General features: G+C 67.2%; 50 protein-coding genes, 1 pseudogene and 1 riboswitch (1 of these 52 running past the window's edge). Of the genes and pseudogenes, 27 read left to right on the top strand and 24 right to left on the bottom strand.

The window, feature by feature from the left end:
* The 3 genes from ASF16_RS08480 to purM form a co-directional block, all read right to left on the bottom strand.
* On the bottom strand, positions 1–2,331 hold part of the coding region annotated (locus ASF16_RS08480) for a DUF6531 domain-containing protein (RefSeq protein WP_235507305.1) (this coding region is incomplete at its 3' end). 678 nt of the annotated region lie to the left of the window's left edge; 2,331 of 3,009 annotated nt are visible.
* Positions 2,332–2,596: 265 nt separating this feature from the next.
* On the bottom strand, positions 2,597–3,736 hold the full coding sequence (locus tag ASF16_RS08475; protein WP_235507304.1) for an AI-2E family transporter: 1,140 nt from the start codon (positions 3,734–3,736) through the stop codon (positions 2,597–2,599).
* 46 nt (positions 3,737–3,782) lie between these two features.
* Positions 3,783–4,847, bottom strand: a complete 1,065-nt coding sequence (gene purM / locus ASF16_RS08470) for a phosphoribosylformylglycinamidine cyclo-ligase (RefSeq protein WP_056165272.1) — start codon at positions 4,845–4,847, stop codon at positions 3,783–3,785.
* Between the two features lie 452 nt (positions 4,848–5,299).
* On the opposite strand from purM, the gene xylF reads away from it, so the two are divergent.
* From xylF to folK, 11 genes are all read left to right on the top strand, one after another.
* Positions 5,300–6,328 (top strand): D-xylose ABC transporter substrate-binding protein, encoded by a 1,029-nt coding sequence (xylF, locus tag ASF16_RS08465; RefSeq protein WP_056165270.1) that lies wholly within the window; start codon positions 5,300–5,302, stop codon positions 6,326–6,328.
* A 200-nt stretch (positions 6,329–6,528) separates the two neighbouring features.
* The gene (locus ASF16_RS08460; RefSeq protein ID WP_056165294.1) at positions 6,529–7,662 is read left to right on the top strand and encodes a sugar ABC transporter permease; all 1,134 of its coding nucleotides are present in this window, start codon (positions 6,529–6,531) and stop codon (positions 7,660–7,662) included.
* Complete coding sequence (locus tag ASF16_RS08455) at positions 7,659–8,453, top strand: ATP-binding cassette domain-containing protein (RefSeq protein ID WP_056165269.1); 795 nt, start codon at positions 7,659–7,661, stop codon at positions 8,451–8,453. Before ASF16_RS08460 ends, ASF16_RS08455 begins: the two co-directional genes overlap by 4 nt.
* The gene (locus ASF16_RS08450) at positions 8,450–9,637 is read left to right on the top strand and encodes an ROK family transcriptional regulator (RefSeq protein WP_056165266.1); all 1,188 of its coding nucleotides are present in this window, start codon (positions 8,450–8,452) and stop codon (positions 9,635–9,637) included. Before ASF16_RS08455 ends, ASF16_RS08450 begins: the two co-directional genes overlap by 4 nt.
* A gap of 15 nt (positions 9,638–9,652) precedes the next feature.
* Complete coding sequence (xylB, locus tag ASF16_RS08445; RefSeq protein ID WP_056165265.1) at positions 9,653–11,101, top strand: xylulokinase; 1,449 nt, start codon at positions 9,653–9,655, stop codon at positions 11,099–11,101.
* Between the two features lie 62 nt (positions 11,102–11,163).
* Positions 11,164–12,480: a xylose isomerase gene (gene xylA, locus ASF16_RS08440; RefSeq protein WP_056165263.1), complete on the top strand. Its 1,317-nt coding sequence runs from the start codon at positions 11,164–11,166 to the stop codon at positions 12,478–12,480.
* Positions 12,481–12,503: 23 nt separating this feature from the next.
* Positions 12,504–13,508, top strand: a complete 1,005-nt coding sequence (locus tag ASF16_RS08435) for a Gfo/Idh/MocA family protein (RefSeq protein WP_056165261.1) — start codon at positions 12,504–12,506, stop codon at positions 13,506–13,508.
* Positions 13,509–13,881: 373 nt separating this feature from the next.
* Positions 13,882–14,580: a DnaA regulatory inactivator Hda gene (gene hda, locus ASF16_RS08430; RefSeq protein ID WP_056165292.1), complete on the top strand. Its 699-nt coding sequence runs from the start codon at positions 13,882–13,884 to the stop codon at positions 14,578–14,580.
* Between the two features lie 33 nt (positions 14,581–14,613).
* Positions 14,614–15,339 (top strand): HAD family phosphatase, encoded by a 726-nt coding sequence (locus ASF16_RS08425; protein WP_056165259.1) that lies wholly within the window; start codon positions 14,614–14,616, stop codon positions 15,337–15,339.
* 41 nt (positions 15,340–15,380) lie between these two features.
* Complete coding sequence (pcnB, locus tag ASF16_RS08420; RefSeq protein WP_056165256.1) at positions 15,381–17,006, top strand: polynucleotide adenylyltransferase PcnB; 1,626 nt, start codon at positions 15,381–15,383, stop codon at positions 17,004–17,006.
* 73 nt (positions 17,007–17,079) lie between these two features.
* Positions 17,080–17,616 carry a 2-amino-4-hydroxy-6-hydroxymethyldihydropteridine diphosphokinase gene (gene folK / locus ASF16_RS08415; RefSeq protein ID WP_056165254.1) on the top strand — a complete coding sequence of 179 codons (537 nt, stop codon included), beginning with the start codon at positions 17,080–17,082 and terminating at the stop codon, positions 17,614–17,616.
* Positions 17,617–17,710: 94 nt separating this feature from the next.
* Here the strand turns inward: folK and ASF16_RS08410 are convergent, their stop codons facing one another.
* Positions 17,711–18,346 (bottom strand): cysteine hydrolase family protein, encoded by a 636-nt coding sequence (locus tag ASF16_RS08410; RefSeq protein WP_056165251.1) that lies wholly within the window; start codon positions 18,344–18,346, stop codon positions 17,711–17,713.
* A gap of 123 nt (positions 18,347–18,469) precedes the next feature.
* On the opposite strand from ASF16_RS08410, the gene ASF16_RS08405 reads away from it, so the two are divergent.
* Positions 18,470–19,489: a GlxA family transcriptional regulator gene (locus ASF16_RS08405; protein WP_235507302.1), complete on the top strand. Its 1,020-nt coding sequence runs from the start codon at positions 18,470–18,472 to the stop codon at positions 19,487–19,489.
* A 466-nt stretch (positions 19,490–19,955) separates the two neighbouring features.
* Positions 19,956–21,209, top strand: coding sequence for an ABC transporter substrate-binding protein (locus ASF16_RS08395; protein WP_156371999.1), 1,254 nt, complete (start codon positions 19,956–19,958; stop codon positions 21,207–21,209).
* Positions 21,210–21,239: 30 nt separating this feature from the next.
* Here ASF16_RS08395 and ASF16_RS08390 read toward each other — a convergent pair whose 3' ends face one another.
* From ASF16_RS08390 to ASF16_RS08375, 4 genes are all read right to left on the bottom strand, one after another.
* The gene (locus tag ASF16_RS08390; RefSeq protein WP_056165244.1) at positions 21,240–22,217 is read right to left on the bottom strand and encodes a tripartite tricarboxylate transporter substrate binding protein; all 978 of its coding nucleotides are present in this window, start codon (positions 22,215–22,217) and stop codon (positions 21,240–21,242) included.
* Positions 22,218–22,284: 67 nt separating this feature from the next.
* Positions 22,285–22,965 (bottom strand): response regulator transcription factor, encoded by a 681-nt coding sequence (locus tag ASF16_RS08385; RefSeq protein ID WP_056165242.1) that lies wholly within the window; start codon positions 22,963–22,965, stop codon positions 22,285–22,287.
* A complete protein-coding gene (locus ASF16_RS08380) occupies positions 22,962–25,124 on the bottom strand; it encodes a PAS domain S-box protein (protein WP_056165240.1) in 2,163 nt (720 codons plus the stop codon). The genes ASF16_RS08385 and ASF16_RS08380 overlap by 4 nt, the downstream gene beginning before the upstream one ends.
* Before the next feature lie 135 nt (positions 25,125–25,259).
* A complete protein-coding gene (locus ASF16_RS08375) occupies positions 25,260–26,330 on the bottom strand; it encodes a CDP-6-deoxy-delta-3,4-glucoseen reductase (protein WP_056165288.1) in 1,071 nt (356 codons plus the stop codon).
* 79 nt (positions 26,331–26,409) lie between these two features.
* Here ASF16_RS08375 and ASF16_RS08370 point away from each other — a divergent pair, with 79 nt between their 5' ends.
* Positions 26,410–27,354: an SDR family oxidoreductase gene (locus ASF16_RS08370; RefSeq protein ID WP_056165238.1), complete on the top strand. Its 945-nt coding sequence runs from the start codon at positions 26,410–26,412 to the stop codon at positions 27,352–27,354.
* 50 nt (positions 27,355–27,404) lie between these two features.
* Here ASF16_RS08370 and ASF16_RS08365 read toward each other — a convergent pair whose 3' ends face one another.
* From ASF16_RS08365 to ASF16_RS08350, 4 genes are all read right to left on the bottom strand, one after another.
* Positions 27,405–28,112 (bottom strand): DUF4124 domain-containing protein, encoded by a 708-nt coding sequence (locus ASF16_RS08365; protein WP_056165236.1) that lies wholly within the window; start codon positions 28,110–28,112, stop codon positions 27,405–27,407.
* A 252-nt stretch (positions 28,113–28,364) separates the two neighbouring features.
* A complete protein-coding gene (locus tag ASF16_RS08360) occupies positions 28,365–28,946 on the bottom strand; it encodes a hypothetical protein (protein WP_235507301.1) in 582 nt (193 codons plus the stop codon).
* A 324-nt stretch (positions 28,947–29,270) separates the two neighbouring features.
* Positions 29,271–30,230: a chemotaxis protein gene (locus ASF16_RS08355; protein WP_056165232.1), complete on the bottom strand. Its 960-nt coding sequence runs from the start codon at positions 30,228–30,230 to the stop codon at positions 29,271–29,273.
* Positions 30,231–30,573: 343 nt separating this feature from the next.
* A complete protein-coding gene (locus ASF16_RS08350) occupies positions 30,574–31,476 on the bottom strand; it encodes a LysR family transcriptional regulator (RefSeq protein ID WP_056165230.1) in 903 nt (300 codons plus the stop codon).
* Positions 31,477–31,616: 140 nt separating this feature from the next.
* On the opposite strand from ASF16_RS08350, the gene ASF16_RS08345 reads away from it, so the two are divergent.
* Together ASF16_RS08345 and ASF16_RS08340 are read left to right on the top strand one after the other, a co-directional pair.
* Positions 31,617–32,258 (top strand): NAD(P)-dependent oxidoreductase, encoded by a 642-nt coding sequence (locus ASF16_RS08345; protein WP_056165229.1) that lies wholly within the window; start codon positions 31,617–31,619, stop codon positions 32,256–32,258.
* Between the two features lie 240 nt (positions 32,259–32,498).
* On the top strand, positions 32,499–33,131 hold the full coding sequence (locus ASF16_RS08340) for an acyloxyacyl hydrolase (RefSeq protein WP_162241061.1): 633 nt from the start codon (positions 32,499–32,501) through the stop codon (positions 33,129–33,131).
* Between the two features lie 157 nt (positions 33,132–33,288).
* Here ASF16_RS08340 and ASF16_RS08335 read toward each other — a convergent pair whose 3' ends face one another.
* The 7 genes from ASF16_RS08335 to ASF16_RS08305 form a co-directional block, all read right to left on the bottom strand.
* Complete coding sequence (locus tag ASF16_RS08335) at positions 33,289–34,152, bottom strand: fumarylacetoacetate hydrolase family protein (RefSeq protein ID WP_056165225.1); 864 nt, start codon at positions 34,150–34,152, stop codon at positions 33,289–33,291.
* A gap of 60 nt (positions 34,153–34,212) precedes the next feature.
* Positions 34,213–34,968, bottom strand: coding sequence for an SDR family oxidoreductase (locus ASF16_RS08330; protein WP_056165223.1), 756 nt, complete (start codon positions 34,966–34,968; stop codon positions 34,213–34,215).
* 56 nt (positions 34,969–35,024) lie between these two features.
* Positions 35,025–36,305: a TRAP transporter large permease gene (locus ASF16_RS08325; protein ID WP_056165221.1), complete on the bottom strand. Its 1,281-nt coding sequence runs from the start codon at positions 36,303–36,305 to the stop codon at positions 35,025–35,027.
* Positions 36,306–36,369: 64 nt separating this feature from the next.
* Positions 36,370–36,969, bottom strand: coding sequence for a TRAP transporter small permease (locus tag ASF16_RS08320; protein WP_056165219.1), 600 nt, complete (start codon positions 36,967–36,969; stop codon positions 36,370–36,372).
* 53 nt (positions 36,970–37,022) lie between these two features.
* On the bottom strand, positions 37,023–38,270 hold the full coding sequence (locus ASF16_RS08315; protein WP_156371997.1) for a fumarylacetoacetate hydrolase family protein: 1,248 nt from the start codon (positions 38,268–38,270) through the stop codon (positions 37,023–37,025).
* 237 nt (positions 38,271–38,507) lie between these two features.
* A complete protein-coding gene (locus ASF16_RS08310; protein WP_056165217.1) occupies positions 38,508–40,289 on the bottom strand; it encodes an IlvD/Edd family dehydratase in 1,782 nt (593 codons plus the stop codon).
* 255 nt (positions 40,290–40,544) lie between these two features.
* Entirely contained in the window at positions 40,545–41,552 is a 1,008-nt protein-coding gene (locus ASF16_RS08305) for a TRAP transporter substrate-binding protein (RefSeq protein WP_056165216.1), read from the bottom strand.
* 215 nt (positions 41,553–41,767) lie between these two features.
* Between ASF16_RS08305 and ASF16_RS08300 the strand changes: the two genes are divergently transcribed.
* The 4 genes from ASF16_RS08300 (at position 41,768) to ASF16_RS08285 (ending at position 46,171) form a co-directional block, all read left to right on the top strand.
* Positions 41,768–42,700, top strand: a complete 933-nt coding sequence (locus tag ASF16_RS08300) for a LysR family transcriptional regulator (protein ID WP_056165213.1) — start codon at positions 41,768–41,770, stop codon at positions 42,698–42,700.
* 133 nt (positions 42,701–42,833) lie between these two features.
* The gene (locus ASF16_RS08295; protein WP_056165212.1) at positions 42,834–43,316 is read left to right on the top strand and encodes a hypothetical protein; all 483 of its coding nucleotides are present in this window, start codon (positions 42,834–42,836) and stop codon (positions 43,314–43,316) included.
* Between the two features lie 107 nt (positions 43,317–43,423).
* Positions 43,424–43,604, top strand: a riboswitch (FMN riboswitch).
* A 205-nt stretch (positions 43,605–43,809) separates the two neighbouring features.
* The gene (locus ASF16_RS08290) at positions 43,810–44,319 is read left to right on the top strand and encodes a 6,7-dimethyl-8-ribityllumazine synthase (protein WP_056165209.1); all 510 of its coding nucleotides are present in this window, start codon (positions 43,810–43,812) and stop codon (positions 44,317–44,319) included.
* A 193-nt stretch (positions 44,320–44,512) separates the two neighbouring features.
* Positions 44,513–46,171 (top strand): ankyrin repeat domain-containing protein, encoded by a 1,659-nt coding sequence (locus ASF16_RS08285; protein ID WP_056165280.1) that lies wholly within the window; start codon positions 44,513–44,515, stop codon positions 46,169–46,171.
* A gap of 143 nt (positions 46,172–46,314) precedes the next feature.
* Here the strand turns inward: ASF16_RS08285 and ASF16_RS08280 are convergent, their stop codons facing one another.
* Together ASF16_RS08280 and ASF16_RS08275 are read right to left on the bottom strand one after the other, a co-directional pair.
* Positions 46,315–47,583 carry a CaiB/BaiF CoA-transferase family protein gene (locus ASF16_RS08280; protein ID WP_056165208.1) on the bottom strand — a complete coding sequence of 423 codons (1,269 nt, stop codon included), beginning with the start codon at positions 47,581–47,583 and terminating at the stop codon, positions 46,315–46,317.
* A gap of 107 nt (positions 47,584–47,690) precedes the next feature.
* Positions 47,691–48,887 carry an acyl-CoA dehydrogenase gene (locus tag ASF16_RS08275; RefSeq protein WP_056165206.1) on the bottom strand — a complete coding sequence of 399 codons (1,197 nt, stop codon included), beginning with the start codon at positions 48,885–48,887 and terminating at the stop codon, positions 47,691–47,693.
* Positions 48,888–49,068: 181 nt separating this feature from the next.
* On the opposite strand from ASF16_RS08275, the gene ASF16_RS08270 reads away from it, so the two are divergent.
* The 4 genes from ASF16_RS08270 to ASF16_RS08255 all read left to right on the top strand — a co-directional run bounded on the left by ASF16_RS08270 (position 49,069) and on the right by ASF16_RS08255 (position 51,801).
* Positions 49,069–50,022 (top strand): LysR family transcriptional regulator, encoded by a 954-nt coding sequence (locus tag ASF16_RS08270; protein WP_056165278.1) that lies wholly within the window; start codon positions 49,069–49,071, stop codon positions 50,020–50,022.
* 85 nt (positions 50,023–50,107) lie between these two features.
* Positions 50,108–50,323 (top strand): hypothetical protein, encoded by a 216-nt coding sequence (locus ASF16_RS08265; protein WP_056165203.1) that lies wholly within the window; start codon positions 50,108–50,110, stop codon positions 50,321–50,323.
* Between the two features lie 3 nt (positions 50,324–50,326).
* Positions 50,327–51,247 carry a DUF6279 family lipoprotein gene (locus ASF16_RS08260; RefSeq protein ID WP_235507300.1) on the top strand — a complete coding sequence of 307 codons (921 nt, stop codon included), beginning with the start codon at positions 50,327–50,329 and terminating at the stop codon, positions 51,245–51,247.
* Between the two features lie 341 nt (positions 51,248–51,588).
* Positions 51,589–51,801 carry a hypothetical protein gene (locus ASF16_RS08255; protein ID WP_156371996.1) on the top strand — a complete coding sequence of 71 codons (213 nt, stop codon included), beginning with the start codon at positions 51,589–51,591 and terminating at the stop codon, positions 51,799–51,801.
* 65 nt (positions 51,802–51,866) lie between these two features.
* Here ASF16_RS08255 and ASF16_RS08250 read toward each other — a convergent pair whose 3' ends face one another.
* Complete coding sequence (locus ASF16_RS08250) at positions 51,867–52,664, bottom strand: hypothetical protein (RefSeq protein ID WP_056165199.1); 798 nt, start codon at positions 52,662–52,664, stop codon at positions 51,867–51,869.
* Here ASF16_RS08250 and ASF16_RS08245 point away from each other — a divergent pair.
* Positions 52,663–52,878: a hypothetical protein gene (locus ASF16_RS08245; protein ID WP_056165197.1), complete on the top strand. Its 216-nt coding sequence runs from the start codon at positions 52,663–52,665 to the stop codon at positions 52,876–52,878. The genes ASF16_RS08250 and ASF16_RS08245 overlap by 2 nt on opposite strands.
* On the opposite strand, the pseudogene ASF16_RS08240 reads toward ASF16_RS08245, so the two are convergent.
* Positions 52,875–54,025, bottom strand: a pseudogene (locus tag ASF16_RS08240) (IS3 family transposase). The gene ASF16_RS08245 and the pseudogene ASF16_RS08240 overlap by 4 nt on opposite strands.
* Before the next feature lie 188 nt (positions 54,026–54,213).
* On the opposite strand from ASF16_RS08240, the gene ASF16_RS08230 reads away from it, so the two are divergent.
* Complete coding sequence (locus ASF16_RS08230) at positions 54,214–54,657, top strand: hypothetical protein (protein ID WP_156371995.1); 444 nt, start codon at positions 54,214–54,216, stop codon at positions 54,655–54,657.
* A gap of 163 nt (positions 54,658–54,820) precedes the next feature.
* Here ASF16_RS08230 and ASF16_RS08225 read toward each other — a convergent pair whose 3' ends face one another.
* Positions 54,821–55,684, bottom strand: coding sequence for an SDR family oxidoreductase (locus ASF16_RS08225; protein ID WP_056165191.1), 864 nt, complete (start codon positions 55,682–55,684; stop codon positions 54,821–54,823).
* A 108-nt stretch (positions 55,685–55,792) separates the two neighbouring features.
* Between ASF16_RS08225 and ASF16_RS08220 the strand changes: the two genes are divergently transcribed.
* Positions 55,793–56,668, top strand: a complete 876-nt coding sequence (locus tag ASF16_RS08220) for a LysR family transcriptional regulator (RefSeq protein ID WP_056165189.1) — start codon at positions 55,793–55,795, stop codon at positions 56,666–56,668.
* Positions 56,669–56,825: the final 157 nt, after the last annotated feature.

Genomic DNA, 56,825 nt, shown 5'->3' with positions numbered 1-56,825 from the left:
ACTGTCCTGCGCATCGGTCTTCTCGATCAGCTGGCCCGCCGCGTCATACCGGTAGCTCTGGCTGCGCCCATCGAACCCTGTTTCCTTAACCAGCCGGTCCTGGCTGTCGTAGGCGAAGCGGGTAACTGCATGGTTCTCGTTGATCAGCTCGGTCAGGCGCCCGGCCACGTCGTAGCGCAGGTGCAGGCTTGCGCCCGCCTGGGTCTGCGCGGTGACGCGGCCCCACAGGTCGTGCTCATAGGTGATGGTGGTGGTCTGTACCGATGTACTGGGTGAGCTTGGTCCCGGGCTGGCCAGCGCTCCGAGGGTGATGGCCTGGACTTGTTCGTTGCTGCCCCAGCGGTATTGCACCAGCGTGCCGTCCGCCTGGGTCGTCTGCTGCAGTCGCCCCATAGCATCGCGCTGGTGGCGTATGCGTTGACCCAGGGCATCGGTCTCTTCGATGAGCTCGCCAAAGGCGTCGTGCAGCCAGCGGCTGGTGTGGCCCGAGCAGTCGGTGTAGCTCGCAAGCTGGCCGACGGCGTTGTAGCCCAGGGTCTTGCGCCCGCCCTGGGCATCGATCAGCGCAATGGGCTGGTCCACCCAGGCGCGGGCGTTGCCTGCGGCGGCGTGGGGCGGCCCGCTCGGGTATTCCAGGTGGGTGGTGAGGGCGATGTCGCCTGCCACCACGGTGGTCTGTACCAGGCGGGCCCAGGGGTCGTATTCGTAGTGGGTGTGGATGCCGCTGGCGCTGGTGCTGTGCAGCAGCAGGCCGTCGGCGGCGGTGCCGGGCAGGCCCCAGCGCTGCTGGCTGCTGCGGCCGTCGGGCCCTTGCACCCCGAGCAGGTGGCCCTGGCCGTCGTAGCGCCAGTGGGTGGTGCGCCCCAGGGCGTCGGTGGCGGCAATGCGCCGGCCTGCGCTGTCGTACTGGTAGTGTGCTTCGCTGCCGTCCGGTTGCACCTCGCGGGTGATGCGTTTGAGGCCGCCGGTGCCTTCGTGGTGGTACCGGGTCACGCGCCCCAGGCTGTCGCGCACGGTGGTGCAGCTGGCGGCCCGGGGGTCCTGGGGGTGGGCATCTTCGTAGTCGAAGTAGTAGCTCAGGCCTTCTTCGTTGTGGTGCTCGGCCACGCGGGCGCCGGGGCGGGGTGGCGGGTTGCCACTGGCGTCAGCGACTTTCTGGTCTTGGCGCTGGTCTTCGTAGACGTAGGTGTGCTCGGGGCCGCTGCCCACCCGGTGGGCGACCATGCGGTGGGCGCTGTCGTAGGTGAACTGGCGGGTGCGCCGGCCGTCGCGGGCGTGCACGGCGATGAGGTCGCCCAGGGGGCTGTAGTGGTAGCGCACCAGGGGGATGGGGTCGTGCCGCTGTGCGCCAGCACCGGAGCCTGAGCCTGAGCCAGAACCCGCATGCTCGGGGTCGTGGGGGTTGAAGGTGCAGTCCACGCCCACGAGGCGCAGGCCGCTGTCGGGGTTCAGGCCTGCCAGGGTTTGCGTGGGGGCAGGGGCGGTTCCTGCGTCTGCGGCTGTCGCTGCGCTGCTGGGCCGGTTGTACAGGAGCGCATAGCGCCGGCCCGCCCCGTCGGTGATGCCTTGCAGGCGTCCGCGCTCGTCGTGCTGGTAGTGCTGGCTGCGCCCGTAGGCGTCCATCAGGCCGATGAGCCGGCAGAAACCTTTGGAAGAGCCCTCGGCTTGCACCTTGAAGAGCCAGACGGTGCGCCCGCCCTGCGTGGCTGCCAGCAGGTAGTTGGGGTCGGCCTTGGCGGCAGCGGGCACATGGGCCCAGCGCTGTTGCCGGTGCCAGGGCAGGAGTTCTTCTGCGGTGTTGGGGTAAGGGTTGGCGCCGGTAGTGGGAACGGGAGGATTCTCGGTATTACCAGCCAGAGCAGACAAGGCCTGCGCCACCCCCATGCCGCCTCCGCGCATCAGCAGCAGGCCTTCGCTGTCGCTGTGCAGGCTCTGGCCCGGCTCCAGCGCTTCGTCGAACGTGATGACGCGCCCGCCCGCATCGCGCAGCAGGGTCTGTGTGGCTTGGAGCTCGATGCTCAACTCGTGCGGCAGCTTCCAGCCGTAGCCCAACAGCCCGCAGTCGCCGCCGTGCTCCGCGTTGACGTAGCTGCTGTACTGGCGCTGCCACACCAGCGGCATGGGGCCGGGCAAGGCAAAGTCCAGGTCTTCCGTGCCCACCAGCACTTTGGCGCCCAGCGTGGGGTTGACGGGGCTGCCGATGGCCTTGCCGCCCGGGCAGGTAGAGCAGGCGATGCCGCCTTGCGAGCCGATCAGCACGGTCAGCGATCCCTGCGTGATCGGCCCTCCGGACTTCGTCAGATCTCCCAGCCTTGCTGCCGGCTTGCCCATGGTGATTCCCTCTNCCGATACAACTCTTACGCGGTCATGAGAGACCTGTCGAAAAGACGTTGTAGTTCAGTGTTTCATTGGGATTTTCGAGGTGCATACGCATTTGAAAATCTTGATGGCGAGGGCGATACGCCGCTCTTGGATATCGATCAGAAGTTGGATGACGATAAAAGGTCCTTGAGAGCCGGACGGTGCGGCGTGAACGACGCGACACCGGCTATTGGCTGGGCACACAGGGGTGCACCGGATAGAACCTGCGCGCGGGCTACACCAGCCGCGCCGCCACCAGTTCCTTTTTCAGGTATGCATAGAACAGCGGTGCCGCCACCAGCCCCGCGGGGCCGAAGACCGCCTCGGCGACGAACATCACCGACAGCAGCTCCCACACGCCCATCTGGGTGCGGCGGCCCACCACCTTGGCGTTGATGACGTACTCAGCCTTGTGGATCAGGATCAGGAAGCCCAGGCAGGCAGCGGCGGCCAGCGGCGACACCGACAGGCCCACGATGGTGATCACCACGTTGCACACCAGGTTGCCCACGATGGGCACCAGCCCGGCGATGAAGGTGAAGGTGATCAACACCGGCGTGTAGGGCAGCTCCAGGCCCCACAGCGGCAGCACGAACAGCAAAAACAGGCCCGTCAGCAGGGTGTTGAACGCCGCGATCCAGAACTGCGCGGCCACGATCTGGCGGAAGGCTTCGCCGAACAGCGTGATGCGCAGCCGCAGCTGCTGCGCCAGTGGCCCGCGCGCCAGCACAGCGGGGCGCACGGCGGCCAGCGCGCCAATCAGCAGGCCCACATACGCAAACAACACACCGGCCAGCCAGGCGCGGCCTGCCATGGCCAGCGCGCCGGCCTTGGCGCCCAGGTAGCTGGCGATGATGCGCTGGATGTCGGCCACGCCTTCGGGCAGGTGGCTGGCCATGTCCACCGGCAGTTTGAGCCGCAGCTCCAGCACGGTGCGCGCCATGTAGTTGAGCAGCTCCTGGTACTGCTGCGGCGCGGTCACCAGATAGCCGCGCGAATGCGTGAGGCCTGTGGCCAGCAGCACCAGCGGCAGCAGCATCACCAGGGCCGCCGCCGCAATCTGCGCAACGCGCAACGCCGAAACCGAAGGATGGGCCTGGCGCCGCAACCGGCTCAGGCCCTGTGCGAACCAGCGGGTGAGCGCCCGCGTCAGCAGAAAACCCAGGCACACGCACAATAGGCCCGGGAGCAGCCCGCGCCACATCACCAGCAGCAGCGTGGCCGCCATCAGCACATAGCTGGCAATCACGATGCCCTGTGTGCTCAGGCGCGGCGGCAGCGTGACCGGGGCCGCCGAGGCCGCCGTCGCCGTCGTTGCCGCCGGATCTGGCGTGTTGTTCAGGACTGTGGGGGTCGAGGGCGGTGTGTGCGCCATGCGCGGGTCGTTCAGGCGGGCCGACGTTGTGCGTGTCGCGTGCCGACTAGGCCACGACCACGGCAGCACCTTCGCCGCGTGCGGCGATGGTGCCGATGGCGTACACCTGCTCGCCCGCGGCGCGCAGCGTGGCGGCCGTGGCTTCTGCGGCGGCAGCATCCACCACCACCACCATGCCGATGCCGTTGTTGAAGGTGCGGTTCATCTCGATGTCGTCGATGCCGGCCGTCTTCTGCAGCCAGGCGAACAGTTCGGTCTGGGGCCAGCTGCCCTTGGTCAGGTGGGCGGCGGTGCCGTCGGGCAGCACGCGCGGAATGTTCTCCAGCAGGCCGCCGCCAGTGATGTGGGCCAGGGCCTTGATGCCGCCGGCGTCATCGGAATGCGGGTGGGCTGCCAACGCGGCCAGCACGTTCTTCACGTACAGGCGGGTGGGCTCCATGATGGCCTGCTTGAAGGGCTTGCCGTCCAGCGTGGCCGGGGCTGTGGCGCCCGCGCGCTCGATGCACTTGCGCACCAGGCTGAAGCCGTTGGAATGCACGCCGTGGCTGGCCAGGCCCAGCACCACGTCGCCGGGCTTCACGTTCTGGCCGGTCAGGATCTTCGATTTTTCGACTGCGCCCACCGCAAAACCTGCCAGGTCGTATTCGCCTGCGGGGTACATGCCGGGCATCTCGGCGGTTTCGCCGCCGATCAGCGCGCAGCCGGAGAGCTCGCAGCCCTTGGCAATGCCGCCGATCACGGCCGCTGCGGTGTCCACGTCGAGCTTGCCGCAGGCGAAGTAATCGAGGAAGAACAGGGGCTCGGCGCCCTGCACCAGCACGTCGTTCACGCTCATGGCCACCAGGTCGATGCCCACGGTGTCGTGCATGTTCCATTCGAACGCGAGCTTGAGTTTGGTGCCCACACCATCGGTGCCGGACACCAGCACGGGCTCCTTGTAGCGCTTGGGCACTTCGAACAAGGCGCCAAAGCCGCCGATGCCCGCCAGCACGCCTTCGCGCATGGTCTTCTTGGCCAGCGGCTTGATGCGCTCGATGAGCGCGTCGCCCGCGTCAATGTCAACGCCGGCGTCTTTGTACGAGATGGGGGTGGAGGAGGCAGAGGAGCTCATGGAAGGGGCTTTGGTGCTGGTAGACCCGCCGGGCGGGCTGGAATCCGGGGATTTTAAGCGGCACGCCCGGGACGGACTTTCTCAGCCCTGACCGGGCGGGGGATTTGAAGCTGGCACCCGGGCGGTGCCATCGCATGAGCACGCCGGCCACCGCACGCCGCGACGGCTACCCGCAGGGCACGGCGCGGCATTCGCGGGATCACCGTTCCATCTCTGTGCAACTAATAAGTTCACTCATCAAACTATGTCGGGTTTGCCCCGATGTGTGCGCCGGTTCAGCCCTTTCATAATTAGTTCGTCGTCCGCACTATGTCGGCGGAGGTAGTTGCCCGGAAGGGGAGCTGCCCGCCACGGACTGCAGCCTGCAGGGTTCAGCGAGAGGGGTTGCGGCGCGACAGTCAACGTCGTTCACACCAACCAAGGTCCGCACGAGGCCATCAATGGAGACAAGAATGAAATTGAAGACAACCTTGACCGCCCTGGCAGCCCTGGTGCTGGGCCTGTCCGGCGCCAGCGCCTTCGCCCAGGTGGTGGGCGTGAGCTGGTCCAACTTCCAGGAAGAGCGCTGGAAGACCGACGAGAAGGCCATCAAGGACCAACTGGCCAAGCTCGGTGCCAGCTACATCAGCGCCGACGCGGGCGGCTCGCCCGAAAAGCAGCTGTCGGACGTCGACTCGCTGATCGCCAAGGGCGCCAAGGTACTGATCGTGCTGGCGATGGACAAGGACGCCATCCTGCCCGCCGTCAACAAGGCCGCGCAGCAGAAGATCCCTGTCGTGGCGTATGACCGCCTGATCGAGGCGCCCGGCGTGTTCTACATCACCTTCGACAACGTCGAGGTCGGCCGCATGCAGGCCCGCGCGGTGTTCGAGGCCAAGCCCAAAGGCAACTACGTGATGATCAAGGGCTCGCCCACCGACCCCAACGCCAACTTCCTGCGCGGCGGGCAGCAGGAGGTGATCGAGGCGGCCATCACCAAGGGCGACATCAAGATCGTCGGCGAGGAATACACCGAAGGCTGGAAGCCAGAGGTCGCGCAAAAGAACATGGAGCAGATCATCACCAAAAGCGGCGGCAAGATAGACGCCGTGGTGGCCTCCAACGACGGCACGGCCGGCGGTGTGGTGGCGGCGCTCACGGCCAAGGGCATCAAGGGCATTCCGGTGTCGGGCCAGGACGGCGACCATGCGGCGCTCAACCGCGTGGCCCAGGGCTCGCAGACCGTGTCGGTCTGGAAGGACGCCCGCGACCTGGGCCGCGACGCCGCAGCCGCCGCCGTCGCGCTGGCCAAGGGGCAGAAGGTGGCCGGCGCCCAGACCTGGAACGGCGGCGAGAAGAAGGTGCCGCTGCAGGCGCAGTTCCTGAAGCCCGTGCCCATCACCGCCAAGAACCTCGACCTCGTCGTGAAGGCCGGCTGGATCCAGAAGGACGCGCTGTGCAAGGGTGTGGATGCGGCCAAGGCGCCCGCCGCCTGCAAGTGACGTGACCCCGGCGCGGCGCTGCATGCCGCCCGGTGGCTGAACAACACGTTTTGAAGCTCCCGGACCGGGAGCGGGGCCCTGCCGCGCGCGGCGGGCTGGCCTGCGCCCGGTCCCTTCACGAACAATTTTGGCGGAGTGCGCTTGTGAGTCCTGTTCCCCATGCCCTCAGGCAGCTGGCCATCGACTGGCGGCTGGTGCTGATGGGCGCCGTCCTGGTGGTCACCGCCGTCGTGTTCAACATCCTCTCGGGCGGCCTGTTCCTGTCGCCCGAGAACCTCTACAACATCGCCCAGCAGACGGCCGTGGTCGGCATCGTGGCCACGGTGGTGGTGCTGGTGATCGTGGCGCGCCACATCGATCTGTCGGTGGGCTCTGTGATGGGTTTCGTCGGCGTTCTGATCGCCACGCTGATGTACACCGCCGGCTGGCACTGGGTGGCGGCGTCGCTGGCCGGGCTGGCGGTGGCGATCGGTGTGTCGCTCTACCAGGGCGCGCTCACGGCGATGCTGGGGGTGCCATCGTTCGTGGTCACTCTGGGCGGGCTGATGTCGTTTCGCGGCGCGGCCTTCATGGTGGCCGACGGCAAGACCCAGCCGGTCAGCGACAGCTTCTTTCAGCGCCTGGGCGGCGGCTTCGATGGTGCCATCGGCGTGCAGGCCAGCTGGGTGCTGGCCGTGGTGCTGGTGGTGGCGCTGGGCCTGAAGACCTGGCTGCGGCGCCGGGCCAAGGCTTCGTACGGCGTGCCCAACCCGGCGCTGTGGCTCGATGCGCTGGTGGCAGCCGTGCCAGCGGTGATCGCCGTGGGCTTTGTCGCCACGATGAACGCGTACCAGATACCTACCAAGGATGCGCCGCAGGGCGTGCCCATCCCTGTGATCATCTGGGGCGGCGTGGCGGTGGTGCTGTCGTTCATCGTGCGGCGCACGCGCTTTGGGCGCTACGTGTTCGCCATCGGCGGCAACCCGGAGGCCGCGGCGCTGGTCGGCATTCCGGTGCGGCGCGTCACGCTGATGCTGTTTGCGCTGATGGGCGTGCTCATCACGATTGCAGCCATGGTCTCGATTGCGCGGCTCAACGCCGGCACCAATTCGCTGGGCACCGGCATGGAGCTGTTCGTGATCGCGGCAGCCGTCATCGGCGGCACCGCGCTGGCGGGCGGTAGCGGCTCCATCCTGGGGTCGGTGCTGGGGGCACTGATCATGCAGAGCATCGACAGCGGGCTCTTGCTGCTCGACATCTCGATCGGCCTGCGCTACGTGATCATCGGGCAGGTACTGATCGCGGCCGTGGTGTTCGACGTGGTGTACCGCCGCCTGACCGGAGACACCGCATGAACGCGCCGCTGGTGGAGATGCGCGGCATCCGCAAGTCGTTCGGCGGTGTGCGGGCGGTGGACGACGTCAGCCTCAACCTTTACCCGGGCGAGGTGGTGGCCCTGCTGGGGCACAACGGCGCGGGCAAGTCCACGCTGATGAAGATGCTGGCCGGCGCCTACCCCATCGACAGCGGCGAGGTGCTGGTGCAGGGGCAGAGCGCCCACATCCGCACGCCGGCCGACGCGCAGCGGCTGGGCATCGAATCCATCTACCAGACGCTGGCGCTCGCCGACAACCTGGACGCGGTGGCCAACCTGTTTTTGGGCCGCGAGCTGCTCACCCGCTGGAACACGCTGGACGACCACCGCATGGACGCCGAAGCCCGCAAGGTCTTCGAGCGCCTGAACAAGAACTTCCGCAACGTGCGCACGCCGGTGCGGCGCCTGTCGGGCGGGCAGCGCCAGGTGGTGGCCATCTCGCGCGCCATCTACTTCAACGCCCGCATCCTGATCATGGACGAGCCCACCGCCGCGCTGGGCCCCGAGGAGACCGCCATGGTGGGCCGCCTGGTGCGCCAGCTCAAGGCCGACGGCGTGGGCATCTTCCTCATCACCCACGACATGCCCGATGTGTTCGGGCTCAGCGACCGCCTGGCGGTGATGAAGAACGGGCGCATGGTGGGCGCCTACCGCACGGCCGATGTCACCGAGGACGAAGTTCTGGGCATGATCATCGCAGGCAAACAACCCGAAGGAAAAGCGCAGACCCACCGCCTTGGCGAGCCTGCGCCGACCCCCACACCCGCATGAAGACCACCGGCGACCAGCAACTTGTCAAACGCATCAACCGCAGCGTGCTGCTGCGGCTGCTGCGCCAGCGCGGCAGCCTCTCGCGCGCCCAACTGGCCGGCGAGAGCGGCCTGACCAAATCCACCGTGAGCCTGCTGGTGCGGGAGCTGATCGACGAAGGCTGGCTCGCCGAGACCGGGCTGGCCGCCGCGCAGGGCATGGGCCGCCCGTCCACACCGCTGCGCCTGGACGGCAGCCGCCGCGCCATGGTGGGGGTGGAGATCGGCGTCGAGTCGCTGCGGGTGGTGGGCGTATCGGTCACCGGCGAGGTGCTGTGCGCGGCCGAGGCCCCCCTGGCCGACCGCGACCCTGCCGCTGTGTGCCGCCAGGTGGCGGCGCAGGTGGTGCGCACGCAGGCCGAACTGGCGGCCAGGCCGGTCACGGTGTCGGGCGTGGGCATCGGCGTGCCCGGTGCATTCGACGAGGCCACCGGCACCATCCGCTTTGCACCCAACCTGGGCTGGCGCGACGTGGCCTTTTTGCCGCTGATCACACGCGCACTGGCCGACGCGGGCAGCCCGGCGGTGGCGGTGCATGTGCAGAACGAGGCGGACACCGCCGCGCTCAGCGAGTACGAGTTTGCAGATGGTGAGGCGACGGACTCACTGATCTTCGTGACCTGCGGCGTGGGCGTGGGGGCGGGCATCGTGCTCAACGACCGGCTGTTCACCGGGCTGCAGGGCATGGCCGGAGAAATCGGCCACAGCATTTTGCAGATCGACGGGCCGCCGTGCTCCTGCGGGCGCAGGGGGTGTGCCGAGACCTTCTTCGGGGCCCGGGCGCTCGAGCGCCAGAGCGACCCCGCGCGCGGCGGCGTGTTCCTGGGCGTGGTGCTGCAGAACCTCTGGACCACCTTCAACCCCGGCGCCCTGGTGGTGGGTGGGCCCTCGTGCGAGCGGCACCCCAGCATCGTGCAGCAGGCCCGCGACACGCTCGATGCCTACGCCGCCAGCGCGGGCGTGGCGGCGCCCGCCGTGCGCGCAGCCCGCTACGGCCTGCTGGCCTCGGCCGTGGGCGCGGCCGCGCTGGTGCTGCACCACGAGCTGCGGCCCATGCACGCACCGGCAGTCGCCGCGGCGGGGGCCGATCAGCAGGCCCTGGCCCCACCACCGGCAGGCGCCACACCGCCCGCCCATCTCCACTGAACGCAGCCATCCACCATGTACATCGGCATCGACATCGGCACCTCGGAAGTGAAGGCTTTGTTGCTCGGCCCGGACCAGCAGGTGCTGGGTGCCGCCGGTGCGCCCCTGTCGGTGTCGCGCCCCCACCCCGGCCACAGCGAGCAGGACCCGGCCGACTGGTGGTCGGCCACGCAGCACGCCCTGGCCAGCCTGCGGGCCGTGCACCCCGAGGAGTACGCAGCCACCGAGGCCATCGGCCTGTCGGGCCAGATGCATGGCGCGGTGCTGCTCGATGCACACGACCGCGTGCTGCGCCCCGCCATCCTCTGGAACGACACGCGCAGCGCCGAGGAGTGCGCGGAGATGATGCGCGAGCTGCCGGCGCTGAGCGGCCTGGCCGGCAGCCTGGCCATGCCCGGTTTTACAGCCCCCAAGCTGCGCTGGGTAGCGCGCCACGAGCCCGCGGTGTTCCGGCAGATCGCCAAGGTGCTTCTGCCCAAGGACCATGTGCGCCTGATGCTGACCGGCGAGCATGTGAGCGACCTGTCGGACGCGAGCGGCACCCTGTGGCTCGATGTGCAGCGCCGCGACTGGTCGGATGAACTGCTGGCGCTGACGGGCCTGGCGCGCCGGCAGATGCCGCGCCTGGTGGAGGGCAGCGCAATGAGCGGGCGCCTGCGGACCGATGTGGCGCAATCGCTGGGCCTGCGGCCCGGCACCGTGGTGGCCGGTGGCGCGGGCGACAACGCCGCCAGCGCCTTGGGCATGGGGGCGGTGCAGCCCGGGCAGGGGTTCCTGTCGCTGGGCACCAGCGGCGTGCTGTTTGTGGTCACGCCGCAGTACCAGCCCAATGCCACCAGTGCCACGCACGCGTTCTGCCACGCGGTGCCGGGCCGCTGGCACCAGATGAGCGTGATGCTGGCCGCCGCCAGCGCGCTGCAGTGGGTGGCCGACCTGCTGGGCGCTGCAGACGCGGGCGAGGTGGCCGCACGCGCCGCAGCGCTGAGCGCCCACGACCGCGAGGCAGCGCCGGTGTTTCTGCCCTACCTCAGCGGCGAACGCACGCCCCACAACGACGCCCGGGTGCGCGGCAGCTTCCACGGGCTGGACATGGACACCGACGCCGCACGCCTGGGCTATGCGGTGATGGAAGGCGTGAGCTTTGGCCTGCTCGATGGCTTGGCTGCCTTGCATGCCGCGGGCAGCGAGGTGTCGCGCCTGTCGCTGGTGGGCGGTGGCGCCCGCAGCGCCTTCTGGGCGCAGATGCTGGCCAGCGCGCTGAACGTGGAGATCGTGACCCACGGCGGATCGGCCGTGGGCGGCGCTCTGGGGGCCGCGCGCCTGGGCGCACTGAGCGTCGGCATTCCCCTGGAGTGGGCGTGCCTGCCGCCGCCCATCGACACCGTCTACCTGCCTGACCCTGCCGAGCGCGCCTTGCTGGCGCCGCGCCATGCCTTGTTTCGCCGCCTGTACCGCAGGCCCTGATGTCCCCGAGCCCCGTCCTGAGCCCTGTCCCGAGCCATGTTCCGTCCTTAGCCGAGAAAACCATGAGCACCTACTTCTCCGACATTTCCCCCATCGCCTACGAAGGCCCCGATTCCACCAACCCGCTGGCCTTCAAGTGGTACGACAAAGACCGCCTGGTGCTGGGCAAGCGCATGCAAGACCACCTGCGTTTTGCCGTGTGCTACTGGCACAGCTTCTGCTGGAACGGCTTCGACCCCTTCGGCTACGACGGCACCTTCGAGCGCCCGTGGCAGCAGGTGGCCGACCCCATGGCCGCGGCGCGGCTGAAGGCCGACGCGGCGTTCGACTTCTTCGCCCGGCTGGGCGCGCCGTACTACTGCTTTCACGACCGCGACGTGGCGCCCGAGGGCAGCACCCCCCGCGAGAGCGTGAGGTACCTGCACGAGATGGTGGACGTGCTGCAGGCCAAGCAGGCCCAGACGGGCGTGAAGCTGCTGTGGGGCACGGCCAATCTCTTCAGCCACCGGCGCTTCATGTCGGGCGCCTCCACCAACCCGGACCCCGACATCTTTGCGCTGGCCGCTTTGCAGGTGAGGGAGGCGATGGACGCGACGCTCAAGCTTGGCGGAGAGAACTACGTGCTGTGGGGCGGCCGCGAGGGGTATGAAACCCTGCTCAACACCCGCGTGGGCCACGAGCTGGACCAGATGGGGCGCTTCTTGAACATGGTGGTGGAGTACAAGCACAAGATCGGCTTCACCGGCACCATCCTGATCGAGCCCAAGCCGCGCGAGCCCTCCAAGCACCAGTACGACTTCGACACCGCCACGGTCTACGGGTTTCTGGCCCGCTACGGCCTGGACAAGGAGATCAAGGTCAACATCGAGGCCAACCACGCCACGCTGTCGGGGCACAGCTTCGAGCACGAGATCGCCACGGCCATCGACCTGGGCATCTTCGGCTCCATCGACATGAACCGCGGCGACATGCAGTGCGGCTGGGACACCGACCAATTCCCCAACAACATCCCCGAGACCGCGCTGGCCCTGTACCTGATCCTGCAGGCCGGCGGCTTCACCACCGGGGGCCTCAACTTCGACGCCAAAGTGCGGCGACAGTCGCTGGATGCCGAGGACATGTTCCACGGCCACATCGGCGGCATGGACGTCGCGGCCCGGGCGCTGCTGATCGCCGAGAAGATGGTCACCGACGGCCGCCTGGCCCGCCACGTCGATGCCCGCTATGCTGGCTGGAACGCAGCCTTCGGCCAGGACCTGCTGGCCGGCCGACTGGGACTGGCCGAGGTGGCCGACCGCGCCCTGGAGCGCAACCAGGACACGCGGCCGGTGTCGGGCCGGCAGGAGCTGCTGGAGAACTTGCTCAACAGCTATCTTTGACAACAACGAACCGAAAGCTTGGTATGAAACCTGTGGTGTGGGGCGTGCTGAGCACGGCCAGGATCGGCATGCAGCACGTGATTCCGGCCCTGCGGGCGAGCCCGCTCGTGGAGTTGCGCGGCATCGCCTCGCGCACGCTGCCAGCGGCCCGGCAGGCGGCGCAGCAACTGGGCATCGCCCAGGCCTATGGCAGCTACGAGGAGCTGCTGGCCGACCCGGCCATCGAGGCCATCTACAACCCGCTGCCCAACCACCTGCATGTGCCGCTGACCCTGCAGGCCGCGGCCGCCGGCAAACATGTGCTGTGCGAGAAGCCTGTGGCGCTGAGCGCGGCCGAGGCCGGCACCCTGCGCGCCGCCGCAGGCCAGGTGCACATCGAAGAGGCCTTCATGGTGCGCCACCACCCGCAGTGGCACCGCGCGCGCGAGCTGGTGCGCAGCGGGCGCATCGGCACGCCGCAGGCGGTGCAGATGTTCTTCTCGTATTTCAACGACGACCCGCACAACATCCGCAACCAGCCCGGCATTGGCGGCGGGGCGCTGTACGACATCGGCTGCTACGCGGTGCTGGCCGGTCGCTACCTGTTCGAAACGGAGCCGCAGCGCGCCGTCGCCCTGGTGGACCGCGACCCGGCGCTGGGGACCGACCGGCTGACCAGTGCGCTGCTGGATTTCGGCGCGGGCCGGCAGGCCAGCTTCACCGTGTCGACGCAGAGCGTGCGCTACCAGCGGGTGCAGGTGGTGGGTAGCCGGGGGCGCATCGAGATCTTCATCCCCTTCAACGCAGTGCGCGGCGGTGAGATGCGCCTGGCGCTGGACGAGGGCGGCCTGCTGGACGGCAGCAGCATCACCACCGAGACCCTGCCAGCCTGCGACCAGTACCAGCTGCAGGTGGAGGCCTTCTCCCGCCGGGTGCGCGAGGGTGCGGCCCCGCAGGCCCAGGGCATCGACGACGCAGTCGCCCAGGCGCGGGTGATCGATGCGCTCTGGCAGTCCGAGCGCAGCGGGCGGTGGGAAGCGGTCGCCTGAAGGCGGCGCGAACCCGCCGAAAGAGGGGGCCCGTGGCCACCAGCCGGGGCTTTTGCATCATCGGCAGGCTGCCCAGGGCGGGGCGCACGAGGCCTCCGGGGCCGCCGTCCGGACCCGGAACGATGGCGGCCGCCCGAAGCCGGTTGGCGGCAGTCTAAAATCCCGCTCACTGTCGCCACCCGTCCCTGCGAGGCCGGCCCGGGGCGACCCCGCGCCCCAGCCTCTTGTCCGCGGTGCCCGCCGTAGTTGCTCAGCTGCTCTATGGTCAGGCACCTTCCAATTCACCTGTGATGCCGCTGCCGATCCCACTCCTGTTCGCCGCTCCTGCACCCGCCACCGCTGGCCTGGCCCGGCCGCGGGGGTGCCGCGCATGATGAAGCAGCTGGCGCTGGACATCGGCCTGGCCACGGGGCCCACCCTGGCCCGTTTCTTTGCCGGCCCCAACGAGGCCGCGCTGCAGCACCTGCGCCTGGCCGCCGGCGACGGCAGCAGCCTGGCCACGCGGTCGCCGGTGCCCACCTACCTGTGGGGCGAGCCCGGCAGCGGCAAGACCCACCTGCTCAAGGCGGTGCGCCAGTCCCTGCGGGAGCAGGGCGCCAGCGTCGGCTGGCTCGACCCGTCGGTGGCCGAGCCGCCGGACTTCAACGAAGACTGGGCTGCCATCGTCATGGACGACGTGCATCTGTATGACACCGCTCAGCAGGCCGCGGCGTTCAACTGGTTCGTCAACGCCATCAGCCCGGCCAGCGGCAGCCAGCGCTGGGTGCTGGCCGCCGGTAACCTGCCTCCGGCCGACCTGCCCCTGCGCGACGACCTGCGCAGCCGCCTGGGCTGGGGCCATGTGTTCCAGCTGCAGCTGCTGGGCGAGTCCGAGCGGCGCTCGGTGCTGCGCCAGGAGGCCGACGCCCGCGGCGTGTTCCTGGGCGACGATGTGATGGATTACATGCTCAACCGCTTCTCGCGCGACCTGGGCAGCCTGATGCTGCTGCTCGACCAGCTCGATGCGTTTGCGCTGCGCACGCAGCGGGCCATCACCATCCCCCTGCTCAAAACGATGCTCGAATCGGAATGATGACGCGTCCTTCCTTGCCCTTTGTGAACCTGAATGACCTCTGACACCCGCCCCCTGCGGCTTGCGCTGTTCGACCTCGACCACACGCTGCTCCCGCTCGACTCCGACTACGAGTGGGGCGAGTTCACCATCCGCATCGGCTGGAACGACCCAGTGGAGTTCGCGCGGCGCAACGGCGAGTTCTATGCCCACTACCAGGCCGGCACGCTCAATGTGCACGACTACGTGCGCTTTGCGACCGAGGCCGTGCGCCTGCGCGGGCCCGAGGCCTCGGCAGCCGCCCATGCGCAGTTCATGCGCGAGGTGATCGGCCCGGCCATAAAGCCCCAGGCGCGCGACCTGGTCCGCCAGCACCAGGCCGCGGGCGACACGGTGCTGATCGTCACCGCCACCAACGAGTTCGTGACCCGCCCCATCGCCCATGCGCTGGGCGTGGCCGACGATGCGCTGCTGGCCGTGCAGCTGGCGCTCGACCCACTCACAGGCTGGTACACCGGCGAGATCGACGGCGTGCCCACCATGCGCGAAGGCAAGGTGCGCCGCATGGAGGAGTGGCTGGCCGCACACCAGCTCGGCTGGGCGGACGTGGACAGCACGTTCTACAGCGACTCCATGAACGACGTGCCGCTGCTCGAGAAGGTGAACCACCCCGTGGCCACCAACCCCGACCCGCGCCTGCGCGCGCTGGCCCAGGAGCGCGGCTGGCGCATACTGGACCTGTTCCCCCAGACTGAAGCCAGCCAGGACTCCGCGTCCTGACACCCGCGCCCTGCGCCAGACCTTTTGCTTCACTCGCACCCATGATCAAGAAGTTCATCGACAAACTGCTGGGCAAATCGACCCCCGGCACCTCGGGCGGCAAGCCGCATTTCGGCAAACGCGAAGAAGTGCCCGCCACGGTGCACGGCATCGACCCCGAGCTGGTGGACCGCCGGGCTGCCGAGGTCGTGGCCACGCTCAAGCAGGCCGGCTACGAGGCCTATATCGTGGGCGGCGCAGTGCGCGACCTGCTGCTGGGCCTGCGCCCCAAGGACTTCGACGTGGCCACCAACGCCACGCCCGAGCAGGTCAAGGGCCTCTTCCGCCGTGCGTTCATCATCGGCAAGCGTTTTCGCATCGTGCACGTGGTGCATGGCCGGGGCCGTGAGCATGAGGTGATCGAGGTCTCCACCTTCCGCGCCTACCTGGACAACAGCGCTGCAGGGCAGGTGAGCGGCAACGAGAAGACGTCCAAGGCGGCGCTGGCCGGCATGCAGCATGCCGTGGACGCATCGGGCCGCGTGCTGCGCGACAACGTCTGGGGCCCGCAGGACGAAGACGCCACGCGCCGCGACTTCACCGTGAACGCCATGTACTACGACCCGGTCAGCCAGATCGTGGTGGACTACCACAAGGGCATTCAGGACGCGAAGAAGAAGACGCTGCGCATGATCGGCGAGCCGGCCACGCGCTACCGTGAAGACCCGGTGCGCATCATCCGCGCCGTGCGTTTTGCGGCCAAGCTCAGCGGCCTGGGCTTCACCATCGAAACCAAGACCGCCGCCCCCCTGGTGGAGTCGCAGACCCTGCTGGCCGACGTGCCGCAAAGCCGCATGTTCGACGAGATGCTCAAGCTGCTGCAGACGGGCCACTCGATCGCCAGCGTGGAGCAACTGCGCAAGCTGGGCATGGCCAAGGGCATCTACCCGCTGCTGGACGTGGCGGTGGAGCGCGCCGACACCCCGTTCGTGAAGGCCGCGCTGCTGGACACCGACCGCCGCGTGAACGAAGGCAAGCCCGTGGCCCCGAGCTTCCTGCTGGCCTGCGTGCTGTGGGAAGACGTGCGCAAGAGCTGGACGGAGCGCCTGGCCCAGCGCCAGCACCCGCTGCCTGCGCTGCAGGACGCCATCGACGACGTGTTCGACAAGCGCATCGGCGATGTGTCGGGCCGCGGCAAGCTGGCCGCCGACATGCGCGAGATCTGGGTCATGCAGCCCCGCTTTGAAAAGCGCGTGGGCAGCACGCCGTTCGGCATGGTGATCCAGCCGCGCTTCCGCGCGGGCTTCGACTTCTTGCGCCTGCGCGCCGATGTGGGCGAGGTGGACGAGGCCCTGGCCGAGTGGTGGCAGGACTTCCAGGGTGCCGACGACGAGCGCCGCGAAGACCTGATGGACCAGGCCAAGGAAGAGCAAAAGACCCGCCAGAAGGCCCAGCAGGCCGTGGTCAAGCGCGTTCCGCGCCCGGCACCTGCTTCCTCACCTTCGCCTTCCTCTGCAGCAGCACCCCGCGACGGGGGTGACGCAGACGCAGCCGATGCCGGTGAAGGCGCCGCCGAGTTCACGGCCGACGGCGCAGCCGCCCCCAAGAAGCGCCGCCGCCGTCGCCGCAAGCCTGTGGGCGACGGCAGTTCCAGCAGCTCGGTCCCCGGCCCTGAGCAGGACGCCTGATCGGCATGGCCCCGCGCCCTGCAGCCGCGATGCGGTCGGTGCGGCAGCCAGACAACCCACGGCGCAGACCCCGATGAACCCGGCACCGCAGAGCGGCGCAGCGCCTGCGCTGCGGCCTGACGACCACCCCGCCACCACGGCCTATATCGGCCTGGGTGCCAACCTGGGCGATGCCGCCGCCGCCCTGGGCGCAGCCGCCCGTGCCATCCATGCCTTGCCGGGCACGCGGGTGCTGCGCGCTTCGTCGCTATACCGCAGCGCGCCGGTGGATGCCACGGGCCCGGACTATCACAACGCGGTGGTCGCCGTGCGCACTGCCCTGGCCCCCCAGGCCTTGCTGAGCGCGCTGCAGGCCATTGAGGCCGCCGCCGGCCGCGAGCGCCCCTACCGCAATGCACCCCGCACGCTGGACCTCGACATCCTGTTTTTTGGCGAACAGGCCATCGACACGGCCACGCTGACCGTGCCGCACCCGCGCCTGCGGGAACGCGCTTTCGTGCTCCTGCCCCTGGCCGAGATCGCGCCCCGCCAAGTCCACCCCGATTGGCTAGCGGCGGTGCAGGACCAGCGCATCGAGAAGTTGGCGACGGTGTGGTGCGAAGGGCTGTAGCCCGACCACTGATCCCACTGATCGGACCCGCCAAGCCTCGGCAAGCCGCAGGTGGTGTTCCCTAGGGGGAAGCCGCCGCCGGCGACTCAGGGGTTCAACCCTGCCGCGCGCGTTGGTTGGACGCAAACACGTTGTCTTTGGCCAGCGCCGTGCCCGCCTGCACCGCGGCCATCCAGTCGGCCGTGGACACGGCTGCGGCAAAGTTGCTGTGGAACACCACGCTAAAGACCCGGTGGATCTCTTCGGCGCTCGCGCGGCCCGCGGCATTGGCGTAGGGCAGCGCGCCCGTCGCATCGGCCAGGAACTCTACCGACAGCCCGCGGTGCGAGGCTTCGTAGATCGTGCTGGCGTCGCAGTTGTGCGTCATGTAGCCCACGACGGTCAGGGTGTCGATGCCGCGCTCGGCCAGCCAGTCGGCCAGGCCGGTGTTCGTGAAGGCGCTGGCCATGCTCTTTTCGATGCGGTGGTCGGCGTGGCGGCGGGCCACTTCGGGGTGCAGCTGCCAACGGTCGGTGGCCTTGTCGAACACGGGAGCACCGGCAGGCGCCGTGTGCTGCACCACCACCACCGGCACGCCGGCGGCGTGGGCGGCGTCCATGGCGCGGGCGATGTTGGGCAGCGTGTCGGCGACGGGCGGGTATTCGATGGGCAGGTTGCCGCCCGCAAAGTATTCGTTTTGCACGTCGATGACGATCAATGCGCGGCGGGGCGTGGGGGTCGAAGCGGTCATGGTCACAGTCCTGAAGGGTTGAAGAAAAAACAGTGGGTGTGGAAGGAATGGGGCTGATTGTTCGCGGTTCGGCAGTCGACCAAAAGTGGCTGGATTGACAATCATCGATAGAATCGGGCCATCATGCACACCGCCGCTGTACCCTCCGCACCCGGCCTCGCTTCTGCTAGGCCCAGTTCCCTGACCACCCCGGACTCCGTGGCCGTGGTGGCCTTCGACGGCATCAGCCCGTTCCACTTGTCGGTGCCCTGCCTGGTGTTTGGCGAGGACCGCACGGCCGAGGGCGTGCACCGTTACCGGTTGGTGGTGTGCGGCGTGGAGCCCGGCCCGCTGCGCACCTCGGCCGGCTTTGGTATCCACGTGGACCATGGCCTGGCGGCACTGCGGCGCGCGCAGATCATCGTGGTGCCGTCCTGGCGCGATGACCTGGCCCCTGCGCCACCCGCGTTGCTGGCGGCGCTGCAGGCGGCGCACCGCCGCGGCGCGCGCATCGTGGGGCTGTGCCTGGGCGCCTTTGTGCTGGCCGAGGCGGGGCTGCTCGACGGCCGTGCCGCCACCACGCACTGGGCGCTGGCGCAGGAGTTTGCGCGGCGCTACCCCCGCGTGCTGCCGCGCCCGGAGGTGCTGTATGTCGAGGACGGCCCGGTGCTTACCTCCGCCGGCACAGCTGCGGGCATCGATTGTTGCCTGCACCTGCTGCGCCAGCAGCACGGCGCCGAGGTCGCCAACCGCGCCGCGCGCCGCATGGTGGTCGCCCCGCACCGGCAGGGCGGGCAGGCGCAGTACATCCAGCAGCCGGTGGCGCCGTCGGTGCGTGGCGACCGGCTGGCGCCGCTGCTGCAGTGGGTGGGTGAGCATCTGCACCAAACCCACACCCTGGAGGCCCTGGCCGAGCGCGCCGTGATGAGCCCGCGCACTTTTACACGGCGCTTTCGGCAGTCCACCGGCACCACCGTGGGCCAGTGGCTGCAGAACCAACGCATCGCCCTCGCACAGCGCCTGCTGGAGGGTGGCGATCAGTCCATCGAGGCGGTGGCCATCGAGGCCGGCTTCGGCTCGGCGGTTTCGCTTCGGCAGCACTTTTCCGCTAGCCTGGGCATTGCGCCGTCGGCCTATCGGCGGCAGTTTCGGCGCACTGAATAGTTCGATGCAGCCATTGCTTGTTTGCTACTAAATTTATAGCTGCTGGCGCTTGATAGACAAGCGGTAGCGGCTGTTTTTCTATTGAATTGCATAGGGCAGAAGGCATGCACCGCTTTGCGGCCCACCCGGCGGAGGCCCTTTGCACGTTGGTGGAACTGCAGTGCGTCTGCGGCGTATGCCGTGGCGTTGGCCGTCAGCCGCGGGTCACTAGCGGCGATGGGCAGGTTGGGGTGACGCTGCAACGACGGTTGAAGTCTGCGGTTGTCTCCATCCGCGGTGACTCGTGGCGGTTCAGTGATGTGCTGGAGCGCCTCAGCGTTGTGTGAAATGCTGCAATTGAAGAGTCGTTAGTGATTTTCTGTGGTTGTGAATATCGACGCGGTTTTTTATTCGGAATATTCCGCTTATCGGATGTCTGAATTAATGGGTGTAAACGCTATGAAAATCCTTTGATTTCATAGAAGGATTGCACGAACGAGCGGCACAGAAAATCGAACTGTTGCCGTGTCGGCTGGATTTGAGTGGATTATGGCCGGTGCGGCATACTGATTTTCTGTCACGCTGTTGGCAGTATTCAATCAGCACAGAAATTAACTGCACCATGCTTATCCATCGCCGCACATTGGTTCAATCTACGGTATTGGCGCCGCTGTCCTGGATGGGGCGCAGCGCCAGTGCTTCCGAGGTCGTCCGGATCGGGCAGACGGTGGCGCTGTCGGGCAATTTTGGCGAAATGGGTGGCATGTACACCCAGGGCATCAAGGCCGCGTTCGACCAGGCCAACCGAGGCCGTCAGGCGCGGCAGATCGAGCTGATCACGCTCGACGACAAGCTCGACGGCCCGACCGCCTTGACCAATGCCAAGCGGTTGGTGGAGCAGGAAAAGGTGGCCGCCATCATCGGCGTGGCCGGCACGGGCGTGGCCAAGGCCGTGATGCCGTACTGCGAGGAAAAGCGGGTGCCGCTCTTTGCGCTGACCGGCGACGACAGCGTGCGCAAAATCAAGCAGGAGTTCACATTCTTCTCGTGCGCGAGCTACGGCGATGAGGTCAGGAACATGGTGCGGCATGGCGCCACCATCTCGCACAAGAGCGTGTTCGTGGTGCACACCGACGTGCCCGCAGGCGCCTCCTGGGTCGACAGTGCGCGCCTGTCAGCGCAGGACAACAAGATCGAGTTCAAAGGCGCGATCGCTGCTGCGCCCGATGGCTCCAATGCAGACGTGGTGCTCAAAGCCTTCCTGGATTCGAAGGCGGCATTTCTGGTGATGGTGTATGCCGGTGCGGGGGTGAAAGTCCTGCTCGAGCGATTGCACCAGGCCCATGTGTTTCCCGGCTCGATCTACCTGTTGTCGCAGGGCGCGACGCCCGGGCTCGTGGATTCGGTGCGCAGCAGTGCTTCGGGGCTCATCGTGTCGCAGGTGGTGCCGAACCCGTTTTCCACGCTCAGCCCGCTGGCGCGCGACTACGAAACCGCCATCGCCGCGTCGGCGGTGCCCAAGAACTACATGACCTACCAGGGCTTTTTGCTGGGCCGCGCCTTTGCCGACGCGCTGGGCCGAACGAAAGGGGCGGCCACCGCGGCCGCGGTGGCCGATGCCTTGCAGGAGGCTCCGCTGGCCTATGGCGACTACAAGCTGGACTACCGGGGCGGCAAGCGCCTCGGGACATCGTTCACCGACATTTCGATGCTCACCCGAGACGGCCGCTTCATTTCGTGAGACAGCCCCAGCGCAGCGCGCTTTGGGCGGTCAATCCACCTTCGCGCCAGACGCCTTCACCACCTGCTGGTACTTGGCGCGCTCGGCGGCCATAAAGCTGTCGAACTGTGCTGGTGTGGTGGACACCGGCTCGGCCAGCAGAGCGGCGAAGCGGGTCTTGGTTTCAGGCGCGTTGAGCGCCGCCACGAAAGCCTTGTTCAGCTTGTCGATGATGGGCTTGGGCGTGGCTGCAGGCGCCACCAGGCCCCACCAGGTGTCGATGGAAAAGCCCTTGAAGGTGGCGGACAGGGCGGGCACGCCGGGCAGCGAGGGCGAGGCGTCCAGCGAGGTCACGGCCAGGGCCTTGAGCTTGCCTGCGCGGATGTTAGGCGCGGCGGCGGCCAGGTTGTCGATGTTGAAGTCCACCTCGCCGCCCAGCAGCGCCAGCTGCGCGGGGTTGGCACCGCGGTATGGGATGTGCAGCGCGAAGATGCCGGCGCGCTGCTTGAACATCTCGCCCGCCAGGTGGCCGGCGCTGCCGTTGCCGCCGCTGCCGTAGTTGAGCTTGGCCGGGTTGGCCTTGGCGTAGGCGATCAGGTCGGCCACGGTGTGGATCTTGAGCTGCTCGGCCTTGGCGGCGTTGATGACCAGCACGTTGGGCACGCGCACCATCTGCGTGATGCCCGCAAAGTCCTTGGCGGCGTCGTACGGCATCTTGGTGTACAGCCAGGGGTTGACGGCGTGGGTGGCAGTGGCCGCGATGCCGATGGTCAGGCCGTCCGGCGCGGCTTTGGCGATGGCGTCGGCACCGATGTTGCCGCCCGCGCCGCCCTTGTTGTCGATGATCACGGTGCCCAGCGAGTCGCGCACGCGCTCGGCCAGCGCACGGGCCGTCACGTCGATGGGGCCGCCCGCTGCGTAGGGCACGATCAGCCGGATGGGCTGGCCCGAGTCCTGCGCAAGCGCGACGTTGGAGGAGAAAGCCGCGGTGAGGGCGGCGCTGGCGATGAGTATGTTTCTGCGGTTCATGGGTGCCATTGTGCAAAAAAATCGTAAGAAGGCTTACGAAAACCTTCGGGTGGGGCGTTCTTTGGGGTCAGGACGGAGTCCTGGAGAGCCCCAGGTCCTCGACCAGCATGCCCAGTTCGTGCGACGAGCGGATGTCCAGCTTGAGAAAGATGGCCGAGCGGTGCGTGTCCACGGTGCGCGGGTCGATGGGGCGTTCCGGGTCGCGCTGGGCCATGGCGCGGGCGGCCTCCTTGCTGCTGATGCCGGTGGCCAGCAGGCGCGCCACCTCTTGCTGGCGGGGGCTCAATGCATTCCAGCGCTCCAGCAGCTGGGTGCGCCGCTGCGTGTGGGCGGCCACTTCCTTGGACAGGGTCGCGGCGCGGTGCACGGCGGCGAGCAGCGTGGCTTCGTCGCACGGCTTTTCCAGCCAGTCCACCGCGCCCTGCTTGACGGCGGTCACGGCCGAAGCGAGTTCGCCGTGGGCGGACAGGAACACCGTCTTGAGTACCGTGCCCCGCTGGCGCATGGCCTCGAACACCTGCAGCCCGCTCATGCCGTCCATGCGCAAATCCAGCAGCACGCAGCCGGGCCGGGATAGGTCGGCATGGGCCAGAAACTCTGCCCCGCCTTCGAAATGCTCTGCCACATGGCCGCCGGCCAGAAGCATTGCGGCCAGGGAGTGGCGCACGCCTTCGTCGTCGTCGACGATGTAGACATGAACCGCAGGTGTTGCGCAGGCCAAAGGGGTGGTGGGGTGGTGGTCAGTCATGGCGAGAGTGCGGGTGGCGGGGTGTGGGACGGCAGCCGGATCTCGAAGACCGCGCCACCGCCCTCGCGGTTGCGGGCCAGCAGCTCGCCCCCCATGCTTTCGACGATGGAGCGGCAGATGTTCAGCCCCAGCCCCAGGCCGTCGGAGCGGGTGGTGAAGAAAGGCTCGAACAGGCGGTCGGCGATCTCCGGGGCCAAGCCCGGGCCGCGGTCCAGCACCTGCAAGGAAGCCCGGCCCGCCTCGTTGGTGGTGCGCAGCAGCAGCTCGTGCCCCGCAGGCGGCGTGGCGTGCGACTGCATGGCCTGCAGCGCGTTCAGGCCCAGGTTCAGCACCACCTGCTCCAGCAGCACGCGGTCTGCACTGACCTGCACGGGCTCGCGGGCCAGGTCCAGGCGCACCGCCACGCCGTGCCGGCGGGCTTCGGCGCGCAGCAGCAGGGCCAGGGACTGGTCCACCGCGGCGTTCAGGTCGCAAGGCTCGCGCGACTCGGGGTGCTGGCGCACCCAGCGGCGAATGCGCCCCACGATGTCGGCGGCACGCAGCGCCTGGGCCGAGAGCGCTGCCAGGGTGTCGTTCAGCAGGGCGACCTTGCCTTGCGCGGCCAGCGACTTGGCGGCGGCTGCGTAGTTGACCAGCGCTGCCAACGGCTGGTTCAGCTCGTGCGCCAGGGTCGATGCCATCTCGCCCACCGTGATCACGCGCTGCACTCGCTGCAGCTGGGCCTCGCGCTGCTGCTGGTGCTCTTCAGCCCGCTTTTGCGCGGTGATGTCCACCACCGAGCTCATCCAGCCGATGTGCTCGCCGTCGCCGTCGATGAGCCGCGCGGTGTAGAACATGGTGTACACGTCCGATCCGTTGCGGTGCCGCAGCCGGTTCTCGTGGCCGTGCGGCGTGGCCTTGCCGGCCAGGGCGGTGTCACTGTCCTTCCAGTGCCGCGCCAGGTCGTCGGGGTGCCAGTAGGGGTAGGGCGGCAGGCAGCCGATGAGCTCGTCCGCGCTGTAGCCCACCATGTCGCACATGGCGGCGTTCACATAGACGATGCGGCCTTCGAGGTCGCGCGCCCGCATGCCCACCAGCAGCGAATCTTCCATCGACTGGCGGAACGCCTGCGCCTGCTGCAGTTCGTGGGTGCGTTCGTGCACCCGCTGCTCCAGCTCGATGCGGGCCTGGCGGTTCTCGGTCAGGCGCCGCTCGCGCAGCTGCCAGTAGAGCGCACCCAGCACCAGCAGGCCCGACGCCAGGGTGGCCAGCGCCCAGGCCTGCTGGCGGGCCACGGCCACCACCTTGCTGTCGGCCGTGATGGTCAGCGACCAGCCGAGGTCGGGCAGGGGCTCCTCGTACGCCAGGTATTCCTTGCCGGTGTCCGGCACGCGCAGTTGCCCGCCGGGCTGGTCGGCAGGCAGCTCCAGCTTCCAGGGCACCGGCTCCGGCGACCATTGCGCGCCGTACTGCTCGTCGTGCTGCACCTGCCGCACCGCGTCGTGCGGCAACGGCCGAGTGGTCTTATAGAGCCAGGGCGCCACCGACCCTAGGAACACGATGCCGCGCTCGTCGGCCACGAACACCGGGTCCCGCAGCTGCGACCAGGTGTCCACGATGGGCTGCATGCGCACCTTCACGGCCACCACGCCGATCACCTTGCCGTCGGCCTGCTGCACAGGTGCGGACGCAAAGAGGCCGGGCTCGCCCGTGGTCTTGCCCACGCCGTAGAAGCGGCCTGTCAGCCCGTGCAGCGCGTCGCGAAAATACGGGCGGTTGCCGTAGTTCTGGTCGACGAAACTGCTCGGGGTGTCCCAGTTGCTCGACGCCAGGGTCATGCCCTGGGCATCCATCACGTACAGCGTGTCGGAGCCCGCGCGGGTGTTGACGGTCTGCAGATACGCGTTGGCAGCCTCGCGCACCTGCGGCGAACTGGGGTTGCGCAGCAACTGCGCCACCAGCGGCTGCTGCGCGGCGGTGAAGGGCAGGTAGCTGTACCGCGTGGCCACGCCCCGCAGCGCCAAGGCCTGCACCTCCGCCGAGCGGCGCAGGTTGTCCCATTGGCTGTCGAGCTCATTGCGCGTGGCCCATTCCCCGGCCCCCAGCACCATCAGCACGGCCACGCAAAGAACCGTGACCGTGGAGCCCGCGCCCTGCAGCGCACGGCGCAGCCTGGTCATTTCAATGGTCCACGGTGTTGCTCGACAGCTTCCCCGGCCCGAGAAACGGGCGCGGCCCGGGCCAGTGCACCCGTGGGTCTGGCTGCGCCAGTCCACCGGGTGCGTCCCCCCTCGGGAGGGAAGGCGCGCTGCGCCTCAGGGGGGCGTCCCATGCTTGTCGGCTTCGGACGTAAAAGAGTCCGCATAGAACTCTTCGGGCGGCAGGCCGCGGTGCACGCTGTAGCTGTCGCGCGCAGACTCGACCACGATGGGCGCGCCGCAGGCATACACCTGGTGGCCCGAGAGGTCGGCAAAATCATCGAGCACGGCCTGGTGCACAAAGCCCGTGCGGCCCGTCCAGCCGTCGTCGGGCTCTGCGTCCGACACCACGGGCACATAGGTCAGGTGCGGCATCTCGGCCGCGCGGGCCAACACCCAGTCGTGCATGTACAAATCGCCCGGACGGCGCCCGCCCCAGTAGAGGACCGTGGGGCGGGTGATGGCCTTGAACTGCATGTGCTCGATGAGCGCCTTGATGGGCGCAAAGCCCGTGCCCGAGGCCAGCAGCACGATGGGGCGGTCGGAGTCCTCGCGCAGGAAGAAGCTGCCGAACGGGCCTTCGACCCGCAGGATTTCTTTTTCCTTCATCGCGCCGAACACGTGGTCGGTGAACTTGCCGCCCGCCATGTGGCGGATGTGCAGCTCCACGCCGGGCGCCTCGGCCTGCGTGTGCGGCGCGTTGGCCATCGAGTACGCACGGCGCGCGCCGTCGCGCAGGATGAATTCAATGTACTGGCCCGCGTGGTAGCGGAAGGTGTCGGCCGCGGGCAGCTGCAGGCGCACCTGCATCACGTCGTGCGACTGGCGGGTGAGGGTGGACACGCGCACCGGCATCTTCTTGATGGGGTAGGCGCTTTCGTCGGTGACCTGGCGCGACTCCAGCACCACGTCGGTCAGCGGCTCGGCGCAGCAGGTCAGCACCAGGCCGGCAGCCTCTTCGTCGGCCGTGAGCGCCTTGGACTGGTGTTCGCCATGGTGCACGGCACCGCTGATCTTCTTGCACTTGCACGAGCCGCAGGCGCCGTCCTTGCAGCCATAGGGCAGGCCCACGCCGCTGCGGATGGCGCCGGCCAGGATGGCTTCGCCGGCGTTGGCGGTGAAAGCGCGGCCGCTGGGCTGGACGGTGATCTGGAAGGCTCTGGGGCTCGCGGTCTCGGCGCTGGTCATCTTGTGGGTATCCTTGGGAACGTACTTCTTCACAAACCGGTGTTCTTCGCATTCACCCGGCTGAGTAAACGGACCGATTTTGCCTTCAAACCAAAACCCCCTTGGCGCCCTGCCGGCGCGTTTTCGCCGCGAGCGCCTGCTGATCGTGGGCTGCGGTGACGTGGGTCAACGCGTGGCGCGCCAACTGCACACCGGACCCGGCGCGGGGCGCATGCAGGTGCTGGCGCTCACGTCGAGCCCCGAGCGCACCGCGGCCTTGCGCGCCCAGGGCATTCGCCCGCTGCGCGGCAACCTGGACGACCCGGCCACGCTCCGGCGACTGTCGGGCATTGCCACGCGGGTATTGCACCTGGCACCGCCACCCGGTGAAGGCGCTGGCGGCCAGGGTTGGTGGCGCGACCCGCGCACGGTGGCACTGGCCCGGGCGCTGCGCTTGCGCAGCCTGCCGGTGTCGTTGGTGTACGCATCCACCACCGGCGTATACGGCGACTGCGGCGGCGCCCTGGTGCCCGAGACCCGTGCCGTGGCCCCTGGCACGCCGCGGGCACAACGCCGCGTGAACGCCGAGCGGGCGGTGCGCCACCTGGGCCGTGCGGGCGTGCGGGCCAGTGTGCTGCGCATTCCGGGCATCTACGCCCCCAACCGCGAAGGCGGCACGCCGGAGGCCCGCCTGCGCCGCGGCACCCCGGTGCTGGTGCCCGAGGATGATGTGTTCACCAACCACATCCATGCTGACGACCTGGCGCGCGCCTGCCTGGCTGCACTGTGGCGCGCCCGGCCGCAGCGCATCTACAACGTGAGCGACCAGACAGAGCTCAAGATGGGCGACTACTTTGACCTGGCGGCCGACCTGTACGGCCTGCCACGGCCGGCCCGCGTGCCGCGTAGCGCGGCGCAGGAGCAGTTGTCGGTCATGCTGCTGAGCTTCATGAGCGAATCGCGCCGGCTGGACAACCGGCGCATGCTGAAAGAGCTGGGCCTGGTGTTGCGCTATCCCACGGTGGAACAGGGCCTGCGCGCGTAAGTGCTTTGAATGCAGGCGCGACGACGGGGAGGCAGCTCCACGTCGCCAGGTCAGCAAGGGGCCTGGCCGCCGTTGGAGCGGCACACGCCGCCCTGGCCGGGGAAGCGCCCCGGGCCCACACGGGGATAGCTGTTACCCTGGTTGTCCGTGCACCGGAAGTCGCCGCACTGCGTGAGGCGCGGCGGGGGCTGGGGCGCTTGGTATACAGGGGGATAGCGCGGGGGCACGACCACGACGCGGGGCTGGTTGGCCCGGGCCTTTTCGACCTCGGCATAACCCTGCGGACCCAGGCAATCCAAGTCCACCTGCCGCTGGGCAGCCTCCAGGCGCACGTCCTGCTCGTAGTTGGAGCGTGACAAGCCCGACGCCACCATGTCCAGGTTGCGCCGGGAGCGGGCGCATTCGGCCGACCGTGCGTAGTCTTGCGGTTGGGGGGCGGCCGCGGCGGCCTGCGCTGCCTTTGCGCGGTCGCGCTCCGCGGCGCGGCGGGCGTCCAGCTCTGCCGCGGTGGCTTCGGATTGCAGGCGCTGCTGCTTGCGCTCCAGCGCTTCGGCTGCCAGTTCTCGCTCTTGTTGAAGCTCTTGCGGGGACTTGCGTGCTTCGACCTCTCGGGCGGCCGTGCCACCGGCGCACTCGCCGTCGGTGTAGGTCACCTTGCCGGTGCGGGCATCGGTACAGCGCAGCACCTGGGCCTGTGCTGCAGTCCCGAGGGTAACCGCGCACAGGCACAGCAGAAGGTGATGCAGGCGGATCGTCATGGCAGTGACCTGAAAGAGTCGAGGAGGATTGCCCGGATTTTCGCTCCAATGCCACCTTGGCAGAAGCTGTGTTGTGTGCACGCGGTGGCTGGCGGCGGCTCTCGGTGGATAAGCGGCGCCTGAATTCTCTTCACGAATCTGCTTTAACGGACGGCGCCAGAATCCCTTGGCCGTGCGGGCTGCACCACAAGACCGGCACACCGCAGCAGGCGGTTGCCGGTCTTCGTGGTCGTCACAGCCCGCCGCTGGGGATCAAGGCTTGTCAGGGTTGTTGATGCCCTGGCGTGCACGCCAGTCACCCGGGGCTGGCGTGTAGCTGTCGGGTGCCATGCGACCGGGGCGGGACTCACGGTTACGGCGATCTTCGGCGGCGCGACGGTCTCGATCGGCCTGCTCGCGGATTGCCTGGTCACGGTCTCGCTGGCGGCGGTCTGCATCGCGCGCCTGCTGGTCACGGCGGTCGCGGTCACGGTCCCGGGCGGCGCGGTCACGTTCGGCACGGTCGCGCTCAATGCGCTCCCGTTCGCGTTCACGATCGCGCCAATTGTTGTTATTGCGATCGCGGTCGCGTTCCCAGCGGTCGTCGCGGTCACGGCTACCGTAGTAGATTGTTGCGCCCGGGGCCGAGTAGCCGGGATACACCGGAGGGCTCGAATAGACAGGTGGGCTCGAATACACCGGCGGGCTGGAGTACACCGGCTGCGAGTTGTAGATGTAGCCAGGCTGCTGCTGGTATGCGGGCTCGTAGTACGGATCGCCCGGCACAGTGGCACAACCGGTCGCTGCGGCGCCCAATACCGCGAGGGAAATGATGCGGGCGAATGTGTTTTTCATACTGTTCAGACCCCCGGCAGGGCGTGGGCGTTCCGACCTGCTCGTAAAGCCCCCGAAAAGCACCCCGGCGGAGTGTTACAAATGCGTGGGCTGCGTTTTCACGCGTGTCCCACTTTAGCGTTCGGGGCGGGGGTTTGGTTGACCGGACGTCGATGCCGCGAGTAGGACGTTTTCCCCTACGGCGTGTATCCGGAGCTGTGGCATAGCTGCGCGAAGACTCAAAAATGATAGCGGCTACCGCTTGTCCAGCAAGCGGTAGCCGTCTAAAACTTTCAAAATCTCGGTCCGCAGTTCAGCCCTGAAGGCCTCACCGCGGCAGTCGCGTCATTTGGGCAGCACGCGGCGAATGGTTTCCGCCAGGTCTTCGGCCACGAACTTGGCCACATAGCCATCGGCGCCCACGCTGCGCACGTGGTCTTCATTGGCAGAGCCCGACAGCGACGAGTGGATCACCACCGGCAGGCCGTGAAAGCGCGCATCCTGCTTGATGTTACGGGTCAGGGTAAAGCCATCCATCTCGGGCATTTCCAGGTCGGTCAACACCATGGCGACGCGGTCGAGCACGGTCTTGCCCTCGGCCTCGGCGCTCTTGGCGATGGCGTTGAGACGGTCCCAGGCCTCCTTGCCGGACTTGACCATCTCGTACGGCGCCTTGAGCGCCTTGAGTTCCTGCTCGATGAGCGAGCGGGCCACGAAGGAATCATCGGCCGCCAGGATCATCGTGCCGGGCTTGAGCTTGAGCTTGGCGCCCACCTTCTCTTCGGTGACCTCATGGCCGTCCGATGGCGACACCATCTGCAGGATGGCTTCCACGTCCAGCACCTGGGCCAGGCGCGATTCGTCGGTGTTGCCGTCCAGGCGGGCGATGCTGGTCACCAGCTTGCCCTTGGCGCCGCTGGTTTCGGCCGAGAGCACCTGCTTCCAGTCCAGGCGCACGATGTCTTCCACGGATTCGACCGCAAACGCCTGGGTGGTGCGGGCGTACTCGGTCACCAGCATGATGTTCAGGCCCGTTTGTGGCTTGCAACCCACGATGGAGGGCATGTCCAGCACGGGGATCACCTGGCCGCGCAAGTTGACCACTCCCAGCGAATGGGGCGTGGTGCCCGCGATCGGGGTGATGCTGGGCATGGCCACGATCTCGCGGATCTTGAACACGTTGATGCCGAAGAGTTCGGATTTGCCCAGGGCGGCGTCCACACCCAAGCGAAACAGCAGCAGCTCGAACTTGTTGGTGCTGGTGAGGTTGGTCCGCTCGTCGATGTCCTGCTGCACTGCTTTCATGATGGATCCTTTGCGCAGAAAAAAGATACGCGCTTTTACAAATTTTAGGAGCAGAACGCTGTGCGCAGTGCGCTAAATCTTCAGGCAATACCCGAATAGTGCGCTGCAGCATCGCGCCGTCGCGGCGCCGACACAGCCCGGGGCTGATATCCCTACCGGGTGCAAGGCCGCTGGTCCGAAGGGCCCGGGCGTCCTTGTGCAGTGGCGGCGCGCAGCGTGCGGCCCAGCAAGGCCTCTGGCTTTGTACTGCATCGCCCCGGCAGGGCACCAGAAATTTTCGGCCATGTTGACCCTTTCCCCCGTTGCCGCAGTACGTCAGGCAGCCCCGCGGTGCCTCAGCGTCTCAGTCCGCCACCCCCGGCACTTGCCGCAGGTAACTCTGCAGCGCCGCGATGGCCTGGCGCACCTTGGCCGGCTGCGCATCGCGCTGGGGTGTCACCGCCCAGATGTCCATTGTGCCGAAGGACCAGTCCGGCAGCAGCTGTACCAGCCGCCCGGCCTGCAGCGCCTCGTGCGAATCCATGCTGCCCACCAGCGCCAGACCCAGCCCCGCCTCGCACATCTGCTGGATAGACAGCTGGTTGTTGCTGGCGATGCGCGGCTCCACCCGCAGCGCGCGGGGCTCGCCAGCGGGGCTGCGCAGGTCGATGACCAGCCCGCCGTTCTCGCGTGCAAAGCCCAGCCAGCTGTGCGACAGCAGGGCATCGGGGTGCTCGGGCCGGCCGTGCGCGGCCACCCAGGCGGGCGATGCGCACAGCCGCCACTGCATGCTGCCCAGGCGCCGTGCGGCCCAGGTGGAGTCGGCCAGGCGCCCGTAGCGCACTGCCAGGTCGATGCGGGCATTGATGAGGTCGATGGTGGCGTCGTCCACCAGCAGCCGCAGGCGCAGGGCCGGGTGGGCGGCCAGCAGGTCACCCAGCGCAGGGGCGATGTGCCGCGCAAACCCCACCGTGGCCGACAGGCGCAGTTCGCCGCTGGGGGCATCACGTGAGGCCGCCAGCTCCGCCCGCGCCTGCTCTGCCGCGGCCCACATGGTGGCGCAGCGGGCGTGGTAGCGCTGGCCGGCCTCGGTGAGCGCCAGCTTGCGCGTGGAGCGGTGCAGCAGCGTCACCCCGCCGTCGCTCTCCAGCTTGCGCACCTGCTGGCTGACGGCCGAGGTGCTCATGCCCAGGGCGCGCGCTGCGCCGCTCATCGAGCCGTGCTGCACCACGGCGGCGAACACGGCCATGCGTTTGAGGTCGTCCATGGAAAGAAAGGCTTATGGGTGGAGAAGCGGCCGATTGTGAAGCACAGCTTCAAGCACAAGGCGTTTTAAGCCCTCTACCGCACGCTTTGACAAGCCCCTATTCTCACTGCATCCCAACTTCTGACCTGAGGAACCTTCCCATGAACATCGCCCTGATCGGTGCCACCGGCTTTGTCGGCTCGGCCTTGCTGGATGAACTGCTGCAGCGCGGCCACCGCGTGACCGTGCTGGCCCGCAACCCTGGCAAGCTGACTGCCCGCGAACGGCTGACGGTGGTCGCCGCCGACGCCCAGGATGCCGCGCAGATCGCCCAAGCCGCCGCCGGCCACGACGCCGTGGTCAGTGCCTACAACCCCGGCTGGACGGTGCCCGACATCCACGACCAGTTCCTTAAAGGCACCCGCGCCATCATCGACGGAACCAAGCAGGCGGGCGTGCGGCGCCTGCTGGTGGTGGGCGGCGCCGGCAGCCTGTTCGTGGCGCCCGGTGTGCAACTGGTGGACACGCCGGAGTTCCCGGCCGAATGGAAGCAGGGCGCCCTGGCCGCCCGCGAGGCCCTGAACTGGATCCGCACCGAGAACACGCTGGACTGGACCTTCCTGTCGCCCCCCATCCTGCTGGCCCCGGGCGAGCGCACCGGCAAGTACCGCCTGGGCACCGAGGCACCCCTGATGAACGGCGACGCGCCCGGCGGCATCAGCGTGACCGACCTGGCTGTGGCCATTGCTGACGAGCTGGAGACGCCGCGGCACGTGCAGCAGCGTTTTACGGTGGCGCACTGAGAACGGTGTGCGAGGCTGCGGCGCTTCAGGGAGGAGACTGACGCCGTAGGCGCCGCGTAGAAGGGGCGCTGTCCTACAACGACACGGCCATCCCGAGCCCTTGGCAGGGCACCAAGCGGTAATAAATTGCAAGCAAACACCAAAGTGGTTTGCGGCAATGTGGACAGGCTGACAGGCTTCGTGCCTTTTGATGCCCTGGCTTGCTGCGCAGCCAGCCACGCAGACGCCCTTGGAGTCCCTGTGCCTGCCTTAGCCTACGCCGTCCTCGCACCCAACGTCCCGCAAACTCCCTTTGTCACTTCCCTGCACCGGGCGCGCCGATATTTGTCGTGTGCACTGGTGGCTGCATGCGCCTGGGTTGCGGCCACCGCCAGCGCCCAGGATGCTCCGCCGGAGCAGCGCCGCATCTTCATCGACGGCGCACGTGCGGCGGGCGATGTGGGTCTCGCTTCGGTGGGGGTGCAGCTGCCTTGGGAGTGGCGCCGCTCCTTCCTGGGTGGCGAGCTCTCGGGCCACTGGGATGCGCACGTGGCCCATTGGCGCGCACCGGCCGGCACGGCGGCGTCCGAGCGGCGGCATTGGACACAGCTGGCGCTGGTACCCACGCTGCGGCTGCGCTTTGACGGCGGGCGGTCGGCGTGGTTCATGGAAGGGGGCATCGGCCTGTCGGTGCTCGACGGGCACTACGCCACACGGCACAAGACCTTCAGCACGCGCTTCAACTTTACCGACCACCAGGGCATTGGTTTCAACTTCGGTGCGCAGAGGCAGCACGAGCTGATGCTGATCGTGCGCCATGTCTCCAACGGTGGCATCCGCAAGCCCAACCCGGGCGAGGATTTCGTGCAGTTGCGCTACGGCCTCGCGTTTTGAACGCAGCCGGGTGTGCAATCGTCGTTGCTATTTATTTGATAGCTGAAGGCGCTTGATCAGTGCGCGGAAGAGGCAATTATTAGTCAGTAAACGCCGTATTGCCCCCACCGCACGCGAGGCGCCCGGGACGCACGGGTCGCCCGTTACCCGTCACCCGTCATCCGTCGATCAGCTGCGGGTCCCACGCAAACACGGTCTGCTCCTGCTCGCCCAGCTTCTCGATGCCCAGGCGCATCACGTCGCCGGGCTTGAGGAACTGCGCCTGGGGCTTCTTGCCCATGCCCACGCCTGGCGGGGTGCCGGTGGTGATGAGGTCGCCGGGCTCCAGTGTCATGAAGCGGCTCAGGTAGCTCACCAGCTGCGCCACGGTGAAGATCATCGTGCGGGTGCTGCCGGTCTGCTGGCGCTCGCCGTTCACGTCCAGCCACATCGACAGATTCTGCGGGTCGCCCACCTCGTCGGCGCTCACCAGCCAGGGGCCGATGGGGCCGAAGGTGTCGCAGCCCTTGCCCTTGTCCCACGTGCCGCCGCGCTCGAGCTGGTACTCGCGCTCAGAGATGTCGTTGATGGTGCAGTAGCCGGCCACGTGCTGCAGTGCATCCGCCTCGCTGACGTAGCGCGCGCGCGTGCCGATCACCACGCCCAGCTCCACCTCCCAGTCGGACTTGACCGAACCCTGCGGCAGCACCACGGGGTGGTTGCAGCCCACGGCGCAGTCCACCGTCTTGGTGAAGATGATGGGCTCTCTCGGGATGGCCATGCCGGCTTCGGCCGCATGGTCCGCGTAGTTCAGGCCGATGGCGATGAACTTGCGCATGCCCGTCCACGGCACACCCAGGCGGCCTTTGGGCACGACGGGCAAGGTGGCGGCATCGATGGCGGCCAGCGCGGCCAGGCCGGAGGGTGACAGGGTGGTGGGGCTGATGTCGGGCAGCACGCCGCTCAGGTCGCGCACCGTGCCGTCGGTGTGCAGCAGGGCGGGTTTTTCTTGGCCCTTGGGGCCGTGGCGAAGCAGCTTCATGGTTGGTTGTGGTGATGGGTTGGATGGAAGGGTGGCGCGAAACGCAGAGCGTAGATGAAATCAGTTGGACCAGCCGCCGTCGATGACCTGGGCCGTGCCCGTGGTGAACGATGACTCGTCGCTCGCCAGGTACACGGCCAGCGCGGCGATCTCTTCGGCCCGGCCCAGCCGGCCCATGGGCTGGCGCTCGACAAAGCCGGCCTCCACAGCGGCCAGGCTCTGGCCCGTGGCCGCGGCCTGCGCGGTGATGCGGTCTCGCAGCGACGGCGACATCACGGTGCCGGGGCAGATGGCATTGCAGCGGATGCCCTGGGCCACGAAGTCGGCGGCCACCGACTTGGTCAGCCCCACGACCGCTGCCTTGGTGGTGCCGTAGACGAACCGCCGGGGCGCTCCTTTGATGCTGCCCGCCACCGAAGCGACGTTGATGATGGACCCGGCGCCGCGCTCCAGCATGCCCGGCAAGAAGGCTCGGATGGTGCGGAACTGCGCACGCACGTTCAGCGTGAACGCGAAGTCCCACTCGTCGTCCGTGCAGTCGAGCACACTGCCCGAGTGCACAAAGCCCGCGCCGTTGAACAGCACGTCCACCGGCCCCACGGCGGCGGCTGCGTCGCGAACGGCCTGGGGCTGCGTCACGTCCAGCACGCGGGTTTCGCATCCGGTGTCGCGATGCAGGGCGGCCAGTGCTGCGGCATTGATGTCGGTGGCGATCACGCGCGCGCCCTGGGCCGCGAAGGCGATGGCCGTGGCGCGGCCAATGCCCTGGCCGGCGGCAGTGAGAAAGGCGGTCTTGCCTGCAAGTCGGAGTGTCATGGAATGCGGGGCGTGAAGAGTGGGTGGGGAGTGCTGTTCGGCAGGGATGGGCGCCGTCAGCCCGTGAACCAGCGCAGCGGCGCCAGCACCGTCTGCGGGAAGAGCACCATGATGAACATCACCGCGAACTCGGCCGCCATGAAGGGCAGCACGCCGCGCGTCACCTCGTCCATCTTCATGCGCCCTACACCGGCCACCACGTTCAGGATGGTGCCCACCGGCGGCGTGACCAGGCCGATGGAGTTGTTGATGATGAACAGCACGCCGAAGTACACCGGGTCGATGCCCGCGGCCTTGATCACGGGCATCAGCACGGGGGTCAGGATGAGGATGGTGGGCGTCATGTCCATCGCGGTGCCCACCAGCATCACCAGCACCATGATCGCGATCAGTAGCAGCGTCTGGTTGCCCATGAAGGGTTTGAGCAACTCCACCATCTGTGCGGGCAGGTTGGCCACGGTGATGAGCCACGACGACACCATGGCCGCCGCCACGAGGAACATCACCACCGCCGTGGTCTTGGCCGCGGTGGTGAAGATGGCCAGCAGCGCGCGCAGCGGCAGCTCGCGGTAGATCACGCTGGCGACGAAGAGCGAGTACACCGCCGCGACCACCGCGGCCTCGGTGGGCGTGAACACGCCCATGCGCAGGCCCACGAGGATGAACACCGGCAAGGTCAGCGCCCACACCGACTCACGCGCGGTGCGCCAGACCTCGGCTGCAGTCTTCTTCTCCGGCATGGCCAGGACCTCTTTGCGGCCCACCCACCACCAGGTCACCGCCAGGCCCACGCCGATCATGATGCCCGGCACGATGCCCGCGATGAACAGCTTGCTGATCGACACGTTGGCCGCCACGCCGAAGATCACGAAGCCAATGCTCGGCGGAATGATGGGCCCGATGACGCCCGACGCCGCGATCAGCCCGCCGGACACCTCTTTCTTGTGCCCGGCCTTGATCATCATAGGCAGCAGCAGCGCCGTGAGTGCCGCCGCATCGGCCACGGCCGAGCCCGACAGCGACGACAGCAGGCAGGCGGCCAGGATCACCACATAGCCCAGGCCGCCCTTCACATGCCCCACCAGCGCCAGCGCGAAGTTGACGATGCGTTGCGACAGCCCGCCCACGTTCATGATCTCGCCGGCCAGCATGAAGAAGGGCACGGCCAGCAGCGGAAAGCTGTCGGCGCCATTGATGAAGTTCTGCGCCAGGATCTGCGCATCGAACAGATCGAGCTGCCACATCAACGCGACGCCGGCGGCCAGCAACGCATAGGCGATCGGGATGCCCAGCGCCATGGTGCCGATGAGGGCCCCCAGAAAAATCAGCACGGTCATGTGTTGTCTCCGTTATTTTTGATGTGCCATCTGTGAATGCATGCGTGCGTGCGTGCGTGTTTGCTTATTGGCCGCGCTGATTCGGCGTCTGGCCCAGGGCCCGTGCGGCCGCGTCTTCGCGCGCCAGCTCGGCCTGCAGCGCTTCCAGCTCGGCCTGTTCTTCGGACTCCTTGACCATCACCAGCTCGTCCTCGCTCGCCTTGCCGGTCAGCACGCGCAGCAGCTGCAGCGTCAGCAGGAAGCCGGCGCACACCGAGAACACCACGCCCGAGGCATAGAAAATGGCCATCGATGCGCCCGTGACCGGGGCTTCCACATCCCAGTTGATCTTCATCTGCTGCCAGCTGCCGTCGAAGAACAGCCAGGTGATGTAGAGCATCAGCACGTGGCCCAGCGCCATGCAGACCTTCTTGCCCCGCACCGACAGGCGCGACACCAGCATGTCGGTGCCCAGGTGCGCGTTCTCCTTGATGGCCGCCACCGCGCCCAGGAAGGTGATCCACACGAAAAGCCAGCGCGACAGCTCCTCGCTGACGGCGATGCCGGAGTTGAAGACGTAGCGCAGCACCACGTTGCCGAACACCAGCACCACCATGGCGGCCAGCGCCAGCGCGATGAGGAGGTTGATGGCCCGGACGTAGCGGTCGATGAAAGTGTTGAGCATGAGGTTGTCTCCGTGGATGGCGGGGTCGGCCGGTCTCGCTTGGGTTCAAAGGCTCAGAGCGCCGCGCCTTGCAGCAGCCCGCGTGCAGCCAGATTGCCGATGAAGGCCCGCAGGCCGAAGCGCCACGGCGGCGCCGTTTCGCTGTGCGTCACCGTGTTGTGCAGCGCGCCCAGCCAGGCGCTCTGGATGGTGACCACATCGCCCAGCTTGTGGGTGAAGCCCCCGCCGGGCTGGTCGCGGTCTTCGATGGGCGCGAACAGCGTGCCCAGGAAGAGCATGAAGCCGTCCGGGTACTGGTGCGCGGCCAGCGTCTGGGCCACCAGGTCGGTGGGGTCGCGGCTGATGCTGGCCATGGTGTTGATGCCCCGCAGCGTGAAGCCGTCGGTGCCCGCCACGCGCAGGTGCACGGTCTCGGTGCGCACCTGTTCCAGCCCGAAGGCTGCGTCGAACAGCCGGATGAACGGACCGATGGCGCACGATGCGTTGTTGTCCTTGGCCTTGCCCAGCAGCAGCGCGCTGCGGCCCTCGATGTCGCGCAGGTTGACGTCGTTGCCCAGCGTGGCGCCCACGATGTCGCCGCGGCTGTTGACGGCCAGCACCACCTCGGGCTCGGGGTTGTTCCAGGCCGAATCGGCGCGGATGCCGATCTCCTCGCCCGTGCCCACCGAGGCGAGCACCGGCGCCTTGGTGAAGACCTCGGCATCGGGGCCAATGCCGACTTCGAGGTATTGCGACCACAGGCCCTTGTCTTGCAGCAGCGCCTTCAGGGCCATGGCCTGCTCCGAGCCCGGGCGGATGTCTGCCAGGCTCTCGCCGATGAGCCCCACCACCTGGCTGCGCAGGCCCTGGGCACGGGCCGCGTCGCCGCGGGCCTGCTCTTCGATGACGCGCTCGATCAGGCTGGCCGCAAAGGTCACGCCGGCGGCCTTGACCACCTGCAGGTCGCAGGGGGCGAGCAGCCAGGGCAGGGCTGCGTTGCGCGTGCTGCTCTCGCCGATGTGGTTCGGTTGGCTGTTGGCGAGAAGTTCATCCACGCGGCACAGGTATTCGCCCTTGGCAGCACGCGCCGCCTCTGCGGGCGCGGGCGTGTCCAGCAGCGTACTCATGGTGGGGTAGTGCCGGCTCAGGTCGAAGACGCCGTCGGTGCGCAGGGCGATCACCGCCGGGCCGGGCACATCGCCAGGCACCCAGGCACGGCCGACCAGGGTGCCAGCCAGGCCGTCTTCGGGGAGGGTGTCGCGGGGCAGGGCCGCAGCTTGCGCTCCCCTTTGTGGGAGGGGGGATGCAGAGGTGTCGCTCATGGAAATTCCTTGGAGGAGAGTTCGGGGTCTGGGCTCGGGGTGTTCGTTGCGGCGGCTCGGTGGTGGGTGCTGTCAGCCCTCCGACATGCCATCCCTGCATCACCCCATCCGTTCACGTTGAGCTTGTCGAAACGCGGCGCAGGGCTTCGACAGGCTCAGCCCGAACGGTGGGGGGAGGGTTGGAAGGGTGCAGGCCTCCGCATCGGTATCCGATCCGCATCCGCATCGCCCACCCCATCAATGGTTATGCCGCGGCGTGTGCTCCGAAATCCGCCGGTAGTCCAGCGCAAAGTCGAGCGTGGCGCCATCCACCAGCTGCCCGGTCTTCTCGCGGTAAAGTGCCTCCCACGGCGACTGGCTCCTGGGGATGGGCGGCGCGGGCAGCTCGCGGCGGCGGCGCTCGATCTCTTCGGGCGCCACCAGCGCGTCGCAGCGGCCGGCGTTCAGGTCGATGCGAATCGTGTCGCCGCTGAGCAGCCATGAGAGGCCGCCGCCCACCGCGCTTTCGGGTGAGACATTCAGGATCGAAGGGCTGTCGGCCGTGCCCGACTGGCGTCCATCGCCCAGCGTGGGCAGGGTGTTGATGCCGCGGCGGATCAGCGCGTCGGGCGGCTGCATGTTGACCACCTCGGCCGAGCCCGGCCATCCGATGGGGCCGGCGCCGCGCATCACCAGAATGCAGCCTTCATCGATATTCAGCGACGGGTCGTTGATGCGTGCGTGGTAGTCGTCCGCCCCTTCGAACACCACGGCGCGCGCTTCGAAGATGCCCTCTGCGCCTGGCTTGTTCAGGTAGCGCTGGCGGAAGGACGCGGAGATCACCGAGGTCTTCATGATGCCGAAGTCGAACAGGTTGCCGTGCAGCACCAAAAAGCCGGCTTTCTCCATCAACGGCGCGTTGAACGGGAAGATCACCTCGCGGTCGCGCGTCTCGCGGCCCTGCAGGTTGTCGGCGATGGGCTTGCCGGTCACGCTCATGCAGTCGGCATGCAGGCGGCCTGCCTGCTGCAGCTCCCACATCAGCGCAGGCACGCCGCCAGCGCGGAAGAACCGCTCGCCGAGGTACTTGCCGGCGGGCTGCATGTTCAGCAGCAGGGGCAGGTCGTAGGCATGCTGCGTCCAGTCCTCGGGGCGCAGGTCCACGCCCGCGTGGCGCGCCATGGCCATGATGTGCACCTGCGCATTGCTGCTGCCCCCGGCCACGCTGACCACGGCCAGCGCGTTCAGAAAACTCTCGCGGGTGAGAATGCGTGAAGGGCGCAGGTCCTCGTACGCCATCTCCACGATGCGCCGCCCGGTCTCGTACGCCATCTGCCCGCGTTCGCGGTAGGGCGCCGGAATGGCGGCGCAGCCCGGCAGCGACAGGCCCAGCGCCTCGGCCACCGCGTTCATGGTCGATGCGGTGCCCATGGTGTTGCAGTGGCCCGCCGACGGCGCGCTGCTGCAGGCGCGCTGCAAAAATTCTTCTTCGTCTATGTCGCCCGCGGCCAACTGGCGGCGGCTGCGCCAGATCACGGTGCCCGAGCCCACCAGTTCGCCGTCGTGCCAGCCGTCCAGCATGGGGCCGCCCGAGAGCACGATGGCCGGGATGTCCACTGTGGACGCCGCCATGATGCCGGCCGGCGTGGTCTTGTCGCAGCCGGTGGTCAACACCACCGCGTCGATGGGGTAGCCGTACAGGATCTCCGCCAGCCCCAGGTACGCCAGGTTGCGGTCCAGCGCGGCGGTGGGGCGGCGGCAGTTCTCGAAGATGGGGTGCACCGGAAACTCCATCGGTATGCCTCCGGCATCGCGGATGCCCTCGCGCACGCGCCGCGCCAGGTCCACATGGATACGGTTGCAGGGCGACAGGTCGCTGCCGGTCTGCGCGATGCCAATGATGGGGCGGCCCGAGCGCAGTTCTTCGGGCGTGAGCCCGTAGTTCATGAAGCGTTCGAGGTAGAGCGCGGTCATGTCCGAGCGTGCGGGGTCGGCAAACCATTCGCGGGAGCGGAAGGGGCGGCGGGGTGTTTGGGTCATGGATCGCGGTGTGTCTGCAGGAGGGGCGGGCGCTGCGCCAGGGGGTTGCATGTGTGAGGTCGAACCACCAAGCCGTTCGGGCTGAGCCCGTCGAAGCCTTGCGCGGCGCGTCGATCAGACCCAGCCCGTTCGGGCTGAGCCCGTCGAAGCCTTGCGCGGCGCGTCGATCAGACCCAGCCCGTTCGGGCTGAGCCCGTCGAAGCCTTGCACAGCGCTCCGACAGCCCTCAGAGAACGGTGGGGCGGATCAGAAAAATTACTTCCCGCCCCGCGCCTTGGCCAGCTCGCCCATCATTTCGCTGGTGGTCTCCTCACCGAATTCCTTGGCGTACTTGGTCAGCACCGGCTGCAGCTTGGCGCGCATCTTGGCCTGCTCGGCGGGTGCGAGTTCGGTCACCTGCATGCCCGCCTTCTTCAGCTCGCCCAGTGCGGTCTCGCTGAACGCGCGGATGGTCTTGCGCTCGAACAGCGTGGCTTCGCGCGCGGCGTCCTGCACGATCTTTTGCTCCTGCGCCGACAGGCCGTCCCAGGTCTTCTTGGACATCAGCAGCACCCAGGCGCTGTACATGTGGCGCGACAGCACCAGGTGCTTTTGCACTTCATAGAACTTGCTCGACAGGATGGTGGCGGGCGGGTTCTCCTGCCCATCCACCGCGGCCTGTTCCATGGCCGAGTACAGCTCGGTGAAGGGCATGGGCGTGGCGTTGGCGCCCAGGGCGTTGAAGGTGTCGAGGAACAGCGGGCTCTGGATCACGCGCAGCTTCAGGCCCGCCAGGTCTTCCGCCTTGGTGATGGGGCGGCGCGAGTTGGTCACGTGCCGGAAGCCGTTCTCCCAGAAGCCCAGGCCCACCAGGCCCTTTTCGGGCAGCTTGGCCAGCAGCTTCTGGCCGAACGGGCCATCGAGCACCGCGTCGGCTTCTTGTTCGTTGTTGAAGGTGAGCGGCAGGTTCAGCACGCCAAACGGCTTGATCAGCGCCATCAGCGTGGAGCTGTCGGGTACCGTCATCTCCAGCGTGCCGCCGCGCAGGGCCGAGGTCATGCTCACGTCGTTGCCCAGCGAGCCGCTGGCGTACAGCTTGGCCACCAGCTTGCCGCCGCTCTTGGCCGAGAGCTGCTCGGCAAAGTGCTTGACGGCCTGCGCCTGGGGGTGGTCGTCGTTCAGGCCGATGCCGACCTTGAACACGTGGTCCTTGATCTGCGCCGACACAGGTGCAGCCATGGCGGCCAGCAATGCAGCGGCCAGGGCGAGTGATTTGAATTGCATGGTGTTTGTCTCCGAATATGGAATGGCTGGGGCACGGTGGAGCACGGCCCAAAGACGGTCCACCGGCGCCATCGGGTCTCTGCAGGACCCTCCCGACGCAGGCGAGAGAGTAGGTTTCGCTGGGCGCGGGGTCCACTCAATTTTTTGCTAGCATCCATTCCAAATGCTTATGAGTTGCCGTGGCCTCCATCCCTGTTCCGGGTAAACCCCTGTCGATGGCGCAGGCCTGCGCGCGGCTGCGCTTTCGGCACCTGCAGTTCCTGGACATCCTGGGCCAGACGCGCAACCTGCGCCTGACGGCCGAGCAGATGCACATCACGCAGCCGGCCGCCACCAAGATCCTGATGGACATCGAAGAGATCCTGGAATCGCGGCTCTTCGATCGCCTGTCGCGCGGCATGCGGCCCAACGAGCTGGGGCTGTTCACACTACGCTACGCTGCCAGCGCGCTCGCCGGCCACCGCAAGTTCGTCGATGAATTCAATGCTCTCAAGGAGGGTGGCCACGGCCACCTGACCATTGGCGCCATCACAGGATCGGCCGCGCATGTGCTGACGGCGTCGGTGGCCGAGATCCAGCGCCTGCGCCCGCTGCTGGTGCTCAAGGTGCTGGAGCAAAGCAGCGACCAGCTGATCGTGTGGCTGGCCGAGCGCAAGATCGACCTGATGATCGGCCGCTTCACCGACGAGGCGCAGCGCGCGCAATTCCACTACGAACGTCTGTCCAACGAGCCGTTGCTGGTGGTGGGCGGCCTGCACCACCCTCTGCGCGGCGCGCGCGACCTGGACATGGCCGAGCTGTCGCACTGGCCGTGGATCCTGTACCCCGCGTCCACCGCGGTGCGCAGGGTGTCGGACGACATCTTCGGCCGCAACGGCCTGGCGCTCAGCTCGGGCGTGGTGGAGACCCCGTCGTTCCTGTTTGCGCTCCAGATGATGCAGACCACCGACATGCTGTCGCTGCAGCCCCAGGCGCTGGTGGAGCGGTACATCGCCAAGGGCCTGCTGGCCCGCATCCCCGTGGACCTGCCCGACCGCATGCCCGACTACGGCCTCATCACCCGGCTGGGAGAGTCGCCCACGCCTGCGATGCAGGCCTTCATCGACGTGCTGCGCGAGGTGGCCAGCCCTGCCATCGATGGGCCTTGACCGGCTTTGATCTTGACGTTGCGCGCACACGGCTATCGATAACCAAAGGTTATTGAAAATCCCTTGCAGCTGCGTCCGCCCAGGCCGTTATGCTCTGCGCCCTTTTCCCTGAATTTTCCGCGACGCCTTTCCCATGCAAGACACCCCTGACACGCCCGACACCATCCAGGAGCCCCGCCTTTGGAGCGACGGCCAATGGACCGCGCAGGTCATCAAGAACGAGGACGACGACGGCTGGGCCGTGTCCATGACGCTCAAGGGCGAGACGGAGCCCGCGCTGGTCGGCCCTTGGACCATGGGGCGCGACAAGAAGAATCCCAAGCCGCTCGACGTCTCGGCCTTCCACACCCTGGTCAAGACCGCCAGCGAGGTGCTGCGCCGCCACGAGCAGCAGTTGCATGCGCAGCTCAACAAGAACGTGTCGGTCACCGTCAACGGCCAGCGGCTGAAGGTGGCCCTGGCCATCGTGCCCGACGAAGAAGGCGCCACGGCCACGCTGAGCGCGCATGACGAGCTGGGCGAGGAACTGGCGCGGGTGCCGGCGCCGCCCACGTTCAAGCTCACCCCCGCCAGCGCCACGGCCTGGGTGGAGGGCGGCTTCGAGAAGCCGCGCTGACGGATTGATGTGCCTCAACGGTGGCGGCAGGGCCATCGCGCAGGCGACTGCAGGGCACCAGGGTTTCCCCTAGAATCGTGGCGCCGGGCGGGATGTCTCCTGCCCGGCAGCGTTCTCAGGGCGGGGCGAAATTCCCCACCGGCGGTATCTGCGGGCAGATGTCTTTGCATCTGCACTGCAGCAGCCCGCGAGCGCCCGGGCCGTGCCAGCAGTGGTGGCGGCCCGGGGTCAGCAGATCTGGTGAGATGCCAGAGCCGACGGTCACAGTCCGGATGAAAGAGATCGCGAAACCAGGGGCCGCCCGCAGGGGTGGTGCCGTGCGTGCATCTGCGCAGCGTGTCCGGTCCTGTGCGGCCCGAGGTGGTGATCCATCACCGGCCTGGTCGCCCGGCCCGGCCTTGCCCGCAGCGGTGCGTGCGGTGCTGCCGGTGCACGGCAGTCCTGTTCGCGCGCCCTGATTCTGGTAATCCTTTCCTCGCTTTGAGATAAGTCCATGAATCAGTCCATTCCTTCCCAGACAGCCATCTCCGCCGCCACGGCACGCCGCAGCGAACGCGTCGCGATCATCTGCGCCGGCTGGCACCGGGACATCGTCCACCAGTCGCGCGATGCCGCGATCGCCGAGTTCGGCCGCAACGGGCTGCCCGCCGGGCAGATCGAGCAGTTCGAAGTGCCCGGCGCCTTCGAGATCCCGCTCCTGGCCAAGCGCCTGGCGCAAAGCGGCCGCTACGACGCCATCGTGGCCTGTGCGCTGGTGGTCAACGGCGGCATCTACCGCCACGAGTTCGTGACCACCGCCGTCATCGACGGCCTGATGCGCGTGCAGCTCGACACCGAGGTGCCCGTGATGTCCGCCGTGCTCACGCCGCGCGACTTCCACGAGCACGAAGACCACCTCAAGTTCTTCCGCGAACACTTCGTGAAAAAGGGCACCGAAGTGGCCGACGCCTGCCTGCGCACCATGGCGCAGTACAAGGCGCTGGAGCCTGCGCACGGGGATTGATCGCTCGCGGCTACGCGCTGCGTGGCGGTAAGATGCCGCCCGCGGTGCAAGCCGCGCCCGGGCCCGCGGGAAGGGTTGAACCCACTTGCCACTCCTGGAGCACCCTGCGTGTTCCGTGCCGAGCTGACTTTTCTTTTCATCCTTTGTGCTGCCGGAGTTGCGGGCCGTCGGCGATCCATGCACGGAGGTTCTCGTGAAACGCATTCCCCCTCGGCCCGACCTGGGCCATCTCAAGAAACAAGCCAAGGACCTGCTTGCCAGCTATCGCAGCGGCGAGCCCGAGGCGCTGGCGCGCTTTCGCAACGCGCTGCCTTCCGCCGCAGGGCTGGGCGATGCCGCCATCGCGGCCCTGGGCCTGAAGCTGCACGACGCGCAATCGTGCCTGGCGCGCGAGCATGGCTTTGCGTCGTGGGCCGACTTCCAGGGCTTTGTGCTGGCGCGGCGCGCGCTGGTGGATGACCCGGAGCGCGCCACGCAGCAGTGGCTGCGCCTGGTCTATGCGGGCGACATTGCAGGCGGCAACCACAGTGCCCGGCCCCGGCTGGCCGAACGGCTGTGGGCCGATGGCGCCATCCCGCAGGACGAAGGCCCGTGGCTGGCCTGTGCCGTGGGCGATGAGGCGCGCCTGCGCCAGGCCATTGCGCAAGACCCGGGCTGGGTGCACCGCGCTGGCGGGCCCTTGCAGCTGCCGCCGCTGCTGGCCGTGGCGCATTCCAGCCTGGCGCGGCTGCCGGCGTTCGCGGACCGCCTGCAGGCCTGCGTGGCCCTGCTGCTGCAAGCGGGTGCCGATGCCAACCAGCGGGTGGGCAGCCGCTGGCCCCCCGCGTCGCTGGCAGCGCCCGATGCAACGCACCCCCTCTCGGCGCTGTATGGCGCAGCGGGGCAGAACCAGCATGCCGGCATGGCGCGCCTGCTGCTGGACGCGGGCGCCGACCCCAACGATGGCGAGTCGCTGTACCACGCGCTGGGCAGCCTGGACTGCACGCGCATGCTGCTGGAGGCGGGCGCGCGGGTGCAGGGATCGAACGCGGTGTACAGAGTGCTCGACATGGACGACCTGCCAGCGCTGCAACTGCTGCTGGCGCACGGTGCGGATGCGAACGAGCCCTTGGGCCAGGACGGCGGGCCCGCCCCCCACAGCGCGCCCCTGCTGTGGGCCCTGCGGCGGCGGCGATCGCTCGCACACGTGCAGGCGTTGGTGGCCGCGGGTGCCGACCCCGCCATGCGCACCGCCGACGGCACGGCGGCGCACATCCAGGCCCTGCGGTATGGGCTGCCGGCCGTGGCGGCGTTTCTGCGCACCGCGGCCGGCGGGGGCGAGGTGCCTGCCGACGAGCAGTTCATCGCCGCCTGCGCCGAGGCCGACGAGGCACGGGCGCGCACGCTGCTGACCGCCCTGCCTGGGCTGGTGCATGCGCTGTCGCCGCCCCAGCAGCGCCTGCTGCCCGAGCTGGCTGCCCAGGCGGACTGCGGCGCTGCCGTGCGGCTGATGGTGCGCCTGGGCTGGCCCATCGACGCGAAGGGGGGCGACTGGGACGGCACCGCGCTGCACCTGGCCATCTTTCGGGGCGACGCGGCGCTGACCCGTTTCCTGCTGGAGCACGGCGCGCGCTGGCAGGCCACGCATGGCTTTGAGGACAACGCTTGCGGCGCGCTGTCGTGGGGGTCGATCAACACGCCCGAGCCCGGTGGCGACTGGGTGGGCTGCGCCCAGGCACTGGTGGACCACGGCTTGCCAGCGGCGGCGCCCGATCCGAAGGGCTCGGAGGCCGTGCTGCTGGACGGCCGGCTGATGCGCTTCTCCGATGAGGTGACGGAGTATCTGCTGGAGGCTGCTGCGCCGCTGGCGTGAGGCGATACGCATCCCCATCCGTTCACGCTGAGCTTGTCGAAGCGCCGCGCAAGGCTTCGACAGGCTCAGCCCGAACGGATGTGGACAGTGGCGGTGGTCTGGCGATCCAGCTACACCTTTGATCCGTGGACCGGCAGCTGCAGCTACACCACGCCCGATGCCCGCAGCGCTGCAATACGCTCGGGGCCAAGCCCCATCTCGGCAAGCACTTCGTCCGTGTGCTGCCCCAGCGCCGGCGGCGCGTTGCGCAGCACCGGCGGCGTGGCCGACAGGCGCAGCGGGCTGGCCACGCCGGTGATCTGCTGCACGCCGTCGGTGGCGGCCTCGCCGTCCTTCCAGCGCGGCAGCGTCACCGCCAGGCCGCGCGCTTTGACCTGCGCATCGTCGAACGCCTGCGCAATGGTGTTGATGGGGCCGCAGGGCACGGCCTTGTCTTCCAGCAGCGCGATCCAGTCGGCGGTGGTGCGCGTGCGCGTCACCGCCTCCATGGCGGGGATCAGGTCGGTGCGGTGCTTCACGCGCAGCGTGTTGGTGGCAAAGCGCGGGTCGGTGCCCCACTGGGGCTGGCTGGCCGCGGCGCAAAAGCGCTGGAACTGCCCGTCGTTGCCGATGGCCAGCAGCATGTTGCCGTCGGCGGTCGCAAAGTCCTGGTAGGGCGCCAGGCTCGGGTGGCTGTTGCCCATGCGCTCGGGCGCCTTGCCGGTCGCAAGGAAGCCTGAGGCCTGGTTGGCCAGCACGGCCATGCCCACGTCGAGCAGCGCCATGTCGATGTGCTGGCCCTGGCCGGTGCCAGTGGCCGCGTTGTCGCGCACATGCAGCGCGGCCAGGATGGCGTTGCTGGCGTACAGGCCGGTGAACAGGTCGATCACGGCCACGCCCACGCGCATCGGGCCGCCGCCGGGCTGGCTGTCGGCCTGGCCGGTGATACTCATCAGGCCCGTCATGGCCTGCACCATCAGGTCGTAGCCCGCGCGCTCGGCGTATGGCCCGTCCTGCCCAAAGCCGGTGACGGAGCAGTAGATGAGGCGCGGGTTCAGCGCGCGCAGGCTCTCGTGGTCCAGGCCGTATTGCTTCAGGCCGCCGACCTTGAAGTTCTCGACCACGATGTCGGCCTCTTGCGCCATCTGCCGGATCAGCGCCTGCCCGTCGGGTGATGCCATGTCGATGGTGACCGAGCGCTTGTTGCGGTTGCAGGCGGTGTAGTAGCTCGCCTGGTTCGTGTCGTTGCCCTCGGCGTCCTTCAAAAAGGGCGGGCCCCACTGGCGCGTGTCGTCGCCCACGCCGGGGCGTTCTACCTTCACCACATCCGCCCCCAGGTCGGCCAGCACCTGCGTGCACCACGGGCCGGCCAGCACACGGGAGAGGTCGAGCACCTTGATGCCCGTCAGGGCGCCTGCATTGGATGTGGTCATGGAAATTTGAATGAAAAAGGCTGCTAGCGCCTGTCTATAAAGCGCTAGCAGCTATCGTTTTAGGAGTAATGGCAGTGAATCTACCGGGCCATGATGGCTTCGAAGGCTTAGTTGCTGAACGCTGCAATGCCAGTCTGCGCCCGGCCCAGGATCAGCGCATGCACATCGTGCGTGCCTTCATACGTGTTCACCACTTCCAGGTTCACCAGGTGGCGCGCCACGCCGAACTCGTCGCTGATGCCGTTGCCCCCCATCATGTCGCGCGCCAGGCGGGCGATGTCCAGGGCCTTGCCGCAGCTGTTGCGCTTGATGATGGACGTGCCTTCCACGCTGGCCGTGCCCGCGTCCTTCATGCGGCCGAACTGCAGGCAGGCCTGCAGGCCGATGGCGATCTCGGTCTGCATGTCGGCCAGCTTCTTCTGGATGAGCTGGTTCGCAGCCAGGGGGCGGCCAAACTGCTTGCGGTCCAGCGTGTACTGGCGGGCGGTGTGCCAGCAGAACTCGGCCGCACCCAGTGCGCCCCAGGCGATGCCGTAGCGCGCGCTGTTCAGGCAGGTGAAGGGGCCCTTCAGGCCCTGCACTTCAGGAAACGCGTTTTCTTCAGGCACGAACACGTCGTCCATCACGATCTCCCCCGTGATCGATGCACGCAGGCCCACCTTGCCGTGGATGGCAGGAGCCGTCAGCCCCTTCATGCCCTTGTCCAGCACAAAGCCGCGGATGGGGCCCACCGCACCGCCTTCGGATACTTCCTTGGCCCAGACGACGAACACATCCGCCACGGGGCTGTTGGTGATCCACATCTTGCTGCCCTTGAGCTTGTAGCCGCCATCGACCTTGTAGGCGCGCGTGGCCATGCTGCCGGGGTCGGAGCCGTGGTCGGGCTCGGTCAGGCCGAAGCAGCCGATCCACTCGCCGGTGGCGAGCTTGGGCAGGTACTTCTGCTTTTGCGCTTCGGTGCCGAACTCATGGATGGGCACCATCACCAGCGACGACTGCACGCTGGCCATGGAGCGGTAGCCCGAATCCACGCGTTCGACTTCGCGGGCGATCAGGCCATAGGCCACGTACGACAGGCCGGGGCCGCCGTACTGCTCGGGGATGGTGGGGCCCAGGAGTCCCACTTCGCCCATCTCGCGAAAGATGCTCACGTCCATCTTTTCGTGTCGGAAGGCGTCCAGCACGCGGGGTGCCAGCTTGTCCTGGCAGTAGGCGGCGGCGGCGTCGCGGATGGCGCGCTCGTCGTCGGTCAGCTGCTGGCTCAGCAGGAAAGGGTCATCCCATTGAAAAGAGGCGTGGGCCATGTGCGTGTCTCCAGGTGCAAAAAAAAGGTGGCAACAAAGGTGTTCTGAGGCGCATCGTAGGCCGCGCGCCAGCGGGCGGCAAGCGAGTTCTTTTCATCCAGATATGTATAAATGGAATGTATGGAATACTTTGCGCCAGACACCGCCTGCCGGGTGGCCACCGTACAAGTTCATCTTCATCATGCGCCGCAACATTCCATCGACCCAGGCCCTGGCCTGTTTTGAAGTCGCTGCCCGCCACGAGAGCTACACCCGCGCCGCGCAAGAGTTGTCTCTGACGCAGAGCGCTGTCTCCCGCCAGATCCAGGCACTGGAAGAATTCCTGGGCGTGCAGCTGTTTCGCCGCACCCGCCACGGCGTGGTGCTGACGCCCGCCGGCGCGCACTATGGCCGCCAGGTGGCGCGCTGGCTGCAGGGGCTGGAGCGCGACACGCTGGACGTGATGGCCCACCAGGGCGAGGGCGGCACGCTGTCGCTGGCGGCCGTGCCCACGTTTGCCACGCGCTGGCTCGTACCGCGCCTGCCGCAGTTGGCACAGGTGCACCCCGACATCGTGGTGCACATCGACACGCAGACGCGGCCATTTCTGTTTGCCGACACCACCTTCGACGCCGCGCTGTACGCCGGCACGCCGGAGCAGGTGGCCAACTGGCCCGGCGTGCAGGCCCAGCTGCTGATGCACGAAGACGTCGTGCCCGTGTGCAGCCCGCGCCTGCTCGAATCTGCCGCGCCCCGCGGCCGGGGCCGCGCCCACCAGCCCGTGGCGGCCGAAGCGCTGGCCGACCTGCCCCTGCTGCAGCAAAGCACGCGCCCGTATGGCTGGCGGCAGTGGTTCGATGCGATGGCGGTGGAGGCGCCGCACGCGCTCGATGGCCCGCGCTACGAGCTGTTCTCCATGCTGGCCGTGGCGGCCACGCACGGCATGGGTGTGGCGCTGATCCCGCCGCTGCTGATCGAGGCGGAGCTTGCCAGCGGCGAGCTGGTGGTGGCCTGCGCTCGGCCCCTGCGCGGCGAGCGCGGGTACTACCTGATCAGCCCCGCGCAGCCCGCACAGTCCCCGGTGCTGGCCGCGTTTTCGCGCTGGTTGCAGGACATGGCCGCGTTGGGGGGCAGTCCAATGCCTGGACCCGGCTAATGCGCTTGCATGCGCCTTCTGGCTGAACTAATCTGGCGCTGTAAGGATCAGTTGACACATAAATCACAACCTGAAAGTGCCTTCCATGACGACCTACCATGCACCGCATTTCGATCCCACCGTCGACGAGATCGAAACCCTGAAGCAACTCGAAATGGGCGAGACCATCACGCTGCCCCACGGGCTCAAGGACCACGTGTCCGCGCGCCTGCTGGAGTGGGGCTTCATCGCCAAGGGCACCTCCGGAGACCTGACCATCACCCCCAGCGGCCGCCAGCTCATACGCCGCCAAGACAACTGACCCGTGGCATACCACACCGCTGTTGCAGCGCCGCCTTTGAAGCGCACGCGCCTGTCGGGCAGGGCCCGCGCCCTGCGCGCGGTGGTGCTGGGCGCCGCCATGGCGCTGCTGCTCCAGGGCTGCAGCACCGTCAAGCTGGCCTACAACCAGGCGCCGCAGCTCATGGCGTGGCAGATCAACCGCTACCTGGGCCTGTCGGACGCGCAGAACGAACGCGTGCGCGACGAGCTCGATGACCTGCAGCAGTGGCACCGCGACACCATGCTTCCCCAGCATGCGCAGGTGCTGCAAAAGGTCCAGCGCCAACTGGCCGACGGCATCACCGCGCAGCAGGCCTGCAGCACCTACGCCGAAATCCGCACCCAGTTCGACCAGGTGGTCAGCCAGGCCGAGCCCAAGATGCTGTGGCTGGCATCGCAGCTGACGGACAGCCAGATCCGCCAGCTGGAGCGCAAGCAGGCCGACAGCAATGCCGACTGGCGCAAGGAATGGCTCGACCCCACGCCCGAGAAAGTGCGTGAACACCGCTTCAAGGAACTGCTCTCGCGGGCCGAGGGCTTCTATGGTCGGCTGGACGAGCCGCAAAAAGCCGCGCTGCGCGCATTCATCGCCCAGTCCTCCTTCGACCCCCAGCGCACCTACAACGAACGCCTGCGTCGCCAAAAGGACCTGGTGCAGGTGCTGCAGACCGTGGCCCGCGACCGGCAGAACACCGCCCAGACTAAAACCCTGGTGCGCGAGTATCTGGCCCGGTTCGATCAATCCCCCGACCTGGCGTACCGCAGCTACGCGCAAACGCTGGTGACAGAAGGCTGCGCCGGCTTTGCACAGGTGCACAACGCCACGACACCAGCCCAGCGCGTGAAGGCGGTGGCGTCGGCCAAGTCGTACGAGCAGGATTTCATGACGCTGGCTGCGCAGTGATGGGGTAGAGCCGTGCAGGTCGTGGGGGCCGCGGTGGCGAACCAGCAGGCCTGACTGGTGCGGGATGGTTGGCTATAGCTCGCGGCGAAGAGGTTTGACCGGCAGGGGCTGGCAGGTACTGTGGCTGTTGAGCGCTGCTGCCCGCTGCTGTGCAGTCAGGCCGTAGCTACAGGCATTGACGCGCGAAGCCAGAGTACATGCTGATCGGTGGCCCCACGACGCATTGCGGGCTGCGACTGCTTGCCTGTGGTTGGCACGCATCCCGTGGCAATCCCCCATGGCGTCTTTTGCGCATTTGGGTGGATCATGGGGTCCTTGCTTGGCACTTGCAGGAGACCCCGATGGACAACGCTGTCTATGTAAAGCTCAAGGGCATCGTGATTCAGGACTTGCTGAAAGACCCGCACCGCGCTCAATTCCACGAGCGCGAACTCAAGACCGAGGATCTGACGCCGGAGTACCGGCGGGCGGTGGAGGAGGCGCTGGCCGAGCTTCGGGCGGCGCAGCGGGAAGGTCGTGCGGGCGTGCCCCTCGCCGATGAGCGTTCCTCTTGAGCTGCTTGAGGAAGGCTGGCCTCAGTCTTGCCCCAGCTGAGAGCGGCTGGTTTTGTTGTGGTGTGTCAGAACGAATATCGCTCGGTCACCCAGCTCTTCTTGCTGTTCTTGTAGGCGCTGAACAGAAACAGCGCAGTGAGCAGACCGCCGACGACCAGCGTGCCGGTGGGCCCCAAGGTACTTGCGACTGAATACAGCAGCTTCTCTTTGCCTGCGTGCTTACCCGTGGCCTCGATGGATGCATGGCCCATCGACGACACGATGGAGTAGAACAGCCCGGTCAATACCAGTGTCGCGATGGCGAAAAAAATCGATTTCCCCGAACGCTGCAGGAGACTTGGCCGAACCTTCTGCACTTTGCCGGCCTTGCCCAGCAGGGCCTGAACCTTGCTGACGATGCGCATTTGGGCGGCCTCTGACATGGCATGGACGCCGATGTCATCACCCAAACCTTTCGCGATGATCACCGTGGTGAAGCGCGCATCCTTGGCTGCTTCTACCGAAGCCACCTTGTCTTTCTCGATGAGCCTGCCGTGCTCGCCCAGTTGCGCTTTGTCCTTGTTGCCAAGCGCTGCAAGCGCTTGCGGCTGAAGGTTTTTCTGTGTGCTGAAAAACACGGCACGGTCCGACAGCGTGCGGTATTTACGTGCAAGCACGCAGACGGCGCGGGCCTCGAAGCCCGCGGCGCAACTGACCAGGCCGGCCGCGTGCTGCAGCGCGTGAAAGCCATCTACCGCTGGGCCGTGACCCACCAGCGCATCGACACCAACCCTATGCTCGATCTGGTGCCCTCCGAGATCCTCAAACCCCTCACCGTCCAACACCGGGCCGCCCTGACGGAAAAAGAGGCTGCCCGAGTTCATGCGCAAGCTCGCGGCCTATGACGGTGCGCCCAGCATCGTGCTGGGCCTGCGCATGCTCATGCTCACGGCCTGCATGCCCGGGGAAGTGCGCGGCGCGCGCTGGGCGGAGTTCGACCGCAAGGCGGCCTTGTGGAGCATTCCCGCAGAGCGCATGAAGATGCGCGAGGAACATCGTGTGCCCACTGTCCAAACTGAATCGCCCCGGCTTATCTAGACACTTTTGAGCCGTTGGGAATGTCGCTGTTCGAACTCTACAGGGGATAGTCCTGCCGCCGATGAATGACGGCGCTGTGAGTTTTAGAACATTTCGATGTAGTTGAAGACGTCCGCTCTCGCATCATCACGGGTTGCATAGACCCGCCTGCGGATGCGTTCGCGCTTGAGCAGTTGGAAGAAGCTCTCGGCCACAGCGTTGTCGTGGCAGTTGCCACGCCGGCTCATGCTGCTGACCAGGTTGTGCTCGCGCAGGAAGGTCTGCCACTCGTGGCCTGTGAACTGACAGCCTTGATCGGAATGAACCATGACAGGTGCACGCGGCTGGCGGCGCCATAGCGCCATCAGCAGTGCATCGAGGACCAGGCTCGTGTCAATGCGGCTGCCCATGGACCAGCCCACTACCTGGCGTGAGAACAGATCGACCACAACCGCCAGGTACAGCCAGCCTTCGTGGGTTCGGATGTAGGTGATGTCAGTGACCCAAGACTGATTGGGCTCATCCACCTTGAACTGACGCTTCAGATGGTTTGGTGCGACCACGGCGGGCTTGCCGCCTCGCATTCCAGGCCGGCGGCCGTAGCCCGTCTGCGATCGCAGGCCTTCGATCTTGAGCAACCGCGCCACGCGATGCTTGCCGCAACGCTCGCCCAGGTCGCGCATGTCCAGCGTGAGTTTGCGGTAGCCGTAGACACCGCCACTCTCCAGCCATGCCTGCTTGAGCAAGCCCAGAAGCCTGTGGTCGTCCTTGGCCCGTGGGCTATGCGGCGCTGCCTTCCACGCGTAGTAGCCGCTGGGGTGTAGCTGCATCACCTTGCACATGCGCCGCACGCTGTGTTCCTGCGCATGCTGCTTGATGAACGCGTACCTCACCCGGACTGCCTGGCAAAGTACGCGGCGGCTTTTTTTAGGATGTCACGCTCCTCGGTCACGCGCTTGAGTTCAGCCTTCAGCCGTCGCAGCTCCTCGGTCTGGGACGTCTGCATCTGTCGTTCTGGCGCAGGCACCGAATAGACCTTGATCCACTTGTACAGGCTGTGCTGGCTCACGCCGATCTGGGCGGATACATCGGCTACTCGGTGGCCTCGCTCCGTTATCTGCTTGACCGCTTCGATCTTGAACTCTTCGGGATATGGCTGCTTTGTCATGGCACCTCCTATTGGGCCTCAGGTTTGAGGCTCGAAGGTGTCTAGTTCAGCCGGGGCGATTCACTTCGCGCTTTTTTATTGGGGAGATTGGCCTGGGTTTGAGCGGCCGGGCTGTTGATAACATGGCAGCTATCGGCCACCAGCTGTCGTGGGTACGGTGGGGCCCTTCAAAACAAGGGAGTGAGCCTGTGAGTAAATCTGCCTTCAGATGGTTGATAGTTGTCTCGTATGTCATTCCGACCGTCTTTGCAATCGGGGACCTAACATTCCTCTCGCATCTCATCCCTCCGGAGTTCAAGGAAGCCCAGTCGATTTATGACGCCGCTCAACTGGAAGGCGACACCACCAGCACGGTCCTCATTGGCGTGCTTTGCATAGCTGCCATTGCCGCTGTCCCTTTCCAGCTCTACGGTCTACTGCGCTTTAGGCAGTGGGGACCGAGGTTTGCAGTTTGGTTCAGCGTGGCCTGCTACGTGCTTATTCCGTTCATTGGGGTAACGGTGCAGTCCGGCATAAATTTCGCGGCCATGTCTCTCGGGTCGATGCTTTGGGGCATTGTGGTTGTGCTGCCCTATGTGTCGCCCCAGGTGCGAGGGTATTTTTGGCCCAACCAAGAACCCGCTGGGAATTAGGCGTAGCTGCTAATAGGCCGCTTTGGGCCCAAAGCGGCCCTTCGGTCTCCCCGTCAGCTCGGTCGAAATATCGATTTAGAAGTTCACACGGAGTACGAAGCCCGGCCCGAATCAGAGCGAGGCTTTGTCCAGCGATCCAAATCAGCTATCTCAAACCATGTTGTCAGGCAACCAGCGTAGCTACAAAGTCACGGTACGCGTGCAGCGGGCGTCCGAGCATCTTGACCAGACGCTCACGGTCGCCCTCCTGGGGCACCATCCCGTCACTGACATAACGCTCGGCCATGACCCGCATTTCGTAAGCCATCCACTTGGGCATGAAGTTGGCCATGTTTGCTTCGAAACCGGTTGGATCATCGCCGCCGTAGGCGACTGGGTGTCCCAGCGCTTCGGTCCAGATCGCTGCCGCGTTCGCACCAGTAAGTGTGTCGGGGCCGACGATGTTGATCGTCTCGATAGGCAGCTTGCCCGGCGACTGGTCACGGCGAATCAACTCGATTGCGGCGACCTCGGCAATGTCGCGGGCATCGACCATGGCCACACCCTTCGATCCGATCGGCATCGGGTACACCCCATAGTTCTTCACCACGTCGGCAATCATGACCTCGTTGTCGATGAAGTAGGTTGGCCGCAGGATGGTGGCACTGAAGCCTAGCGCCTCGAGCATGCGCTCAGCACCGTACTTGACGGCGAAGTGCGGCACGTTCACAGCGCGGTCGGCATCGAACACCGACAGGTAGACAACCCGATTGACGCCAGCCTCGCGGGCAATGTTGAGGGTGATGATCGCCTGCGTAAATTCATCTCCCGTCACCGCATTTAGCAGGAAGAGCGTCTTGACGCCGGCAAAGGCAGCCCGCAGGGAATCCAAGTCAAGCAGATCCCCTTGGGCGACTTCCACGCCGGATGCGAAGTTGGCCTTGGCAGGATCGCGGGTAAGAACACGAACGGCGGCGCCGCGCTTTGCGAGTTGTTCGACGACGTGGCGGCCGACGCGGCCGGTAGCTCCAGTAACGAGGATGGTCATGATCAGGTTCCTTCAAGTGGTTGGTTGGTGTGAATGAACTGTAGGTCGTTCCAATATCAACGCACAGACCATAAAATCTATACTGCGGGTTTCAAATATGAGACACCTATGGACTTCGACGCGCTACGTGATTTCCAGCTGGTAGCCACTCACGGAGGTTTAGGCAAGGCCAGCCGTGCCAGTGGCCGCTCTAAGGCCACCCTCTCGCGGCGGCTGGCGGACTTCGAAGATGCTTTGGGGGTGCGTCTCTTCGAGCGCGGCGCTCGAAGCCTCGAACTCACAGCGACCGGTAGAGCATTGCTCTCCCAAACCATTGGCCCGATGCGTGAGATTGAGGAGGCGATGGCGGCGGCACGTGACGGTTTGACGGCGCCCAAGGGGCGCCTACGCGTCGCTGCACCATTGCTGTTTTCTCAGGTCGCTCTCGGCAAGCTGGCCGCACGGTTCAGAGGTTTGTATCCCGAGGTGGAGATAGAGGTCATTTCGGAAGACCGTCTGACCGATCTGGTCGAGGAGCACTTCGACGTCGCGATTCGGATTAATCCGAGAGAGGACGGCAACCTTGTCGGCAGATGCTTCGCAAAAGATAGGCTGATCCTTGCAGCCGCTCCGACTATACAAATCCCGGAGAAAAGAGCCGGGAAGCATCTTCCCGTTCCTGCTGTCGTCATGCCGTCCCACCAAGCAGGAGATATCTGGTCCGTCGGGGAAGGTCAAATCTCCTACGACCCACAGCCTGTACTCAGGCTGTCGTCGTTGCTTTCCATCCGCGATGCCGTGGTGGCGGGTGCGGGAGTGGCGATGCTGCCGCAGTCGATCATCGGCGATCAGTTGGAGAAGCGGGAGCTGGTTTCCTGGGGTATCGCGGGCAAGGAAACCCAGCTCTGGGCGATGCACACCTCACGACGCCTGCAAACCCCAAAGGTAAAGGCATTTGTGGAATTTATAAGCAGCCAATACGACAACGGGTGGTTTGTCATCTAAACCTTCGCGAAACCCGCGCTGCCCGTGACCTCTAGATGAGTATCCGCCTAACGAACGTCTGCTTCTGGCCGAGGCTGTGTGGAAACGCGCAATGAGCATGTGAACCAGCCCGTACCGCGTCACTGGGCCTCATTTTCCAGCAGCACTGCTGTAGGGC

It is taken from the genome of Acidovorax sp. Leaf78 (assembly GCF_001422735.1).
GTDB lineage: Bacteria > Pseudomonadota > Gammaproteobacteria > Burkholderiales > Burkholderiaceae_C > Acidovorax.
Note: the sequence above shows the minus strand (reverse complement) of the source record. Positions and strands in the feature narration are given on the sequence as shown.

Bases quoted from the DNA above. Each gene is read 5' to 3' on its own strand.
- ASF16_RS08425 (WP_056165259.1), top strand. From the start codon at position 14,614: ATGACCTCTGACACCCGCCCCCTGCGGCTTGCGCTGTTCGACCTCGAC.
- ASF16_RS08220 (WP_056165189.1), top strand. From the start codon at position 55,793: ATGGACTTCGACGCGCTACGTGATTTCCAGCTGGTAGCCACTCACGGA.
- ASF16_RS08335 (WP_056165225.1), bottom strand. From the start codon at position 34,152: ATGAAGCTGCTTCGCCACGGCCCCAAGGGCCAAGAAAAACCCGCCCTG.
- ASF16_RS08310 (WP_056165217.1), bottom strand. From the start codon at position 40,289: ATGACCCAAACACCCCGCCGCCCCTTCCGCTCCCGCGAATGGTTTGCC.
- ASF16_RS08410 (WP_056165251.1), bottom strand. From the start codon at position 18,346: ATGACCGCTTCGACCCCCACGCCCCGCCGCGCATTGATCGTCATCGAC.
- ASF16_RS08315 (WP_156371997.1), bottom strand. From the start codon at position 38,270: ATGAGCGACACCTCTGCATCCCCCCTCCCACAAAGGGGAGCGCAAGCT.
- ASF16_RS08355 (WP_056165232.1), bottom strand. From the start codon at position 30,230: ATGAAAGCAGTGCAGCAGGACATCGACGAGCGGACCAACCTCACCAGC.
- ASF16_RS08405 (WP_235507302.1), top strand. From the start codon at position 18,470: ATGCACACCGCCGCTGTACCCTCCGCACCCGGCCTCGCTTCTGCTAGG.
- ASF16_RS08255 (WP_156371996.1), top strand. From the start codon at position 51,589: ATGGACAACGCTGTCTATGTAAAGCTCAAGGGCATCGTGATTCAGGAC.
- ASF16_RS08270 (WP_056165278.1), top strand. From the start codon at position 49,069: ATGCGCCGCAACATTCCATCGACCCAGGCCCTGGCCTGTTTTGAAGTC.
- ASF16_RS08475 (WP_235507304.1), bottom strand. From the start codon at position 3,736: ATGGCGCACACACCGCCCTCGACCCCCACAGTCCTGAACAACACGCCA.
- ASF16_RS08435 (WP_056165261.1), top strand. From the start codon at position 12,504: ATGAAACCTGTGGTGTGGGGCGTGCTGAGCACGGCCAGGATCGGCATG.
- ASF16_RS08390 (WP_056165244.1), bottom strand. From the start codon at position 22,217: ATGAACCGCAGAAACATACTCATCGCCAGCGCCGCCCTCACCGCGGCT.
- ASF16_RS08320 (WP_056165219.1), bottom strand. From the start codon at position 36,969: ATGCTCAACACTTTCATCGACCGCTACGTCCGGGCCATCAACCTCCTC.
- ASF16_RS08460 (WP_056165294.1), top strand. From the start codon at position 6,529: ATGGGCGCCGTCCTGGTGGTCACCGCCGTCGTGTTCAACATCCTCTCG.
- ASF16_RS08225 (WP_056165191.1), bottom strand. From the start codon at position 55,684: ATGACCATCCTCGTTACTGGAGCTACCGGCCGCGTCGGCCGCCACGTC.
- ASF16_RS08300 (WP_056165213.1), top strand. From the start codon at position 41,768: ATGGCGCAGGCCTGCGCGCGGCTGCGCTTTCGGCACCTGCAGTTCCTG.
- ASF16_RS08375 (WP_056165288.1), bottom strand. From the start codon at position 26,330: ATGACCAGCGCCGAGACCGCGAGCCCCAGAGCCTTCCAGATCACCGTC.
- ASF16_RS08280 (WP_056165208.1), bottom strand. From the start codon at position 47,583: ATGACCACATCCAATGCAGGCGCCCTGACGGGCATCAAGGTGCTCGAC.
- ASF16_RS08380 (WP_056165240.1), bottom strand. From the start codon at position 25,124: ATGACCAGGCTGCGCCGTGCGCTGCAGGGCGCGGGCTCCACGGTCACG.
- ASF16_RS08455 (WP_056165269.1), top strand. From the start codon at position 7,659: ATGAACGCGCCGCTGGTGGAGATGCGCGGCATCCGCAAGTCGTTCGGC.
- ASF16_RS08360 (WP_235507301.1), bottom strand. From the start codon at position 28,946: ATGAAAAACACATTCGCCCGCATCATTTCCCTCGCGGTATTGGGCGCC.
- ASF16_RS08385 (WP_056165242.1), bottom strand. From the start codon at position 22,965: ATGACTGACCACCACCCCACCACCCCTTTGGCCTGCGCAACACCTGCG.
- ASF16_RS08295 (WP_056165212.1), top strand. From the start codon at position 42,834: ATGCAAGACACCCCTGACACGCCCGACACCATCCAGGAGCCCCGCCTT.
- hda (WP_056165292.1), top strand. From the start codon at position 13,882: ATGAAGCAGCTGGCGCTGGACATCGGCCTGGCCACGGGGCCCACCCTG.
- folK (WP_056165254.1), top strand. From the start codon at position 17,080: ATGAACCCGGCACCGCAGAGCGGCGCAGCGCCTGCGCTGCGGCCTGAC.
- ASF16_RS08350 (WP_056165230.1), bottom strand. From the start codon at position 31,476: ATGGACGACCTCAAACGCATGGCCGTGTTCGCCGCCGTGGTGCAGCAC.
- ASF16_RS08250 (WP_056165199.1), bottom strand. From the start codon at position 52,664: ATGAACTCGGGCAGCCTCTTTTTCCGTCAGGGCGGCCCGGTGTTGGAC.
- ASF16_RS08275 (WP_056165206.1), bottom strand. From the start codon at position 48,887: ATGGCCCACGCCTCTTTTCAATGGGATGACCCTTTCCTGCTGAGCCAG.
- ASF16_RS08330 (WP_056165223.1), bottom strand. From the start codon at position 34,968: ATGACACTCCGACTTGCAGGCAAGACCGCCTTTCTCACTGCCGCCGGC.
- xylA (WP_056165263.1), top strand. From the start codon at position 11,164: ATGAGCACCTACTTCTCCGACATTTCCCCCATCGCCTACGAAGGCCCC.
- ASF16_RS08245 (WP_056165197.1), top strand. From the start codon at position 52,663: ATGCGCAAGCTCGCGGCCTATGACGGTGCGCCCAGCATCGTGCTGGGC.
- xylB (WP_056165265.1), top strand. From the start codon at position 9,653: ATGTACATCGGCATCGACATCGGCACCTCGGAAGTGAAGGCTTTGTTG.
- ASF16_RS08290 (WP_056165209.1), top strand. From the start codon at position 43,810: ATGAATCAGTCCATTCCTTCCCAGACAGCCATCTCCGCCGCCACGGCA.
- ASF16_RS08265 (WP_056165203.1), top strand. From the start codon at position 50,108: ATGACGACCTACCATGCACCGCATTTCGATCCCACCGTCGACGAGATC.
- pcnB (WP_056165256.1), top strand. From the start codon at position 15,381: ATGATCAAGAAGTTCATCGACAAACTGCTGGGCAAATCGACCCCCGGC.
- ASF16_RS08365 (WP_056165236.1), bottom strand. From the start codon at position 28,112: ATGACGATCCGCCTGCATCACCTTCTGCTGTGCCTGTGCGCGGTTACC.
- ASF16_RS08345 (WP_056165229.1), top strand. From the start codon at position 31,617: ATGAACATCGCCCTGATCGGTGCCACCGGCTTTGTCGGCTCGGCCTTG.
- ASF16_RS08325 (WP_056165221.1), bottom strand. From the start codon at position 36,305: ATGACCGTGCTGATTTTTCTGGGGGCCCTCATCGGCACCATGGCGCTG.
- ASF16_RS08305 (WP_056165216.1), bottom strand. From the start codon at position 41,552: ATGCAATTCAAATCACTCGCCCTGGCCGCTGCATTGCTGGCCGCCATG.
- xylF (WP_056165270.1), top strand. From the start codon at position 5,300: ATGAAATTGAAGACAACCTTGACCGCCCTGGCAGCCCTGGTGCTGGGC.
- ASF16_RS08450 (WP_056165266.1), top strand. From the start codon at position 8,450: ATGAAGACCACCGGCGACCAGCAACTTGTCAAACGCATCAACCGCAGC.
- purM (WP_056165272.1), bottom strand. From the start codon at position 4,847: ATGAGCTCCTCTGCCTCCTCCACCCCCATCTCGTACAAAGACGCCGGC.